General features: G+C 68.9%; 52 protein-coding genes, 2 tRNA genes and 1 riboswitch (2 of these 55 cut by a window edge). Of the genes, 29 read left to right on the top strand and 25 right to left on the bottom strand.

Annotated elements, in window-relative coordinates:
• The 3 genes from ACFPN9_RS19395 to ACFPN9_RS19385 all read left to right on the top strand — a co-directional run.
• Positions 1-1,007: the 3' portion of a bifunctional sugar phosphate isomerase/epimerase/4-hydroxyphenylpyruvate dioxygenase family protein gene (locus tag ACFPN9_RS19395; RefSeq protein ID WP_066720543.1), read on the top strand. Its footprint begins 889 nt before the window's first position; only the last 1,007 of its 1,896 coding nucleotides appear in the window; the start codon falls outside the window, past its left edge; its stop codon occupies positions 1,005-1,007.
• 68 nt (positions 1,008-1,075) lie between these two features.
• Entirely contained in the window at positions 1,076-1,363 is a 288-nt protein-coding gene (locus ACFPN9_RS19390; protein ID WP_066720558.1) for a type II toxin-antitoxin system RelE/ParE family toxin, read from the top strand.
• Position 1,364: 1 nt separating this feature from the next.
• Complete coding sequence (locus ACFPN9_RS19385) at positions 1,365-1,649, top strand: addiction module antidote protein (protein WP_066720540.1); 285 nt, start codon at positions 1,365-1,367, stop codon at positions 1,647-1,649.
• Positions 1,650-1,718: 69 nt separating this feature from the next.
• Here ACFPN9_RS19385 and ACFPN9_RS19380 read toward each other — a convergent pair whose 3' ends face one another.
• The 5 genes from ACFPN9_RS19380 to ccrA form a co-directional block, all read right to left on the bottom strand.
• Complete coding sequence (locus ACFPN9_RS19380) at positions 1,719-2,789, bottom strand: HD-GYP domain-containing protein (RefSeq protein WP_066720537.1); 1,071 nt, start codon at positions 2,787-2,789, stop codon at positions 1,719-1,721.
• Between the two features lie 82 nt (positions 2,790-2,871).
• Positions 2,872-4,587, bottom strand: a complete 1,716-nt coding sequence (locus tag ACFPN9_RS19375; protein ID WP_066720534.1) for an acyl-CoA dehydrogenase family protein — start codon at positions 4,585-4,587, stop codon at positions 2,872-2,874.
• 103 nt (positions 4,588-4,690) lie between these two features.
• Positions 4,691-5,575, bottom strand: coding sequence for a DMT family transporter (locus tag ACFPN9_RS19370; RefSeq protein ID WP_066720532.1), 885 nt, complete (start codon positions 5,573-5,575; stop codon positions 4,691-4,693).
• A 106-nt stretch (positions 5,576-5,681) separates the two neighbouring features.
• Positions 5,682-6,341 (bottom strand): glutathione S-transferase family protein, encoded by a 660-nt coding sequence (locus ACFPN9_RS19365; RefSeq protein ID WP_066720528.1) that lies wholly within the window; start codon positions 6,339-6,341, stop codon positions 5,682-5,684.
• Positions 6,342-6,416: 75 nt separating this feature from the next.
• On the bottom strand, positions 6,417-7,688 hold the full coding sequence (ccrA, locus tag ACFPN9_RS19360) for a crotonyl-CoA carboxylase/reductase (RefSeq protein WP_066720525.1): 1,272 nt from the start codon (positions 7,686-7,688) through the stop codon (positions 6,417-6,419).
• A 215-nt stretch (positions 7,689-7,903) separates the two neighbouring features.
• On the opposite strand from ccrA, the gene ACFPN9_RS19355 reads away from it, so the two are divergent.
• Positions 7,904-8,212, top strand: a complete 309-nt coding sequence (locus ACFPN9_RS19355; protein ID WP_066720522.1) for a hypothetical protein — start codon at positions 7,904-7,906, stop codon at positions 8,210-8,212.
• Positions 8,213-8,225: 13 nt separating this feature from the next.
• On the opposite strand, the gene ubiG is transcribed toward ACFPN9_RS19355, so the two are convergent.
• Positions 8,226-8,996 (bottom strand): bifunctional 2-polyprenyl-6-hydroxyphenol methylase/3-demethylubiquinol 3-O-methyltransferase UbiG, encoded by a 771-nt coding sequence (gene ubiG / locus ACFPN9_RS19350; protein ID WP_066720519.1) that lies wholly within the window; start codon positions 8,994-8,996, stop codon positions 8,226-8,228.
• A 148-nt stretch (positions 8,997-9,144) separates the two neighbouring features.
• Between ubiG and ACFPN9_RS19345 the strand changes: the two genes are divergently transcribed.
• The 7 genes from ACFPN9_RS19345 to ACFPN9_RS19315 all read left to right on the top strand — a co-directional run bounded on the left by ACFPN9_RS19345 (position 9,145) and on the right by ACFPN9_RS19315 (position 16,896).
• Positions 9,145-10,383: an aspartate kinase gene (locus ACFPN9_RS19345; RefSeq protein WP_066720516.1), complete on the top strand. Its 1,239-nt coding sequence runs from the start codon at positions 9,145-9,147 to the stop codon at positions 10,381-10,383.
• A gap of 170 nt (positions 10,384-10,553) precedes the next feature.
• A complete protein-coding gene (locus ACFPN9_RS19340; RefSeq protein ID WP_066720513.1) occupies positions 10,554-11,864 on the top strand; it encodes a methyl-accepting chemotaxis protein in 1,311 nt (436 codons plus the stop codon).
• A gap of 82 nt (positions 11,865-11,946) precedes the next feature.
• On the top strand, positions 11,947-12,687 hold the full coding sequence (locus tag ACFPN9_RS19335; protein WP_066720555.1) for a metallophosphoesterase family protein: 741 nt from the start codon (positions 11,947-11,949) through the stop codon (positions 12,685-12,687).
• A 16-nt stretch (positions 12,688-12,703) separates the two neighbouring features.
• Positions 12,704-14,104 carry a bifunctional serine/threonine-protein kinase/universal stress protein gene (locus ACFPN9_RS19330; RefSeq protein WP_066734017.1) on the top strand — a complete coding sequence of 467 codons (1,401 nt, stop codon included), beginning with the start codon at positions 12,704-12,706 and terminating at the stop codon, positions 14,102-14,104.
• A 49-nt stretch (positions 14,105-14,153) separates the two neighbouring features.
• Positions 14,154-15,194 carry a phosphotransferase family protein gene (locus ACFPN9_RS19325; protein ID WP_156450060.1) on the top strand — a complete coding sequence of 347 codons (1,041 nt, stop codon included), beginning with the start codon at positions 14,154-14,156 and terminating at the stop codon, positions 15,192-15,194.
• An 11-nt stretch (positions 15,195-15,205) separates the two neighbouring features.
• Complete coding sequence (locus ACFPN9_RS19320; RefSeq protein WP_066717405.1) at positions 15,206-16,477, top strand: acyl-CoA dehydrogenase family protein; 1,272 nt, start codon at positions 15,206-15,208, stop codon at positions 16,475-16,477.
• 2 nt (positions 16,478-16,479) lie between these two features.
• Positions 16,480-16,896 (top strand): thiol-disulfide oxidoreductase DCC family protein, encoded by a 417-nt coding sequence (locus tag ACFPN9_RS19315; protein WP_066717403.1) that lies wholly within the window; start codon positions 16,480-16,482, stop codon positions 16,894-16,896.
• A 13-nt stretch (positions 16,897-16,909) separates the two neighbouring features.
• Here the strand turns inward: ACFPN9_RS19315 and ACFPN9_RS19310 are convergent, their stop codons facing one another.
• The 5 genes from ACFPN9_RS19310 to ACFPN9_RS19290 are packed head-to-tail and all read right to left on the bottom strand — an operon-like array spanning position 16,910 to position 22,315.
• Positions 16,910-17,176, bottom strand: coding sequence for a BrnA antitoxin family protein (locus ACFPN9_RS19310; RefSeq protein WP_066717401.1), 267 nt, complete (start codon positions 17,174-17,176; stop codon positions 16,910-16,912).
• Positions 17,142-17,429, bottom strand: a complete 288-nt coding sequence (locus ACFPN9_RS19305; protein WP_066717399.1) for a BrnT family toxin — start codon at positions 17,427-17,429, stop codon at positions 17,142-17,144. The genes ACFPN9_RS19310 and ACFPN9_RS19305 overlap by 35 nt, the downstream gene beginning before the upstream one ends.
• Positions 17,430-17,476: 47 nt before the next feature.
• Entirely contained in the window at positions 17,477-20,602 is a 3,126-nt protein-coding gene (locus tag ACFPN9_RS19300) for an efflux RND transporter permease subunit (RefSeq protein WP_066717396.1), read from the bottom strand.
• Positions 20,599-21,810, bottom strand: coding sequence for an efflux RND transporter periplasmic adaptor subunit (locus ACFPN9_RS19295; RefSeq protein WP_066717394.1), 1,212 nt, complete (start codon positions 21,808-21,810; stop codon positions 20,599-20,601). Before ACFPN9_RS19295 ends, ACFPN9_RS19300 begins: the two co-directional genes overlap by 4 nt.
• A gap of 16 nt (positions 21,811-21,826) precedes the next feature.
• Positions 21,827-22,315 carry a MarR family winged helix-turn-helix transcriptional regulator gene (locus tag ACFPN9_RS19290; RefSeq protein WP_066717390.1) on the bottom strand — a complete coding sequence of 163 codons (489 nt, stop codon included), beginning with the start codon at positions 22,313-22,315 and terminating at the stop codon, positions 21,827-21,829.
• 157 nt (positions 22,316-22,472) lie between these two features.
• Between ACFPN9_RS19290 and ACFPN9_RS19285 the strand changes: the two genes are divergently transcribed.
• The 3 genes from ACFPN9_RS19285 to ACFPN9_RS19275 all read left to right on the top strand — a co-directional run bounded on the left by ACFPN9_RS19285 (position 22,473) and on the right by ACFPN9_RS19275 (position 25,655).
• The gene (locus ACFPN9_RS19285) at positions 22,473-23,564 is read left to right on the top strand and encodes an NADH:flavin oxidoreductase/NADH oxidase (protein ID WP_066717388.1); all 1,092 of its coding nucleotides are present in this window, start codon (positions 22,473-22,475) and stop codon (positions 23,562-23,564) included.
• A gap of 163 nt (positions 23,565-23,727) precedes the next feature.
• The gene (locus ACFPN9_RS19280) at positions 23,728-25,215 is read left to right on the top strand and encodes a carboxypeptidase M32 (RefSeq protein WP_066717386.1); all 1,488 of its coding nucleotides are present in this window, start codon (positions 23,728-23,730) and stop codon (positions 25,213-25,215) included.
• Positions 25,216-25,346: 131 nt separating this feature from the next.
• Complete coding sequence (locus ACFPN9_RS19275; RefSeq protein WP_066717382.1) at positions 25,347-25,655, top strand: Rdx family protein; 309 nt, start codon at positions 25,347-25,349, stop codon at positions 25,653-25,655.
• 105 nt (positions 25,656-25,760) lie between these two features.
• Here the strand turns inward: ACFPN9_RS19275 and ACFPN9_RS19270 are convergent, their stop codons facing one another.
• The 6 genes from ACFPN9_RS19270 to ACFPN9_RS19245 all read right to left on the bottom strand — a co-directional run bounded on the left by ACFPN9_RS19270 (position 25,761) and on the right by ACFPN9_RS19245 (position 30,034).
• Positions 25,761-26,369, bottom strand: coding sequence for a thiamine phosphate synthase (locus ACFPN9_RS19270; RefSeq protein WP_066717379.1), 609 nt, complete (start codon positions 26,367-26,369; stop codon positions 25,761-25,763).
• An 11-nt stretch (positions 26,370-26,380) separates the two neighbouring features.
• Positions 26,381-27,154 (bottom strand): thiazole synthase, encoded by a 774-nt coding sequence (locus ACFPN9_RS19265; protein ID WP_066717376.1) that lies wholly within the window; start codon positions 27,152-27,154, stop codon positions 26,381-26,383.
• A 13-nt stretch (positions 27,155-27,167) separates the two neighbouring features.
• Positions 27,168-27,365 carry a sulfur carrier protein ThiS gene (gene thiS / locus ACFPN9_RS19260; RefSeq protein WP_066717374.1) on the bottom strand — a complete coding sequence of 66 codons (198 nt, stop codon included), beginning with the start codon at positions 27,363-27,365 and terminating at the stop codon, positions 27,168-27,170.
• The gene (gene thiO, locus ACFPN9_RS19255; protein WP_082735238.1) at positions 27,349-28,344 is read right to left on the bottom strand and encodes a glycine oxidase ThiO; all 996 of its coding nucleotides are present in this window, start codon (positions 28,342-28,344) and stop codon (positions 27,349-27,351) included. The genes thiS and thiO overlap by 17 nt, the downstream gene beginning before the upstream one ends.
• Positions 28,345-28,434: 90 nt before the next feature.
• Positions 28,435-28,534: riboswitch (TPP riboswitch) on the bottom strand.
• A gap of 86 nt (positions 28,535-28,620) precedes the next feature.
• Positions 28,621-29,739, bottom strand: a complete 1,119-nt coding sequence (locus ACFPN9_RS19250; protein ID WP_066717369.1) for a mandelate racemase/muconate lactonizing enzyme family protein — start codon at positions 29,737-29,739, stop codon at positions 28,621-28,623.
• 219 nt (positions 29,740-29,958) lie between these two features.
• Positions 29,959-30,034 (bottom strand) — tRNA-Phe (locus ACFPN9_RS19245).
• Between the two features lie 211 nt (positions 30,035-30,245).
• Between ACFPN9_RS19245 and ACFPN9_RS19240 the strand changes: the two genes are divergently transcribed.
• Positions 30,246-30,336 (top strand) — tRNA-Ser (locus ACFPN9_RS19240).
• 171 nt (positions 30,337-30,507) lie between these two features.
• Here ACFPN9_RS19240 and ACFPN9_RS19235 read toward each other — a convergent pair.
• Positions 30,508-31,176: a GntR family transcriptional regulator gene (locus ACFPN9_RS19235; RefSeq protein ID WP_066717328.1), complete on the bottom strand. Its 669-nt coding sequence runs from the start codon at positions 31,174-31,176 to the stop codon at positions 30,508-30,510.
• Positions 31,177-31,354: 178 nt separating this feature from the next.
• Between ACFPN9_RS19235 and ACFPN9_RS19230 the strand changes: the two genes are divergently transcribed.
• The 5 genes from ACFPN9_RS19230 (at position 31,355) to ACFPN9_RS19210 (ending at position 36,903) form a co-directional block, all read left to right on the top strand.
• Positions 31,355-32,413 (top strand): amidohydrolase family protein, encoded by a 1,059-nt coding sequence (locus ACFPN9_RS19230; RefSeq protein ID WP_066717326.1) that lies wholly within the window; start codon positions 31,355-31,357, stop codon positions 32,411-32,413.
• Positions 32,410-33,315 carry a VOC family protein gene (locus ACFPN9_RS19225; protein ID WP_066717323.1) on the top strand — a complete coding sequence of 302 codons (906 nt, stop codon included), beginning with the start codon at positions 32,410-32,412 and terminating at the stop codon, positions 33,313-33,315. Before ACFPN9_RS19230 ends, ACFPN9_RS19225 begins: the two co-directional genes overlap by 4 nt.
• A 26-nt stretch (positions 33,316-33,341) precedes the next feature.
• A complete protein-coding gene (mhpA, locus tag ACFPN9_RS19220) occupies positions 33,342-34,973 on the top strand; it encodes a bifunctional 3-(3-hydroxy-phenyl)propionate/3-hydroxycinnamic acid hydroxylase MhpA (protein WP_245282333.1) in 1,632 nt (543 codons plus the stop codon).
• A gap of 15 nt (positions 34,974-34,988) precedes the next feature.
• Positions 34,989-35,837 carry a fumarylacetoacetate hydrolase family protein gene (locus ACFPN9_RS19215; protein WP_066717320.1) on the top strand — a complete coding sequence of 283 codons (849 nt, stop codon included), beginning with the start codon at positions 34,989-34,991 and terminating at the stop codon, positions 35,835-35,837.
• An 88-nt stretch (positions 35,838-35,925) separates the two neighbouring features.
• Complete coding sequence (locus ACFPN9_RS19210; protein ID WP_066717317.1) at positions 35,926-36,903, top strand: Bug family tripartite tricarboxylate transporter substrate binding protein; 978 nt, start codon at positions 35,926-35,928, stop codon at positions 36,901-36,903.
• A 278-nt stretch (positions 36,904-37,181) separates the two neighbouring features.
• On the opposite strand, the gene ACFPN9_RS19205 is transcribed toward ACFPN9_RS19210, so the two are convergent.
• From ACFPN9_RS19205 to ACFPN9_RS19185, 5 genes are all read right to left on the bottom strand, one after another.
• Positions 37,182-37,997 (bottom strand): ABC transporter permease, encoded by an 816-nt coding sequence (locus tag ACFPN9_RS19205; RefSeq protein ID WP_066717316.1) that lies wholly within the window; start codon positions 37,995-37,997, stop codon positions 37,182-37,184.
• The gene (locus ACFPN9_RS19200; protein ID WP_066717314.1) at positions 37,994-38,899 is read right to left on the bottom strand and encodes an ABC transporter permease; all 906 of its coding nucleotides are present in this window, start codon (positions 38,897-38,899) and stop codon (positions 37,994-37,996) included. The genes ACFPN9_RS19205 and ACFPN9_RS19200 overlap by 4 nt, the downstream gene beginning before the upstream one ends.
• Positions 38,896-39,987 carry an ABC transporter ATP-binding protein gene (locus ACFPN9_RS19195; RefSeq protein ID WP_377817452.1) on the bottom strand — a complete coding sequence of 364 codons (1,092 nt, stop codon included), beginning with the start codon at positions 39,985-39,987 and terminating at the stop codon, positions 38,896-38,898. The genes ACFPN9_RS19200 and ACFPN9_RS19195 overlap by 4 nt, the downstream gene beginning before the upstream one ends.
• The gene (locus tag ACFPN9_RS19190) at positions 39,984-41,027 is read right to left on the bottom strand and encodes an extracellular solute-binding protein (RefSeq protein ID WP_066717312.1); all 1,044 of its coding nucleotides are present in this window, start codon (positions 41,025-41,027) and stop codon (positions 39,984-39,986) included. Before ACFPN9_RS19190 ends, ACFPN9_RS19195 begins: the two co-directional genes overlap by 4 nt.
• A gap of 141 nt (positions 41,028-41,168) precedes the next feature.
• A complete protein-coding gene (locus tag ACFPN9_RS19185; protein WP_066717310.1) occupies positions 41,169-41,984 on the bottom strand; it encodes a DeoR/GlpR family DNA-binding transcription regulator in 816 nt (271 codons plus the stop codon).
• 110 nt (positions 41,985-42,094) lie between these two features.
• Here ACFPN9_RS19185 and ACFPN9_RS19180 point away from each other — a divergent pair, with 110 nt between their 5' ends.
• From ACFPN9_RS19180 to ACFPN9_RS19170, 3 genes are read left to right on the top strand one after another with little or no spacing between them, the layout of a single operon-like run.
• Positions 42,095-43,228 carry an SIS domain-containing protein gene (locus ACFPN9_RS19180; RefSeq protein ID WP_082735236.1) on the top strand — a complete coding sequence of 378 codons (1,134 nt, stop codon included), beginning with the start codon at positions 42,095-42,097 and terminating at the stop codon, positions 43,226-43,228.
• On the top strand, positions 43,225-44,265 hold the full coding sequence (locus ACFPN9_RS19175; protein ID WP_066717307.1) for a carbohydrate kinase family protein: 1,041 nt from the start codon (positions 43,225-43,227) through the stop codon (positions 44,263-44,265). Before ACFPN9_RS19180 ends, ACFPN9_RS19175 begins: the two co-directional genes overlap by 4 nt.
• Before the next feature lie 53 nt (positions 44,266-44,318).
• Positions 44,319-45,110 (top strand): BtpA/SgcQ family protein, encoded by a 792-nt coding sequence (locus tag ACFPN9_RS19170; protein ID WP_066717300.1) that lies wholly within the window; start codon positions 44,319-44,321, stop codon positions 45,108-45,110.
• A 113-nt stretch (positions 45,111-45,223) separates the two neighbouring features.
• On the opposite strand, the gene ACFPN9_RS19165 is transcribed toward ACFPN9_RS19170, so the two are convergent.
• Positions 45,224-47,560, bottom strand: a complete 2,337-nt coding sequence (locus ACFPN9_RS19165; protein WP_066717298.1) for a tetratricopeptide repeat protein — start codon at positions 47,558-47,560, stop codon at positions 45,224-45,226.
• Between the two features lie 146 nt (positions 47,561-47,706).
• On the opposite strand from ACFPN9_RS19165, the gene ACFPN9_RS19160 reads away from it, so the two are divergent.
• The 6 genes from ACFPN9_RS19160 (at position 47,707) to ACFPN9_RS19135 (ending at position 54,053) form a co-directional block, all read left to right on the top strand.
• Positions 47,707-48,093: a hypothetical protein gene (locus tag ACFPN9_RS19160; protein WP_066717295.1), complete on the top strand. Its 387-nt coding sequence runs from the start codon at positions 47,707-47,709 to the stop codon at positions 48,091-48,093.
• A complete protein-coding gene (locus ACFPN9_RS19155) occupies positions 48,090-48,890 on the top strand; it encodes a hypothetical protein (RefSeq protein WP_066717292.1) in 801 nt (266 codons plus the stop codon). The genes ACFPN9_RS19160 and ACFPN9_RS19155 overlap by 4 nt, the downstream gene beginning before the upstream one ends.
• Before the next feature lie 23 nt (positions 48,891-48,913).
• Positions 48,914-50,335, top strand: a complete 1,422-nt coding sequence (locus ACFPN9_RS19150) for an arylsulfatase B (protein WP_082735205.1) — start codon at positions 48,914-48,916, stop codon at positions 50,333-50,335.
• A 137-nt stretch (positions 50,336-50,472) separates the two neighbouring features.
• Positions 50,473-51,501 (top strand): AraC family transcriptional regulator, encoded by a 1,029-nt coding sequence (locus ACFPN9_RS19145; protein WP_066717289.1) that lies wholly within the window; start codon positions 50,473-50,475, stop codon positions 51,499-51,501.
• Positions 51,502-51,767: 266 nt separating this feature from the next.
• The gene (locus ACFPN9_RS19140; protein WP_066717273.1) at positions 51,768-52,475 is read left to right on the top strand and encodes a DUF1345 domain-containing protein; all 708 of its coding nucleotides are present in this window, start codon (positions 51,768-51,770) and stop codon (positions 52,473-52,475) included.
• A 75-nt stretch (positions 52,476-52,550) separates the two neighbouring features.
• Entirely contained in the window at positions 52,551-54,053 is a 1,503-nt protein-coding gene (locus ACFPN9_RS19135; RefSeq protein ID WP_066717270.1) for an FAD-binding oxidoreductase, read from the top strand.
• 21 nt (positions 54,054-54,074) lie between these two features.
• Here the strand turns inward: ACFPN9_RS19135 and ACFPN9_RS19130 are convergent, their stop codons facing one another.
• Positions 54,075-55,287 carry the 3' portion of a hypothetical protein gene (locus tag ACFPN9_RS19130; protein ID WP_377817451.1) on the bottom strand. 11 nt of this gene lie beyond the right edge of the window, so the window shows 1,213 of its 1,224 coding nt (coding positions 12-1,224); its start codon lies beyond the right edge, outside the window — the gene reads right to left on this strand; it ends in the stop codon at positions 54,075-54,077.

The raw sequence follows: 55,287 nt of genomic DNA, 5'->3' as shown, positions 1-55,287 counted from the left end.
ACACCGCTGCGGACCTCGCGCGTCTGCTGGCGGCGCTGGGCTTCCGCCACACCGGCCAGCATGTCAGCAAGGCCGTTGCGCGCTGGAGCCAGGGCGGCATCAACCTGCTGCTCAACACCGAAACGGACGGTTTCGCGCAGTCGCATGCGATCATGCACGGTCCGGGCGCCTGCGCCATCTGCCTTCGCGTCGACGATGTCGATCAGGCGATGACCCGCGCGCTGGGGCTGAAGATCCAGAGCTTCGAGCAGGCGGTCGGGCCGGGCGAGCTTCACATCCCCGCGATCCGCGGCGTCGGCGGTTCGCTGATCTATTTCACCCAGCCCAGCGGCGAGTTGGGCCAGATCTGGGAGCGGGATTTCGCGGCGGTTGCGCCCGCGGCCGGCGCGCCCTCCCCCGCCCGGCTGGCGCGGGTCGACCACATCTCGCAGTCGATGGACTATGAGGAGATGCTGTCCTGGCTCCTCTTCTACACCTCGCTCTTCGCGCTGGAGCGGATTCCGCAGCTCGCCATCGCCGACCCAGCCGGGCTCGTCGAGAGCCGGCCACTGGTCTCGCCCGAGGGCGGCGTGCGCTTCGTCCTCAACGGCTCGCAGGCGACGCGGACGCTGTCCTCGCGCTTCGTCTCGGAGCATTTCGGCTCGGGCGTGCAGCACATCGCCTTCAGCGCGCCCGACATCTTCGCGGCGGTCCAGGCGATGCGCGAGGCGGGGCTCTCCTTCCTCGCCATCCCCGAGAACTATTATGACGACCTCGAGGCGCGGCACGGGCTCGATCCCGCCTTCATCGACCGGCTGCGCGACCACCACATCCTCTATGACCGCGACGGCGAGGCCGAATTCCTGCAGGTCTACACCCATGTCTTCGCGCAGCGCTTCTTCTTCGAAATCGTCGAGCGCCGCGGCGGCTATGCCGGCTTCGGGGCGGTCAACGCGCCGGTGCGGCTGGCAGCGCAGGCGCGCGAGGCGCGACCCGTGACGATGCCCCGCTCGCTGCGGGAGCTATAGGGCTCGGCAACCCACAGGCGAGCCAACGCCGTTGACCGGCGGGTGTGCGCCTGTGTATTATGATCCACATGATCGAGGTCGTGGAGACGGCCGAATTCTCGCAGTGGCTGCGACATCTTCGCGATGTGTCGGCCCGTGCCCGCATCATCGTCAGGATCAGAAGGGCCCAGCTCGGCAATCTGGGGGACGTCAGGTTCTTCGACGGCATCGGCGAAATGAGGATCGATTTTGGGCCGGGCTATCGGCTGTACTTTGTTCAGCGCGGCGCCGAACTGGTGATCCTCCTGTGCGGGGGCGACAAGCGTCGGCAGGCAGCGGACATCGCCAGAGCGAAACAGATGGCGAAGGACCTTTAGGATGCCCATCGAAACCCGGGATTTCGACGTCCAGACGTACCTCGCGACCCCCGAGGAGCAGGCCGCCTATATCGAGGCCGCGCTCGAAGAGGGCGATCCGTCCTTGATCGCCGCAGCGCTCGGGGACATCGCCCGTGCGCGGGGGGTTACGGCTTTTGCAGCCGAGAGTGGACTTAGTCGCGAGGCGATCTACAAGGCGTTCCGACCAGGCGGAAACCCGACGCTCGAAACCCTCTCCAAAGCGACCAAGGCGCTCGGGCTCAGGCTGTCGGTGGTCGCAACGTAAGGCGGAAGCTCGCCGGCCCCCGCCCGGCCGCTCATCCCAGGCTCTCATCCTTAACGGCTGACCGCTGCGTCACGCCGCCTGCGCTGTCTTCAGCACGACGGATTCGAAGGCCCGCACCAGCGCCGCGTCGAGCTTTGTGCCCATCAGCACCAGCATGGCATAGGCGTGGTCCGGCGCCATCGGCGGCTTGTAGCTGCGCCGCTCGATCAGCGCCGCATAGATGTCGCAGATCGTGATCATCCGGACGATGTCACCGATCTCCGCGTCCTTCAGCCCGTCGGGATAGCCGGAGCCGTCGAGATATTCGTGGTGGGAGCGCACGGCCGCCAGCACCTCGGGGCGCAGGCCGCCCTGCCTGACCAGCATCTCGTAGCCGAGCATCGGATGCCCGCGCATCACTGCCTGCTCGGCGGCATCGAGCGCGCCGGGCTTGTGCAGGATGTCGAGCGGAATGCGCGCCTTGCCGATGTCGTGCAGAACGGCGGCGCGTGTCACCAGCTTGCGGTCCTCCGCCGAGAAGCCGAGCTGATGGGCGAAGCTCGCCGCCAGGCCGGCGACCAGCATGCAGTGCTGATAGGTGAGGTCGTCATAGCTCCAGACGACCTGGAGCAGGTCGCCGATGTCGCTGGCGCCCGCCGCCTGCTCGATCGCCTCGACCGACGCCTCGACGGCGCGTAGCGGGACAGCCCTGCCGCTGGCGACCGCCCCCAGCATGTCGGCGAGCGAGGCCGCCGCAGTGGCCAGCTGGGCGCGGGTGAAGGCGGCCGTCTCCTCTGCGGGGTCGCCGTTTCCGCCATCGCCGAGCAGCTGGTCGATGGTCTTGACCAGCAGCGCGGCCGGTGCGTCCGCCGCCAGCACCTCCGTCGCACCGATGGCGCGGGCCTGGATGGCGGTGCGGACCGTCATTTCGCGCAGCAGGCAGAGATAGGGCGTCGTCTTGCCGCGATGGCGCGCCAGGGCCTGGCGCATCGCCTCGACGCTCTCGCGCCGGCCGAGATCGACATCGCCGATGACGATGGCGGGCCGGGATTCGCGAGGCGAGGCTTCGGCTCCGAGGATCACGGTCTCGCAGGCCCGGATCAGTCCGAGCCGGCGCGCCAGATCCGGATGGCCGTCGACACGGTCGGTGATCAGAAGCATCCGGAAACAGTTCCGCTACGGCCCATCCGTTTCAATCAGACACGCCAAGCGTAAAAGAGCCGTTGTCGCGGCTGCCTAAAGATCAGGCAGCGCGCGAGGCATCGGCCTCTTCAACAAGCCGCCGCGCGATGACCTGCGCCTGGATTTCGGCGGCACCCTCGAAGATGTTGAGGATGCGGGCGTCGCAGAGCACGCGGCTGATGGCGTATTCGAGCGCGAAGCCGTTGCCGCCATGGATCTGCAGCGCATTGTCGGCCGCAGCCCAGGCGACGCGGGCGCCGAGCAGCTTGGCCATGCCGGCCTCGAGATCGCAGCGGCGCTCGGCGTCCTTCTCGCGGGCGGCGAAATAGGTGAGCTGGCGCGCGATCATGATCTCGGCGGCCATCATCGCGAGCTTGTCGGCGACGCGCGGGAAGGCGATCAGCTTCTTGCCGAACTGGATGCGCTCGCGGGCATAGCGCAAGCCGAGATCGAAGGCGGACTGGGCGACGCCGACGGCGCGAGCCGCGGTCTGGATGCGGGCGGCCTCGAAGGTCTGCATGAGCTGCTTGAAGCCCTGGCCCTCGACCCCGCCGAGAAGGTTCTCGCCCTTCACGGTGAAGCCGTCGAAGGCGAGTTCGTACTCCTTCATGCCGCGATAGCCGAGCACCTCGATCTCGCCGCCGGTCAGCCCTTCCACCGGGAACGGGTTCTCGTCCGTGCCGCGCGGCTTCTCGGCGATCAGCATGGAGAGGCCCTTGTAGCCGCTCTCGGACGGATCGGTCCGCACCAGCAGGGTCATGATGTCGGCGCGGACGGGATGGGTGATCCAGGTCTTGTTGCCGGAGACCTTCCAGACAGCCGCGTCCCCCTCGCCCTCCTTCACCGCCCGGGTGCGCAGGCTGGCGAGGTCGGAGCCGGTGTTGGGCTCGGTGAAGACGGCGGTGGGCAGGACCTCGCCCGAAGCCAGCTTCGGCAGCCATTTCTCCTTCTGCTCGGCGGTGCCGCCGCAGAGGATGAGTTCGGCCGCGATCTCGGAGCGGGTGCCGAGCGAGCCGACGCCGATATAGGCGCGCGACAGTTCCTCCGAGACGACGCACATCGAGACCTTGGTCAGGCCCATGCCGCCGAATTCCTCGGGGATGGTCAGGCCGAAGACGCCGAGTTCGGCCATCTTCTCGACGACCTCGATCGGGATGTAGTCGTTCTTCAGGTGCCACTCATGGGCGTGGGGCGTCACCTCCGCGGCGCAGAAGCGGCGCATCTCGGAGCGGATCGCTTCGAGTGTCTCGTCGAGGCCGGGATCGCCGACGCCGGCGGCGCCGTCATCCTGGCTGAACAGGTCGACGAGGCGGGCGCGGTTCTCAGGCGTGTTGCCCTGCGCGAGCAGGGCCCGGGCGGCCGGCGTATCGGCGGCGGCGATCGCCTTCTCGGAGAGGCCGAGCGCAGCCAGGCGCACGATCTCGCCCTGGCTCATCGGGATGCCGCCGAGGATCTGCGCGGCATATTCGCCGGCGCCAATGCGGATCGAGTAATCCTCGATCGCGCCATAGCGATTCTCGGATGCGAGGCGTTCGCCATAGGCCTTGAGCTCGCGCAGCGCCATCACATAGGTCGCAAGCCAGGCGAGGCCGTGAGCGGCGTGCTGCTGCGCCTCGAGCCGGGCGGAGGAGATCTTGCCCTCCACCGTCACAGCCGCGCGCACGGCCGCAACGGCATTCTGCAGCAGGGTCTCGAAGCCCGGCAGCGCGGCGGCGATCAGCGCCGTAGCGCTCGCGGGGGCCGGATCGGCGATCTGGACGGCGGCTTGTGCGCTCATGGTTTCTCTCCCTTGTGCGTCGCAGCATAGGGCGAGAATTTCGCAGGCGGAATGCCTCTTTCGGCGCAAGATCGCCGCATGGCCCGCGCGTGCGGCAGCGGCGCTATTTGCGGCTGGCGAGAGCCACGCCGACGATGGTGAGCGCCATGCCGGCGATCTGGATCGGCGTCAGCGTCTCGCCGAAGAGAATCCAGGCCTCGACCGCCACCAGGGCCGGCACGAGATAGAGGAAGGTCGCGATGCGCGAGACCTCGCCGCGACGCAGGAGCAGCAGATAGAGCCCTATCCCGCCGAGCGACAGCGCCAGCACCGACCAGGCCAGCACCAGCGCCATGGTCAGGTTCCACTCGATCCGCATCGGCTCCAGCGCAAAGGCGAGCGGCAGCGTGAAGGCGAAGGCGGCGGCGTATTGGATCGTCGTAACCGTGCGCAAATCGCCCGAGACGATGCGCGCTTTCTGGAAGAAGGAGCCGAAGGTGACCGCGACCATGCCGACGATGTTCACCACGACGGGGATGACGATGCCCCAGAGCGCGCTGGGATCGACGCCGACCAGCTTGGGCTCCAGCACCAGCGCGATGCCGACGAAACCAAAGGCGATGCCCGCCCAGCGGACGAGCGAGATGCGCTCGCCGACCAGCGCCGGAGCCAGCAGCGCGGTCAGGATCGGCTGCAGCCCCGCGATCAGGCCCGAGATGCCGGCCGGCAGACCATGGCGAACCGCCCACCAGACGCCGCAGAGATAGATCGCGTGCAGCAGGACGCCGGAGATCGCGCAGTCGACCCAGGCGCGTGGCGTCTGCGGCCAGGGTGCGCCGACGGCGAGCGACAGGGCCGCCAGCAAGACCCCCGCTGTCGCGAAACGCAGGGCGAGAAAGGTCAGCGCGTCGGCGTACTGCGCCGAGTAGCCCGCGACGATCCAGCCCGACGACCAGAGGAAGGTGAAGATGAGCGGGACAGCGCGCAGGAAGAGGGGCGATGACAGCATGGGACGCCTTTGCGAGGGCCATGCTCTACAGCCCTTCCCCGCACGGCGACAGCGCATCTGCGCCCGCCCGCCATGTTCCGGCCGCGCGCGGCTCGACCGCCGCGCTTCAATCCCGATCCGGTGCGCCGAGCGGGAAAAGGTGGCGATAGGGCCTCGCCGCCTCGACGGCGCGTGCGACGGAGGGGCGCGCCAGCAGCCGCGCCCGATAGGCACGCGTGTTCGCGAAGGCTGCATCGATCTCGTGGACCCAATCGGCGTAGAACAGCGATGGCGCAGCCGAACAGTCGGCCATGGAGAAGTCCCCCTCGCAGGCCCATTGGCGACTGCCAAGCTGGCCGTCGAGCCATTGATAGGCCGTGTCGAGCAGCGCGCGCGCCTCGGCGACGCCAACGGGGTCGCGGTCGGCCTCCGCCCGGATCCGGTCGAAGACGATCCGCATCATCGGCGTCATGACGTAGTTGTCGAAGAAGCGGTCCATCGCCCGGACGGGAAGCGCCTGCTTCGGATCGCGCGGCAGCAGCGGCCGGGCACCGGGATGATTCAGCTCGAGATGCTCGATGATGATGCTGGATTCGACGACCGTCTCGGCCCCGTCGACCAGCACCGGGAAGCGCTTCAGCGGCCAGAGTGCCGCAAATTCCTCCCCTGTCTTCGGGTCCTCGCTGCTGAGCAGGCGGAGCCGGTAGGGCGTCGCGTTCTCGTCGAGCGCGATCAGCACCTTCTGCGAGTAGGAGGAGAAGGGATGGGCATAGAGCTGGAGCGACATGATACCCTCGTTCGGCAGATCACTTTACCGAACGTTTAAGTTTTATCGCTCCAGCGCGCAAGCCTCCTGACCGCCCTACCCGGCCAGCGCCTCGACGACGTCCTCATAGGTCCGTAACCCGGTGCGCGGGGCGTAGACCAGCACGGACATGTTGCCGGGCGCGTGCTCGTTCTTCCACATCTTGTGATGGGCGAGCGGGATCTTGTCCCAAGGGAAGACCTCGGACATGCAGGGGTCGAGGCGCCGGTCGATGACGAACTGGTTGGCCGCGCTCGCCTGCTTGAGATGGGCGAAATGCGAGCCCTGGACGCGCTTCTGCCGCATCCAGACATAACGGGCATCGAAGGTGATGTTGAAGCCCGAGGTGCCGGCGCAGAACACCACCATGCCGCCGCGCTTGGCGACGAGGCAGGAGACCGGGAAGGTCGCCTCGCCGGGATGCTCGAAGACGATGTCGACGTCCTTCTTGCCGGTGATGTCCCAGATCGCCTTGCCGAACTTGCGGGCTTCCTTCACCCAGACATCGTATTCCGGGCTGTTGACGGTCGGCATCTGGCCCCAGCAGTTGAAATCCTTGCGGTTGATCACGCCCTTGGCGCCGAGCCCCAGCACGTAGTCGCGCTTGGTCTCGTCCGAGATCACGCCGATGGCGTTGGCGCCCGAGGCCGCGCAGAGCTGCACGCCGAAGACGCCGAGCCCGCCCGAAGCGCCCCAGACCAGCACGTTGTCGCCCGGCTTGATCGTGTGCGGAGCGTGGCCGAAGAGCATGCGGTAGGCGGTGGCGAGCGTCAGCGTGTAGCAGGCCGCCTCCTCCCAGGAGAGGTGCTTCGGCTTGACCATGAGTTGGCGCGACTGCACCCGGCAGAACTGCGCGAAGGAGCCGTCCGGCGTCTCGTAGCCCCAGATGCGCTGGGAGGAGGAGAACATCGGGTCGCCGCCATTGCACTCCTCGTCGTCGCCATCGTCCTGGTTGCAGTGGACGATGACCTCGTCGCCGACCTTCCAGCGCTTCACCTTGGAGCCGACCGCCCAGACGATGCCCGAGGCATCGGAACCGGCGATGTGGAGCGACTGCTTGTGGACGTCGAAGGGCGAGATCGGCTGGCCGAGGCCAGCCCAGATGCCGTTGTAGTTGACGCCGCCGGCCATCACGAGAAGGAGCACCTCCTCCTCGCCGATCGCCCAGGTCGGGACGACCTCGACCTGGAAGCTCTCCTGCGGCGGGCCGTGCCGCTCGCGGCGGATGGTCCAGGCGTACATGTTCGCCGGCACATGGCCGAGCGGGGGCAGTTCGCCCAGTTCGTAGAGATCTTTGAGCGGTTGCGCGGCGGCCTGCGTCTTCGACATGGTCGTCTCTCCCCTGCTGTCCGCCCGCCGACGGTCGGGCCGGGGGTGGTTGGAGCGATCATGCACCATATGCTGCGTCGCGCCATCAGCCGATCGAACTATATTGCGCCGCAAAATGCACGAACCGCAGATGATGGCGCGCAACGACGGCGGCAGGCGGCAGCTTCCCCTTAACCGCTTGCCGCTAAAGTCAAGGGCCCTCCGGAGACCCGACGATGCGCACGCTGATCCTGATGCTCGGCCTGCCCGACATGTCGACGCCGCAGCTCGTCGTCTTCCTGGCCATCGTCGGCGTCGGGCTGCTGCTGTTCGGATGGATTTCCGACATGCTGCTGCGGGACGGCGCCTTCGGCATCATCCTGAACGGCGTCATCATCACCGGCGGCGCGATCGGCGGGACGCTGCTCTGGCGCAAGCTGGGCTACACGATCGGCACCAACCCCGCGCTGACGACATCGCTGGTGGCGCTGGGGAGCGGGCTTGCCCTGCTGATCCTGCTGACGGTGATCCGGCGCTGGCTGTGAGCGCCCGCCGGCCTCAGGCCGGCCGGTAGGCCACCATCATATAGTTGACGTCGGTGTCGCGCGAGGCCGACCAGCGGTCCGTCAGCGGGTTGTAGGTCACGCCCGTGGTCTCACCGAGGTCGAGCCCGCAGCGGGCGATCGCGTCGCCGAGCTCGTCCGGCTTCACGAACTTCTCCCAGTCATGGGTGCCGCGCGGCAGCCAGCGCAGGACGTATTCGGCCCCGACGATGGCCAGCGCGTAGGATTTCAGCGTGCGGTTCAGCGTCGCCATCACCAGCATCCCGCCCGGCTTCACGGCCGCGCAGCAGGCGCCGACGAAAGCCTCGACATTGGCGACATGCTCGACGACCTCCATCGCCAGGACGATGTCGTAGCGCGCGCCCTCGGCGACGAGCGCCTCGATGGTCTCCTGGCGGTAATCCACCGAAAGACCCGCAGCCTCGGTATGGGAGCGGGCGACCGCGACATTGGTCGGCGCGGGATCGAGCCCCGTCACCTGCGCGCCCAGGCGCGCCAGCGGCTCGCTGAGGACGCCGCCGCCGCAGCCGATGTCGACGAGCGTCAGCCCCTCGAGCGAGCGGATCGTCTTCGGATCGCGGCCGAAACGGGCGCAGGCGAGATCACGGATGAAGGCGAGCCGGACAGGGTTGAACTTGTGCAGGACCGCCATGGGTCCCTTCGGGTCCCACCAGGTCTTCGCAATGCCCTCGAAGCGCGCCACCTCGGCGGGATCGATGGTGGAACCGTCCCGGGTTGCGCCCTCGGTCCGTGCGCTCGCCACCATGCTCGTGCTCCCTTCGCCACCGACGGGCCTTCGTCGCATTGACAGGCCCGCCGCTCCCCGTCATCTACACGCGCCCCGCGCCCGGCGCGAGGGTGACCTTTCGTCCCGCCCGTCGGGATATCCCGTCTTCGAGAGCCTCTGGACCGCCATGGCCCGTCTGGTGATGAAATTCGGCGGCACCTCAGTCGCCACGGTGGAGCGGATCAAGAACGCGGCCCGGCATGTCAAACGCGAGTTCGACGCCGGCCATGAGGTCGCGGTCGTCGTCTCCGCCATGTCCGGCAAGACCAACGAGCTGGTCGCCTGGTGCAAGGAGGCTGCGCCGCTCTACGACCGCGCCGAATACGACGTGGTCGTCGCCTCGGGCGAGCAGGTGACCTCCGGTCTGATGGCGATCGTGCTGCAGGAAATGGGGCTTCCGGCTCGCTCCTGGCAGGGCTGGCAGATCCCGATCTACGGGTCCGACGCGCATGGTTCCTCGCGGATCGAGAGCGTCGACGGCGCCGGGATCCTCGCCGGCTTCGACCGCAACCGCGAGATCGCGGTCTGCTCGGGATTCCAGGGCGTCCACGCACAGACCAACCGCGTCGTCACGCTCGGTCGCGGCGGCTCGGACACCTCCGCCGTCGCGATCGCGGCGGGGCTGAAGGCGGATCGCTGCGACATCTACACCGATGTCGACGGCGTCTACACCACCGACCCCCGCGTCGTGCCCAAGGCGCGGCGCATGGACAAGGTCTCCTTCGAGGAGATGCTGGAGATGGCCTCGCTCGGCTCGAAGGTGCTCCAGGTCCGCTCGGTCGAGATCGCGATGGTGCATCGCGTGCCGACCTATGTGCGCTCCTCCTTCGACGACCCCACCAATCCCAATCCAGGCACCCTCATCTGCGACGAGGACGACATCGTGGAACAGCAGATCGTCACCGGCATCGCCTTCTCGCGCGACGAAGCCCAGATCACGCTCCGGCGCGTGGCCGACAAGCCCGGCGTGGCGGCGGCCATCTTCGGTCCGCTGGCCGATGCCAACATCAATGTCGACATGATCATCCAGGTCGTGTCCGACGACCAGGCGACGACGGACATCACCTTCACCGTGCCCACCGCCGATTACGAGCGCGCCAAGACGCTGCTGGAGAGCCTGCACGGGCAGATCCATTATCAGGCGCTTCAGGGCGCGACCGACGTGGTCAAGGTGTCGGCGATCGGCGTCGGCATGCGCAGCCATGCCGGCGTGGCGGCCCGCGCCTTCCGCGCCCTGTCGGAAAAGGGCATCAACATCCGCGCCATCACCACCTCCGAGATCAAGTTCTCGGTGCTGATCGACGCCGCCTATACCGAGCTCGCGGTGCGCACCCTGCACTCGCTCTACGGGCTCGACGCGGCTTAAGAAGGCGCTGAAGACGGCGCGAAAATGCTTCCGAATTCGCGCCGCCTTTGTTTAGGGGGGCCGTGAGATCGTCAAAGCCGGCGAAACGTCGGCACAGGCGCATCTTGACCCAGGATACACCCTCTCCCGCAGAACCCGCCGCGATCACGCGCGCTGGCATCGAGAGACTGTTGACCGTCTCGGGTGTCGACGAGCGCTCGATCGCCGTGGCGCGGTCGCTGCTGCCGGTGGTGCGCGCGAGGGCGCGGGCGGCGACGAACGACTACTGCGACCATCTCGAACGCTCCGTCGCCGATATGAGGCCCCATGTCGAGCGACATCGCCAGCCGATCGTCGAGGCCGAAGAGCGCCACCTCGAGATGCTGTTCAGCGGAGGGTTCGGCGACGACTATGCCGCCGACCTCAACCGCGCCGCGACCAGCGACTACGGCGATGCGATGGGCATCCGCACGCGGCTGGGAACGGCGCTGCGGCTGATCGAGCCGCTCTTCGCGGAGATCGCGCGGCGGCGGCGCTTCAGCAGCCGCGCAGCCATCGCCGATGCGGCCGCGCTGACCCGACTCCTGCTGTGCGACGCGCTCGCCGCCACCTCCTGCCACCAGCGGGCGAGCCGGATCGGCCTGACGCGCCGCGAGAACGCGCTGCATCTGGCCGCATCCTCCTTCCAGGACCAGATCGGCCAGCTCTCGGAGAGCCTTCGGCTCGCCGCGAGCACGCTGCGCGACTATGCGGCGACGAGCCTCTACCGCAGCGGCCAGGCCGACCGCGAGGCTACGGTGGCGGAGGACGCCGCGCGCGCCTGCACCGACCGCATCGACCGCGCTGTCGCCGCCACCAACGGCCTCGTCCGCGCGCTCGACCATGTCAGCCAGGAGACGCAGCAGAGCTTCAGCATCGCCGCTGCCGCCGTCGCCGATACGCGCGAGGTCACCGATGCGATGGCGGTGCTGACGGAGGCGACGGGGCGGATCGGCTCGATCGTGACCCTGATCGAGCAGATCGCGACCAAGACCAACCTGCTCGCCCTCAACGCCACCATCGAGGCGGCCCGCGCCGGCGCCGCCGGGCGGGGCTTCGCCGTCGTGGCGGCGGAGGTGAAGTCGCTGGCGCATCAGACCGCCGGGGCGACAGGTGACATCGCCGGTCAGATCGCCCAGGTGCAGGCGGCGGCGCAGAGCTGCGTGTGGCATGTCGGCTCGATCAGCCAGACCATCGGGCGGATGGAAGAGACCGCCGCTTCGATTGCCCAGACCGTCCGCCAGCAATCGGCGGCGACGGGCGATATGGCTGCGGATGCGCAGGAGGCGGCGACCCGCACCCGGGAAGGTTTGACCTCCGCCCAAGCCGCGCGGCTCTCGATCGGCGACGTCGCCAAGATGTCGATCGAACTCGACAGCGCCGCCGTGCAGGTCGAGGCCTCGGCCGGGATGATCAGCGACCTCGTCGCGCATTTCCTCGCGAGTCTGAGGCCGGCCGCCTGAGCGTCTGCGCGCCGAAAGGCCAATGGCGCGCCGCGCCCGACGGTGGCACAGCAAGAGCCCCATCCCCGCGGTCCTGCCGCCCATGCGCCTCGCCGTCCTCACGGATCTGCACGCTAATCGCGAGGCGACCGAAGCCGTCCTCGCCACGGTCGCGAGGCTGGCGCCGGATCGCATCGTTCTGCTCGGCGACATCGTCGGCTATGGGCCGGACCCTGTCTTCGCGGTCGAGGCCGCGGCGCGGCTGGTCGAGGACGGGGCGCTGTGCGTTCTGGGCAATCATGACGAGGCCACGGTCCAGGGCCCGGGGGGGATGACGCCGCATGCCCATGACGCGATCGTCTGGACACGCGCGCAGCTCTCGCCCGCCCATCTCGCCTTTCTGTCCAGCCTGAAGCTGACAGCGGAGCTGCCGGGCCTGCTGCTGGTCCATGCCAGCGCTGCAGCGCCCGGCAAATGGCCCTATCTGCGGCATGGGAAGGCGGCCCGCGAGTGCCTCGCCGCCACCACGGCCCCGCTCGTGCTCTGCGGCCATACCCATGTGCCGGCGATCCATTACGCGCTGCCGGGCCGCGAGCCGGTGTGCTTCACGCCGCTGCCGCAGATCGCCGCGCCGCTGTCCGCGATCCGGCGCCATGTCGTGGTGGTGGGCGCCGTCGGGCAGCCGCGCGACGGCAATCCCGCCGCCTGCCTCGCGCTTCTCGATACCGACCGGCGCGAGGTGACGATGATCCGCGTGCCCTATGACACGCAGGAGACCGCCCGCAAGATCGCCGCTGCCGGCCTGCCGGACTGGCTCGGTCTGCGGCTGCAGATCGGCCGCTAGGACGGAGGGAAACGCCATGGAGACGCCCCGCATCGGCTCTGTCATCGACGGCTTCACCCTGACGGAGCGTCTGCCCTCGGGCGGCATGGCGACGCTCTGGCGGGCGATCCATCCCGACCATGCCGGCCCGCTGGTGATGAAGATCCCGATCCTCGACCCCGGCGCCGACGTCTCGACCATCGTCGGCTACGAGACCGAGGTGATGGTCCACAAGCGGCTCTCCGGGCCGCATGTGCCGACTTTCGCCGGCGCCGGCGACCTGGCCGCCATCCCCTACATCGCCATGGGATTCGTCGCGGGCGAGCGGCTGGCCGAGACCATGGGCAAGGCGCCGCTGCCGATCACGGAGGTGGTCCGCATCGGCGGCGCGATCGCGGTCGGCCTCGCGGATCTGCACCGGCAGAAGGTGGTGCATCTCGATCTCAAGCCCGAGAACGTGATGATCACGCCGAACGGCGCCGTTCTGCTCGATTTCGGCCTGTCGCGCCATGCCGAGCTGCCGGATCTGCTCGGCGAGGAGAGCTCCGCCCCGATGGGGACGGCAGCCTATATCGCCCCCGAACAGGTGCTGGGCGACCGCTCCGACCCGGCGAGCGACATCTTCGCGCTGGGCTGCCTGCTCTATCAGATGGCCACCGGCGAGGAGCCCTTCGGCCGGCCGGCGACGCTGCCCGGCATGAAGCGGCGGCTCTATCATGCGCCGCGCCCGCCGCGCGCGCTGCGGCCGGACATGCCGGCCTGGCTCGAGGAGATCGTGCTGCGCTGCCTCGAGGTCGACCGCAGCCGCCGCTATGCGGACGCCGCCAAGGTTGCCTTCGACCTGCGCCATCCCGACCAGGTCGTGGTCGCGCGCCATCGCAAGCCGTCAGCTCCGCCCAGCCTGGGGCAGCGCCTGCTGGCGCGCTTCCAGAAGCGCGAGGAGAGCGAGGTGCTGGGGCCGCCGACGCGCGCGCGGCGCGAGGCCGGCCCCTCGATCGTGCTGGCGGCGGTGGATCTCTCGGGCGCCCATGACGAGCTGGCGCAGGCGATCCTGGCCGAGACGCGCCGCCTGCTCGACGCGCGGGAGGATTCCTGGCTCGCCTGCCTGAGCATCCTGCGCACCGAGCTGTTGCGCGATAATCAGGGCCTCGATGCGCAGGGCCGCTCGGCCTATATCGGGCGGCTCGTGGCGCTGAAGGACTGGGCCCGGCCGCTGCATCTGCGCGAGGACCGGGTGAGCTACCATGTCATCGAGGCGGTCAGCGCCGCCGACGCGATCCTCGGCTATGCCGAGCACAACGACATCGACCATATCGTGCTCGGCGCCCGCAGCTCCTCGGCGGTGCGGCGCCATCTCGGCAGCGTCTCGACCAAGGTGGTGGCCGAGGCGCGCTGCTCGGTCTCGGTGGTCAGGATCAAGGGCGGCGCGACATCGTGACCGGCCCGTTGCGTTGACCCCGCCCCTGCCCCTGAAGATGATGCCGCCCATGCCTGCGCCCGCCCCCGCCCCGCTGGAATTCGACGCCGCCCGTCTCGATGCCTATCTGCGCGCGGCCCTGCCCGGCCGGGCTGCGGGGCCGATGACACTGGAGCGGATCAGCGGTGGCCAGTCCAACCCGACCTTCTTCCTGTCCTATCCCGATGCGGGCACGCGCCTCGTCCTGCGCAAGAAGCCACCGGGGCCGCTGCTGCCCTCGGCCCATGCGGTCGATCGCGAATACCGGATTCTCAAGACGCTGGCGGGCTCGGCCGTCCCGGTGCCGCCCGTATTGCTGTTCGAGGCGGATGAGGGCGTCGTCGGCACACCCTTCTACCTAATGGAGCGGCTGGAGGGCCGCGTCTTCCACGACACCGCCCTGCCGGGCGTGACGCCCGACGACCGCAAGGCGATGTATTTCGCCATGGCCGAGACGCTGGCCGCGCTGCACGGCTTCGACTGGCAGGCGGCGGGGCTGGCCGACTACGGCAAGCCCGGCAACTACTACGCCCGCCAGATCGCCCGCTGGAGCCGGCAGTGGCAGGAGACGAAGACGCGCGATATCCCCGCGGTCGACCGCGCCTTCGCCTGGCTGAGCGAGCATCTCGACGAGACGCCGGAGACGACCATCGTCCATGGCGATTTCCGGCTCGGGAACCTGATGTTCGCGCCCGATCGCCCCGAAGTGATCGCCGTGCTCGACTGGGAGCTCTCGACGCTAGGGCACCCGCTGTCGGACGTCGCCTTTTCCTGCCTGCCCTGGCATTCGACGCCCGCCATGTATGCCGGCATCGTCGGGCTCGACCGGCAGGCGCTGGGCATTCCGACGCAAGCCGCCTATCTCGACCGCTACTGCACCGCCGCCGGCCGCGCCGCGGGGCCGGGCCGCTTCCACCTCGCCTTCTCGCTGCTGCGCTTCGCGGTGATCCTAGACGGCATCGCGGCGCGGGCGAAAACCGGCAACGCCGCGGCGGAGAATGCGGTGGCGGTCGGCGAGATGGCGGAGAGTTTCGCGCTGCGGGCAGAGGCCGTGATCGACGGCCGCGACTGAGGGACGACACCATGGATTTCGCCTATTCCGCCAAGGTCGAGGAGCTGCGCAGGCGGCTGCAGGCGTTCATGGACGCCCATGTCCAGCCGGCCGATGCGCGCTATCGCGAGGAGGTCGAGGCCGGGCGCTATCCCATCGCGCTGATCGACGGGCTGAAGGCGCGGGCCAAGGCGGAAGGGCTGTGGAACCTGTTCCTGCCGGCGCTGAAGCCCGACGAGCCGGGCACGCGGCTCTCCAATCTCGAATATGCGCCGCTGGCCGAGATCATGGGCCGGATCTACTGGTCGTCGGAGGTGTTCAACTGCAACGCGCCCGACACCGGCAACATGGAGATCCTGCATCTCTTCGCGACGCCGGAGCAGCGGGCGCGCTGGCTGGTTCCCCTCATGAACGGCGAGATCCGCTCGTGCGTCGGCATCACCGAGCCCGGCGTCGCCTCCTCCGACCCGACCAATCTCCAGACCACGATCATCCGCGACGGCGACGACTACATCGTCACCGGCCGCAAATGGTGGACGACCGGGGCGCTGCATCCCAACGTCACATTCTGCATCGTGATGGGGCTCTCGGACCTCTCTCCCGATGCCGACCCGCACAAGCGCCACTCGATGATCATCGTGCCGATGGATGCGCCCGGCGTCAGCGTGATGCGCAACCTACCGCTGCTCAACCACCATTCGCCGGAGGGGCATACCGAGACCGATTTCGACGCCGTACGCGTGCCCGCCACCAACCTGCTCGGCGAGGAAGGCGCGGGCTTCGCGCTGGCGCAGGCGCGGCTGGGGCCCGGGCGCATCCACCATTGCATGCGCTCGATCGGCCAATGCGAGGTGGCGCTCGAGCTGATGGTGGAGCGGGCTCTGCAGCGCAAGGCCTTCGGCCGCACCCTCTCCGACTACGCCAATGTGCAGGACTGGATCGCCGAGGGGCGCATGGAGATCGACCAGGCGCGGCTGCTCTGCCTGCGCGCCGCCTGGATGATGGACACCCACGGCAACAAGGCCGCCCGCACCGAGGTCTCGGCGATCAAGGTCGTCGCGACGCGTCTGCAGACCAAGATTGCCGACCGGGCGATGCAGGTCTTCGGGGCGGCCGGGCTCTCCAACGACACGCCGCTGGCCTTCATCTACTCCTGGGGCCGGGCGCTGCGCTTCATCGACGGCCCCGACGAGGTCCATCTGCGCACCGTCGCCCGCGCCGAGGTCAAGAAGCACCAGCAGAGCAACCGCAGCACCTTCGCCGAGCAGGGCGTGCGGGTGCCTTACCGCAAGCCCAACGCCTAGCGATGGGTCCGTCTGGTCCGATCTGGCTCTATGACGGCGTCTGCGTGCTGTGCTCCGGCGCCGTGCAGTACACACTGCGCCATGAGCGTGCGCCTGCGATCCGCTTCGTCGCGATCCAGTCGCGCGAGGGCCGCGCGCTGGCGCAGGCCCATGGCATCGACCCCGACGATCCCGAGAGCTTCCTGTTCATCGAAGACGGCAAGGCGCTGGCGAAATCCGACGGCGTGCTGGCGCTGCTGCGGCATCTGCGCGGTCCGGCGCGGCTGCTGCGGATCGGCGCCGTGCTGCCACAGGCGATGCGCGACTGGCTCTACGACCGCGTCGCCCGCAACCGCTACCGCTGGTTCGGCCAGAAGACCGCCTGCGAGAGGCCCGATCCCGCCCAGCGCCACCGCTTCACTCTGCCGGAGGGGACATGACGCACGAAGCCTCTCACGATCCGGGTTTCAGCACCGCGCGCGCATAGGATTCCAGCACGGCGTTCATCCGCGTCTGGTAGCCCTTGCCCGTCGCCTTGTAGGCGTCGAGAACGGATTGCTTGACGCGCAGGGTCACGGGCCGCGTCAGGTCGGGCTCGACGACGCGGGCATTCTTCCAGAACGCGTCGCCGAGCTCGGGAATGTCGCTGTAGTCGATCTCGGACTCCGGCATCGCGGCCAGTTCCTCAATCGTCGGCTCCTGCTTGTATCGCGTCTTCATAACGTCTCCTTTCCGCCCGGTTGGCTCGCCGGGCGGAGATGATCCTGACCACGCCCTGTCGATCGGTGTGGACGACGGTGAGGAACAGGACGGACTCGACGATGCCGATCGAGATCTCGCGGACCTCGCCATATTCAGCCCGCCCGTCGACGACGGTCAGAACCCGGTTCTCGAAGATGCGCGACGCGCGCTGGAAGCTGACGCCGTGCTTGGCGATATTGGCCGCGTTCTTGTCCTCGTCCCATTCGAACATGGTCGCCGATTGTTAATACAAATTGTATTGCCAATCAACGGTGGCCGTCACTCAGCCGGAGCTGGCAGAGGTTTCCCCTCGTCCCGCGGGCGACTGAAAACCCGCCCCAGACCCTCCGACAGCCTGTCCATGTAGATGAACAGGACGGGCGTGATGAACAGCGTCAGCACCTGGCTGATCATCAGCCCGCCGACGACGGCGATGCCGAGCGGCTGGCGGAGTTCCGCGCTGGCGCCGGCGCCGAGCGCGATCGGCAGCGTGCCCATCAGCGCCGCGAGCGTCGTCATCAGGATCGGCCTAAAGCGCATGACGCAGGCCTGGTGGATCGCGTCCTGCGCGCTCTGGCCCTCGCGCTTCAGCACCAGCGCGACGTCGATCATCATGATCGCGTTCTTCTTGACGATGCCGATCAGCATCAGGAGGCCGATGATCGCGATGACCGAGAGGTCGAGGTCGAACAGGCGCAGCGCGCCGAGCGCCCCGATCGCGGCCGAGGGCAGCCCGGTCAGGATCGTCAGCGGGTGGATGAAGCTCTCATAGAGGATGCCGAGCACGATGTAGATCGTCAGGATCGCGCCGGCGATCAGCAGACCCTGATTGGCGAGCGAGTCCTGGAAGGTCTTGGCGGTGCCCGCCAGCGTGGTCGAGAGCGAGGCCGGCAGGCCGATCTGCGCCTTCAGCGCCTCGATGCGCTGGACGCTGTCGCCCAGCGCCACACCCGCCGGCAGGTTGTAGGCGATCGTCACCGCCGGGAGCTGCCCGAGCTGGTTGACGGTGAGCTGGCCGGCGCGGCGCTCGACATGCGCGAAGGCGCCTAGCGGCACCAGCGTGCCGTTGCCGGCGCGCACGCGGATCTGGTCGAGGCGGTCGGGCGTCCAGCCGCCCTTCGGGTCGAACTCGACCACGACCTGATAGCTGTCGCCGGCGGTGTAGATGGTCGAGACCTGGCGGACGCCGAAGCCGGAATACAGAGTCGAACGAAGGACATCGGCGCCGATCTTCAACTGGTTTGCCTTGTCGCGGTCGACCACCAGCGTCGCCTCCAGCGCGTTGTTCTGGAGGTCGGTGGTGACGTCGGCGAAGCTTCCGCGGTCGCGGCCCATCGCATCGGCGAGGCGCACCGCCCAGTCGTTCATCAGGCCCTGGTCGAGCCCCTGCACGACGAGCTGGTACTGGCTCTTGGCGGCGCGTGCGCCGATGTTGAGGTTCTGCACCGGCGTCATGAAGACGTTGATGCCGGCGACGCGCGACAGGTCGCGGCGCAGGTCGGCCAGCACTTTCTGTAGCGCCGGGCGCTCGCCCTGCGGCTTCAGCTCGACGAACAGGCGCCCAGCATTGAGCGCGCCGGCGCTGCCCGAGCTGCCGCCGACGGTGGAGGCGACATGGGCGACATGGGGCGAGGCTCGGAAGACACGGGCGACCTCGTCCTGCGCCTGCTTCATCGCGGTGAAGGAGATGTCCTGCCGGGCCTCGGTCGAGACTTGGAGCTGGCCGATATCCTCCTGCGGGAAGAAGCCCTTGGGCGTGGTCTGGAGCAGCCAGACCGTCGCTGCCAGCGTGGCGAAGAAGGTCAACAGGATCGCCGGCTTGATGCGCAGGCACAGCACGAGCGCGCGGTCATAGCCCGAAAGTAGCGCCGCGAAGGCGCGCTCCAGCGCGCGGCCGAAGGCGTTCTCCTCCTGCGCCGGCCCGTGATGCGACAGAAGCCGGGCGCAGAGCATCGGCGTCAGCGTCAGCGAGACGAAGGCCGAGGCGAGGATCGAGACCGTGACCACGACGGCGAACTCGTTGAAGATGCGGCCGATGACGCCGCCCATCAGCAGGACGGGGATGAAGACCGCGACCAGCGAAAGCGAGATCGAGACGATGGTGAAGCCGATCTCGGAGGAGCCCTTCAGCGCGGCGTCGAAGGCCGAAAGACCGTCCTCCTCCATGTGGCGGACGATGTTCTCGAGCATCACGATGGCGTCGTCGACGACGAGGCCGACCGAGAGCGTCAGCCCCAGAAGCGAGATGTTGTCGATCGAGAAACCGAAGGCATACATCGCCGCCAGCGTGCCGACGATCGAGATCGGCACGGCGACGGCGGGGATGAAGGTCGCCGCCAGCCGCCGCAGGAACAGGAAGATCACCATCACCACCAGCGCGATGGTCAAGAGCAGCGTGAACTGGACGTCCTCGACCGCCTGACGGATCGAGCGCGAGCGGTCGTTCAGCAGCGAGAGCGAGGCGGCGGCCGGCAACTGCTCCTCGAAGGCCGGCAGCATCGCCTTGACCTTGTCGACAACCGCGACGGTGTTGGCGTCGGGCTGGCGCTGGACGGCGAGGACGACGGCGGGAATGCCGTCATAGGTGCTGGCGGTCTGCAGGTTCTCGACGGAGTCGATGACCTTGGCGACATCGCCCAGCCGCACCGGGCGGCCATTGCGGTTGGCGACGATGACGTTGGCGAACTGGGCGGCATTGGCGAGCTGGGTGCGGGCCTGGATGGTGAGCTGCTGGTTCGTGCTCTGCAGCGTGCCGACCGGGGTGTTGGCGTTGGTGGCGGTGATCGCACTCTGCAATTCGTCGACGCCGATGCCGCGCGCGGCCAGCGCGACGGGGTCGACCTGGATGCGGACGGCGTATTTCTGGCTGCCGTAGATCTGCACCTGGGCGACGCCGTCCACGGTGGAGAGCGCCGGCGAGATGACCTGCTGGGCGAAGGCATCGAGCTGCGACAGCGGGATCAGGTCGCTCTTCAGCGCCAGCAGGATGATGGGCGCATCGGCCGGGTTCACCTTCCGGTAGCTCGGCGGCGTCGTCATCTCCAGCGGCAGCTGCTTCTGGGCGCGGGCGATGGCGGCCTGCACATCGGCGGCGGCCGCGTCGATGTTGCGGTTGAGCACGAACTGGATCGCAATCGAGGTCGAGCCCTGGGCGTTGGTGGTGGCGATCGAGTCGATGCCGGCGATGGTGGCGAACTGCTTGATCAGCGGCGTCGCGACCGAGGTCGCCATCGTATCGGGCGAGGCGCCCGGCAGCTGGGCCGAGACGTTGACGACCGGGAACTCGGCGCGCGGCAGCGCGGCCACCGGCAGGAAGCGCCAGGCGAAGAGGCCCGCCATGACGAGCGAGGCCGACATCAGGATGGTCGCGACCGGATGGCGGATGCAGAAGCCGGAGAGGTTCATGAGCGCTCTCCCTGGGCGACGGGGGCCGGCCTGGGCGCGGCCGGCGGGGACTGCGGCGGCTGCGGCTCACGGAAGCGGGCGCCCTCCTTCAGCCGCTGCTGGCCGTCGACGACGACACGCTCGCCGGGCTCGACGCCGGCGGTCAGGGCCGTGCGGTCGCCATCGGCGAGGGCGACGGTGACCGGCCGCAGCGACACGGTCTGGTCCGCCTTCGCGACGAAGACATAAGGCCCCTTCTGCCCGGCCTGGACGGCGACGGTCGGCACCACGACGACGTCCTTCAGCGTATCGGCGGCGATCTCGACATCGACGAACTGGCCGGGCCAGAGCGCGAGATCGTCATTGGCGAAGAGCGCCTTGGCGGTGATCGTGCCGGAGCTCATATCGACGGCGGAGTCGACGAAGTTGAGCGTGCCCGTCACGGCCGGGCGGCCGCTGTCGGGGATGCGCGCGCTGACGGCGACCGGCCGGCCCGAGGCGAGCGCGCCCTGCAGCACCGGGAGATCCCGCTCCGGCAGGGCGAAGCCGACGCGCAGCGGCTTCATCTGCGTGATCGTCACGAGGCTCGCGCCGGAGGTGCCGGCGGCGACGAGATTGCCCGGCGTCACCTGCACCGCGCCGGCCCGCCCGTCGATCGGCGCGGTGATGCGGGCATAGCTCAGCTTCAGCCGGTCGGCCTCCAGCGCCGCCTTGTCGGCGAGGATGGTGGCGGCGGAGGAGCGCTCGTCGGCGGTGGCCTGATCGACCGATTGCTGGGTGCCGGCATTGCGCGCCAGAAGCTGCTGGTAACGCGCAAGATCGCCCTCGGCGCGCCTGTGGGTCGCTTCGTCTCGGGCGATCGCGGCTTCGTCCTTGTCGATCTGGGCCCGGATGTCGCGGTCATCGAGGGTGAAGAGCAGGTCGCCCTTGCGGACAAACTGGCCGTCGACGACGTGCTGCTCGACGATCTGGCTGTCGATGCGCGACTTGAGCACAACGCTGGCCGGCGTCTCGACGAAGCCGATGGCACGCTTGCGGACCGGCATGTCGGCCCGCTCGGCCATGGCGGTCACCACCGCCGCGGGGGCGCCGTCGCTGCTCCGGCCGGCGCGGGCGCTGCGTGCGCCCTCCGTGGGATCGACCGCGCCGCGCGAGGTGGCGAGCCAGTGGCCGCCGGCGAGCCCGACGGCGGCGAGGCCGGCAATGGCGAGGATGGTCTTGCGCTTCATCGATCGGCTCCGGTGATCAGGCTGCGCCGGCGGTGGCGGCGGTGGGAACGGCGGGTCCGGCCTGGCGTTCACGCCGACCCTCGCGAATGCGGCTGCGGATGGTGGCCAGCGTGTCGAGCGTGGCGCGCAGGGCCTCGTCCTCGACCTCGCAGAGCAGTTCGGTGGCGATCTCGGTGCGCAGCGCGTCGAGCCCCTCGACCAGCGCCCGGCCCTGGGGCGTGAGGTAGAGCAGATGCGCGCGCCGGTCGGCCGGGTCGGCCCGACGCTCGACCATCCCCTGCCCCTCGAGCCGGTCGATCAGCCGCGCCACCGAGATCGGCTGCATGTCGAGTTGCTCGGCCATCGCGACCTGGTTCTGGCCCTCGCGGCGCCGCAGCCGCGAGAGGATGCCCCATTGGGCGCGGGTGGTGCCGTGCTCGCGGGCACGCTGGTCGACATAAGTGCGCATCAGCCGCGCCGTTTCGACCATCTGGAACATCAGCTCGCGCCGAAGGGGCCGCTCCATTGCAGTCTCCTTATGATAAGCAGGCTTATCAATTGCTGCGATTGCGGCCAAATGCGGGCGGATCTTCGCGCCCGCACAATCTCTTGATGCGCGCCGGCGGCAGTGGCCGCGGGCGCGGCGGGCGCCTATACCGACTGAGCCTTCCAGGAGACCCGTGATGAGCCAGCTCTTCAGCCCCTACCAGATCGGCGGATTGACCCTCGCCAACCGCATCGTGATCGCGCCGATGTGCCAGTATTCGGCCGAGAACGGCCAGACGACCGACTGGCATACGATCCATCTCGGCAATCTCTCGCATTCGGGCGCCGGCCTGCTGATCATCGAGGCGACGGCGGTCGAACCGGCCGGGCGCATCAGCCCGCAGGATGTCGGGCTGTGGGACGACGGGACGGAGGCCGCGCTGGCCAGGACGCTGAAGGCCGTGCGCAGCCATTCCGACATGCCGATCGCGATCCAGCTCGCCCATGCGGGCCGCAAGGCGTCCGTGGCGCAGCCCTGGCATGGCGGCGGTCAGCTCACGCTGGATACCGGCGGCTGGGAGACGGTCGCCCCCTCCCCGGTCGCCTTCGACGGCCATGCCCGCAATCCCCGCGCGCTGACGACCGACGACATCGCGCGGCTCTGCGAGCGCTTCGCGGAAGCGGCCCGGCGCTCGGTGCGGCTCGGCTTCGCCGCGATCGAGCTGCATGGCGCCCATGGCTATCTGATGCACCAGTTCCTCTCGCCGCTTTCGAACCGGCGCGAGGATGATTTCGGCGGCTCGCTGGAGAACCGGATGCGTTTCCCGCTCGCGGCCTTCGAGGCGGTGAAGGCCGTGGTGCCGGCGGGTTACCCCGTCGGGGTCCGGCTGTCGGCGACCGACTGGGTGCCGGGTGGCTGGGACCTCGAGCAGACGCTCGCCTTTTCGCAGGCGCTGAAGGCGCGCGGCGCCGATTTCATCCATGTCTCCAGCGGCGGCAATTCCGGCGCGCAGCAGATTCCGCTGGGGCCGAACTACCAGGTGCCCTTCGCGCGGGCGGTGAAGCAGGCGACCGGCCTGCCGACCATCGCGGTCGGGCTGATCACCGAGGCCGAGCAGGCGGAGGCGATCGTCGGCACTGGCGACGCCGATCTCGTCGGCATCGCGCGCGGCATCCTCTACGATCCGCGCTGGCCCTGGCACGCCGCCGCGCAGCTCGGCGCCACGGTCAAGGTGCCCAACCAGTATCTCCGCTCGCAGCCGCGGCAGTTCAAGACGCTGTTCGGCTGACGCGCGGGTTCAGTCTCCGCCGTCATCCCGGCCGGAGCGCAGCGGAGAGCCGGGATCCATTCCTGACCCTTTCCGCCATCGTTCCGGACTAGATCCCGGGTCTCCCTTCAGTCGCCCGGGATGACCCAGCGGGATTTGCCATAATCAATCGAGACGAACCGTCATGACCGCCTATGCGAACCTCTCCGCCCATTTCGGCCGGGCCGCCGCGCTCGGGAACGCCATCGGCATCCTGCAATGGGACAATGACGTGATGATGCCGAAGGGCGCGGCCGGCACGCGGGCCGAGAGCCTGGCGCTGCTGCGGGTGATGCATCACGGCCTGACCACCGATGAACGCATCGGCGACTGGCTGGCCGAGGCCGAGGTGCAGGACGGGCTCGGTCCCTGGGAGCGGGCCAATCTGCGCGAGATCCGGCGGCTCTGGACGGTCGAGACCGCCTTGCCGGCCGATCTCGTCGAAGCCTCCTCCAAGGCGATCTCGGCCTGCGAGATGCGCTGGCGGCAGGCCCGGGCCGAGAGCGATTTCGCCGGCCTGCTGCCCTTCCTCGCCGAGGTGCTCACGCTGCAGCGGGAAATCGGCCGGGCCAAGGGCGAGAAGCTCGGCCTCTCGCCTTACGATGCGCTGCTGAACGACTACGAGCCGGGCGGCCGCTCGGCCACCATCGACGCGCTGTTCGACGATCTCGCCGCCTTCCTGCCGGGCTTCACGCAAGAGGCGCTCGCGGTTCAGGCGCGGCGCCCGCAGACGCCCGATCCGGAAGGGCCCTTTGCGATCGAGGCGCAGCGGGCGCTCGGCCTCCGGATGATGGCGGCGCTGGGCTACGACTTCGAGCGCGGGCGGCTCGACGTCTCGACCCATCCCTTCTGCGGCGGCGCCGACAATGATGTCCGCATCACCACCCGCTATGACGAGGCGGATTTCGCCAAGGCGCTGATGGGCGTGCTGCACGAGACCGGGCATGCGCTCTACGAGCAGGGCCGGCCTCAGGCCTATCTCCACCAGCCGGTCGGCCAGGCGCGCGGCATGAGCCTGCATGAGAGCCAGTCGCTGCTGGTCGAGATGCAGGCCTGCCGCTCGGAAGAGTTCATCGCCTATGCCGCGCCGCTGATGCGCGAGGCCTTCGGAGGCTCCGGCCCGGCCTGGGAGACGGACGCGCTGTGGCGGCGCTACACCAGGGTCGAGCCGGGCTTCATCCGCGTCGATGCCGACGAGGTGACCTATCCGGCCCATGTCATCCTGCGCTACCGGCTGGAAAAGGCGCTGATCGCCGACGCGATGCCGCTTTCCGAACTGCCCGTCGCCTGGAGCGCCGGCATGAAGGAGCTGCTCGGCGTGACGGTCCCGAACGACCGCCTCGGCTGCCTGCAGGACGTGCATTGGCCGAGCGGCGGCTGGGGTTATTTCCCGACCTATACGCTGGGCGCCATGACCGCCGCCCAGATCTTCGACGCCGCCTGCCGGGCCCAGCCCGAGATCCTGCCCGGCATCGGGCGGGGCGATTTTGCGCCGCTGCTGGCCTGGCTGCGGACCAACATCCACAGCCAGGGCTGCCTGCTGGAGACCGACGATCTGCTGACGCAGGCGACGGGCCGGCCGCTCGATGCCTCGGTGTTCAAGGCGCATCTTCAGCGGCGCTATGGCGGCTGAGGCTCGATCGAATTAAACTCATTCCAAACAATGACTTAGGATACCACCGACGCTGGCCAGCCATGTTCTGAACAGGCTTGCCAGCGAAGCTCCGGCGGCCGATTCAGGCGCATCGCCCCCAAGGTGTCCCGATGACCGAAGCCAAGCCCCTGCCCCGCATCACCATCACCTATTGCTCGATGTGCCAGTGGATGCTGCGAGCCGCCTGGCTCGGCCAGGAGCTGCTCTCGACCTTCGGGCAGGATCTCGGCGAGGTCGCGCTGATCCCGCGCACCGGCGGAATCTTCCAGATCCATTACGAGGGCGAGCTGATCTGGGACCGCAAGAGCGAGGGCGGCTTCCCCGATTCCAAGGTGCTGAAGCAGCGCGTGCGCGACCGCCTCGATCCCGAGCGCAGCCTCGGCCATGTCGACGGGCATGCGGCGACGGAGAGCGTTTGAGCCCGCGCGTCATGGTCGGGCTTGACCCGACCATCTCGGAAACCAGAGCTCTCTTGTCCTGAGCTTCTCGGGTCTGCGCTTGGCTTCGCCCGAGAATGACGCGCACTAGACGGCGCGCTTCCGCGTCGCCTCAATCCAGGCCTTCAGCCGCGCTTCCGGATCGGCGTTCAGCGTGATGTCGGTGACCGCCGAGACGATGTCGGCGCCCGCTTCGAAGACGCCGGACGCGCGCTCCAGCGAGACGCCGCCGATGCCGACGAGCGGGATGGCGCCGAGGCGGCGCTTCCACTCGGTGACGCGTTCCAGCCCCTGCGGCGCCCATTTCATCGCCTTCAGGATGGTCGGGTAGACCGGGCCGAGCGCGACATAGTCCGGCTGCGTGGACAGCGCGCGCTCCAGCTCGGCCTCGTCATGGCTGCTGACGCCGAGCCGCATGCCGGCCTTGCGGATCGCCGCGAGATCGGCGCCGTCGAGATCCTCCTGGCCGAGATGGACGAAGTCGCAGCCCTCCTCGATGGCCAGCCGCCAGTAATCGTTCACGACCAGCACGCAGCCGGCATCAGCGCAGAGCGTCTTCGCGCGGGCGATCTCGCGGCCGGTCTCGGCTTCGCTGCGGTCCTTGACGCGCAGCTGCACCAGTTTCACGCCGAGCGGCAGCATGCGGGCGAGCCAGTCGGCGCTGTCGAAGATCGGATAGAACGGGTCGACCTTCATCGAGGCTGCTTTCACGAGAGGAAGGCCTTGCCCATGACCGGGGTCGAGGGCGCCGCCATGTCGCGCGCCTCGATCGGCTGCGCCTGGAAGGCCTGGTGGCCGGCCTCGATCGCCTTCGCGAAAGCCTGCGCCATCAGCACCGGATCGCCCGCCTTGGCCACCGCCGTGTTGAGCAGGATCGCGTCATAGCCCAGCTCCATCGCCTGGGCGGCGTGGGAGGGCAGGCCGATGCCGGCATCGACCACCAGCGGAACACCGGGGAAATGCGCCCGCATGCTGCGCAGGCCGTAGACATTGTTCAGGCCGCGGCCCGAGCCGATCGGCGCGCCCCAGGGCATCAGCACCTCGCAGCCGGCATCGAGCAGGCGGCCACCGACGACGAGATCCTCGGTGGTGTAGGGGAAGACCTCGAAGCCGTCCTTCGTGAGGATGCGCGCGGCCTCGATCAGCCCGACGACATCGGGCTGGAGCGTGTCGTCCTCGCCGATGACCTCGAGCTTGATCCAGTTCGTACCGAAAACCTCGCGCGCCATCTGGGCGGTGGTGACGGCCTCCTTGACGCCGTGGCAGCCGGCCGTGTTGGGCAGCACGCGCACGCCGAGATCGCGGATCAGCGACCAGAAGGCCTGCCCGGCCCCGCCCTCGCCGGCCTCGCGCCGCAGCGAGACGGTGACGATCTCGACGCCCGACGCCTTCACCGCATCCGCCAGGATGGCCGGAGACGGATATTGCGCCGTGCCGAGGAAGAGCCGGCTTTTCGGCTCGAAACCATAGAAGCTCGCCATCTCGGTGATCCTCTCAGCCGCCCTGCATCGGGGCGACGACCTCGATGCGGTCGCCCTCGTTGAGCGTGACGGTCTCGCGCTTGCGCGCCGGGACGAAATCGCCGTTCACAGCCGTGGCCACGACCTTGCCGGCATAGCCGAGCTCGGCCAGCGCCTGCTCGAGCGTGGTGGCCGTGACCTCGCGCGGCTCGCCGTTAAGCAGCAACGTCATGAAGCCTCTCCGGGATGCTGGCGGGATCGAGCAGGGCCTCCGCCGCCAGCCGCGCCATCGCGGGGCTCAGCAGAAAACCGTGCCGATAGAAGCCGTTGACATGGATGACCCGGCCACGACGCGTCAAGCGCGGCAGGTTGTCGGGAAAGGCCGGGCGCGCATCGACGCCGATCTCGACGATCTGCGCCTCGCCGAAGGCCGGATGCAGCGCATAGGCGCCGCCGAGCAGTTCCAGCATCGAACGCGCGGTGACGGCGCTGCGGTCGCCGCCCTCGATCATCGTCGCGCCGACCATGAAGATGCCGTCCGCCCGCGGCACGACATAGAGCGGGATGCGCGGATGCAGCAGCCGAACCGGGCGCGACAGGGTGACGTCTCGGGTGCGCAACAGCAGCATCTCGCCCTTGACGCCACGCAGATCCGGCAGCGCCCCGCGGGCGGCGAGACCCCGGCAGTCGAGCACGGCATCGGCAGCCACATCCTCGGGGGCGACCTCGCGGCCGTAATGGATGCGTCCGCCCAGAGCGATCACCTTCGCCGCCAGCCCTGCCAGCGCCAGGCGCGGATCGAGATGGCCCTCGCTCTCGAAGAAGAGCGCCTTGCCGAAGCGCCCGGCGAGATCGGGCTCCAGCGCGGCGATGGCCTCGGCCTCGATCTCGACCAGATGGGAGGTGCGACTGGCGAAGCGGCGCAGTTCGGCGCGATCACGGCTGGGAGCGACCACGAGCGTGCCCTTGCGGACGACGCCCTCGACATGGCGCTCCCACCAGCTCGCCGCCTCCTGGCCGAGCCTGACGACCGGCTCCTCGGCGCTCTCGCCCTCGCACCAGGGCGCCAGCATCCCGCCGGCCCACCAGGAGCAGGCTTTCGCCCCGGCCGTTTCGCCGCGCTCGAACAGCTCGACCTCGGCGCCGCGCCCGAGCAGCTCGACCGCGCAGGCGAGGCCGACGACGCCGGCGCCGACGATGCCGACGCGCAGCGGTGGGTTCGACCGGGACTGGATGGATGCGTGCGGCATGCCCTACCCTCGCGGCCGTGAAGGCTGCGGCCGTGGCAGGACGGGTGAAGCGACGCTGCGACGACCGTTCCCTTCGCCGGCATTATCCGGATCAGGTTCGATGGGTTGGCGACTTGCGCCTCTCAGCCTTGCGGCACCCCAACGGATCGACCTCAATCTAGGCCCGGCGGGCCGCCCGGGCAACCCTCCAAGCCATTCCGGGGCCGCCGCGCGGCCATGTCCCCCTCGTGAGGGAGGTCAGCCCAGCGGCTTGGCGAAGCGGGCGAAGGCGTCGATCGTGGGCGTCGTGCCGGCGCCGGGCCGCTGGGGTTTCAGGAAGCAGCCATCGACGACATTCGCCGGCTCCTCGAAGGCGTCCTTGATCCAGGGGATGTATTCGAGGACCGGCGTCGCCTGGTGCCAATAGGCGAGATGGACATGGACCTGGCTCATCTCGCCGGCATGGGGCGCGACCGGCAGGCGGCTGGCGAGGGCGAGATCGGCGACCTGGATGTATTCGGTGATGCCGCCGAGCCGCGTCACATCAGGCTGGACGTAGTGGATCGCGTCGGCTGCGATGAAGGCGCGGAAGGCGTCGAGCGAATAGAGCTGCTCGCCGAGCGCGACGGGAATGGAGGTGTCGCGGGCGAGCGCCGCATGCGAGCCGACATCGTCATACCAGAGCGGCTCCTCGAACCAGAAGATGTCGAGCGGCTCCGCCCGGGCGCAGAAGCGCTTGCAGGTCGGCAGATCCCATTTGCCGTTGCCGTCGATGGCGAGCGAAACATGGGGCCCGACGGCCCGGCGCACCGCCTCGAGCCGGCCGATGTCGATGCCGGGATCGGCATGGCCGACCTTGACCTTGATGCGGTGGAAACCGTCCTGCTCCACGGCCCTGCGGCAGCCCTCGACGAGCTGGTCCTTGGGGATCGAGAGCCAGCCGATATCGGTGTTGTAGGCCTCGAGCCGCGGCTTGCTGGCGCCGCCGAGGAGATGCCAGAGCGGCACGCCGGCCTTCTTCGCCTTGAGATCCCAGAGCGCGACATCCACCGCCGCCAGCGCGAGCTGGGTGATGCCGGCGCGGCCGACCCATTGCAGCGCCGGATGGCGCGCGAGCTTGAGCCAGAGCCGGCTCGTTTCCAACGCGTCTTCGCCGATCAGCAGCGGCGCATAGCAATCGCGGATGCAGGCGGTGATCAGCCGGTCGGAGGACAGATCGGCATGGGTGCCGGTGAAACCATAGCCCTCTAGCCCCTCCTCCGTGACGATCCTGGTGCCGACGACGCCCCAATGGCTGATGCGATGCGTCGAATCGGCGATCGACCCGCCGGTGACGGGGATATGCAGGATGAAGGGTTCGATTCTGGCGATGCGCATGATGGTCCTCCCGGGCCCTCCGCTCGCGACCGTTGGGGCCGCGGCGGCTTATCGGGCCCGAGACGACCACAGCCGCAGACGCGCTTCAACGCCGGAAGCGGCGCGCCCGACATGCAGGCGCAGAGGGGGCGGATCGCCGGGCGCCTGATCAGCGAGGCCAGACGCGGCGACGCAGATCCGCAACCGGTTTGCTGTGACCATCGATGATCGGGAAGAAAATGGTGCCCAGAGCTGGAATCGAACCAGCGACACTGCGATTTTCAGTCGCATGCTCTACCAACTGAGCTATCTGGGCGCCGGGGATGCGGAAGCCGCGTCCCTGTTGGTGGGCGCGGTATAGCCAGTGACGGCGGGGCTGTCCAGTCGCTTCGTCGGCTTTCCGGTCACGATCCCTCGGTCGCCCACAAGCGCCCGTTCCGCCGCCGCGAGCCCGAGAGAAAGCTTTCGCGAAACCGCGCCGCGACGGCTTGTCAAAGCGGCCGGCCATCGGGCATAGAGCATCCAACGGAGACGTGGCCGAGAGGCTGAAGGCACTCGTTTGCTAAATGAGCATACCCCACAAGGGTATCGAGGGTTCGAATCCCTCCGTCTCCGCCACTCCTAAGCCCTTGATATTGCGTACGCGGCCCGTCTCTCCGGAGGACGCTTCTGTCACAGCCGCCCGTCACAGCACGGGGGCGTTTCTCGTATGCATCGATTCGACCGAGCCTGTCTGTCGAGGGGGGCTTCCGATCCATCTGCGGCGCGAGGATGGGCAGGCGCGCTCCTTCAGAACGCGGGATCGTCGAGAAGCACGTCCGCGGTGTCCTGATAGTGCTTTTCCAGAAGCTGCACGGCCCGATCGGCCGCCCGATCCAGCACAGCCGTCAGAATAGCCTGGTGCTCGTCGCCGATCCTGCGCGTCGAGAAAACGCGCCGGATCGAGACGCGGCGATAACGGTAGAGCTGGTCGGCGAGATGGTCGCAGAAGCCGACCAGCGAGGCCGAGCCGCACTGGCTGATCAGGGTGCGGTGGAAGATCCGGTGCAGGCGCTCCCAGTCCGGATTGTCCTCGAACTGCTCCGGGTTGAGCGAGCGCGGCGTGCGGGCGAGGCGGTGATGCGCCACCACCAGCGCCTCCTCCCATTCGGGCGTCGCGGCCTCCATGGATTTGCCCAACGCCAGCCCCTCGAGCCAGCACCGCGTCATCGTGAGTTCCTGCAGCTCCGCCTTGCTCACCGGCGAGACGATGAAGCCGCGCTGCTCGCGCGACTGCACCAGCCCCTCGGAGGTGAGCCGGTTCAGCGCCTCGCGCAGCGGCGTCTGCCCGGCCTGGTAGGCCTCCATGAGGAAGCGCATCTGCAGTTTCTGGCCCGGCTTGAGCCGCCCGCAGAGAAGGTCCTCGCGCAGCTTGTCGTAGAGGTCGAGCGTTCGGGTCGAAGGGGTCGGCGCTGTCATGCGAAGGGGCTCGATCTCCTGCGAAGCCAGCGAGCGCGCGGGGCTCCCCGGCGGGCTCAAGACCTTCGATCTGTACACGTAGCCTCGCTCGTCAGAAATTTATAAATTCTGCTTTACGACGGCACATTATCGAATATGCTCGGCGCCAGCTACAAAAATCGAGTCCTTTGGAGGGATCGTGACGGGCCAGGCGGGATCGGAGCGGCGCTGGACACTCGGCGGCTGTCGCTGCGGCGTGGACATCCACGCCCATGTCGTGCCCGCGCGCTTTCCGGCCTATCTCAGGGGGGCGACGCCGAAGGGCTGGCCTGCCATGGCGGAAGCCCAGCCCTGTCACCGTCACGTCGTCATCGACGGGCGGACCTATCGCACCGTCTCCGACCGGTGCTGGGACGTGCCCAAGCGGCTCGCCGACCTGGACGGCATGAGCCTGTCGCTGCAGGCGATCTCGGCGATGCCGGAGCTGATGTCCTACTGGATGGACGCCGCCGATGCCGACGAGCTGCTGCGCTACATCAACGACCAGATCGCGGCGATGGTGGGCGAGTCCGGCGGGCGGCTGGTCGGACTGGGCGCCCTGCCCCTGCAGGACATGGACCGGGCCTTGGCCGAGCTGGAACGGCTGATGCGCGATCCCGGCTTCGCCGGGGTCCAGGTCGGCAGCAACGTCAATGGCCGGCCGATCGGGGCGCCCGATTTCGACCCATTCTTCGAGGCGGCCGAGGAGCTTGGCGCAGCCGTCTTCGTCCATGCGGTGCGCCCCTGCGGGCAGGAGCGGCTGGTCGGGCCGGGCCAGCTCCAGCAGGTGCTCGCCTATCCCGGCGATGTCGGGCTCGCCGCGGCCTCCGTGATCTGCTCCAACCTGATGCTGCGGCGTCCGCGCCTGCGGATCGCCTTCAGCCATGGCGGGGGAACGCTCGGACTGCTGCTGCCGCGGCTGGAGGAAGGCCGCCGCGTCTTCCCGGCCCTTCAGGAGAGCATCGAAGTCTCGCCGACCGAGCAGGCCCGCCGGCTGTTCTACGACGCACTCGTCTATGACGAGCCGACCCTGCAGCATCTGGTGCGCCTGTTCGGAGAGACGCAGGTGATGATCGGCACCGACTATCCCTTCAATTTCCACGAGCGCCGCCCGGTCGAGCGGATCGAAGCCGCCTTTGCGGACGAGGCGCTGCGGGCGCGGCTGCTGCGCGACAATGCGGCGGCCTTTCTCGGCCGGCCGAGCGAGGTCTCGCCATGAGCCGCTTTCCCGTCACCGCCCTGCGCTCCGTCGCGATCGGCACGCCGGACCTCGCCCTCTCCGAGCGCTTCTATACGCAGGTCTGGGGGTTGGAGGTCGCGGCGCGGCAGGGGGAAGCCGTCTATCTGCGGGCAACGGGCGCGGACCATCACGTCCTTGCGCTCCATCCTTGCGCCGCGGCGGAGATCCTGTCGGTCACGTTCCGGGTCGATGCGGCGACCGATCTCGAGCAGCTGGGCGAGCGAGCCGCGCGGCACGGCGCCCGGGTGCAGTCGGGCCCTGCCCCGACAGGCGAGCCCGGCGGCGGCGTGCTGCTCGAACTGGCCGAGCCGCAGGGCGGCGTCTACCGCTTCGTCCAGGGCGACGCGCTTCACGGCGATGCCGGCGAGAGGCCCGACCGGGCGTCGCGGCTCGCCCATGTCAACCTCAACAGCCACGATGTCGACGCCCAGACGCGCTTCTTCGAAGAGGGACTCAGCTTCGTCCTCACCGATCGCTCGAAGCTGATGGCCTTCCTGCGCTGCAACAGCGACCATCACGCCGTGGTGCTGGCGGAGGCCAAGGCCAGCGGACTCAACCACATCGCCTTCCTCGTGCCGGACTGGGAATCGGTGATGCGGGCCGCGGGCCGGCTCGTCGATGCCGGCTATCCGATCGGCTGGGGCGTCGGTCGTCACGGCCCGGGCGACAATGTCTTCGCCTATTTCGTCGATCCCGTCGGCTTCGTCGTCGAGTTTACGGCGGAGGTCCTGCAGGTCGACGACGGCTATCGCGTGCGCGGGCCCGAGGAGTGGGTCTGGCCGCCCGGCCGAACCGACCAGTGGGGCATCGCCCCGCCCAAGCCCGATCATGTGAAGGCCGCCCAGACGGCCATCGCCTATCGCCCGGGGGCCGCCCGATGAACGCCCAGCACAGGATTTCCGTTCAGGTGAGCGAGACGTCTCTTCCCGGTTCCGCGCATTATCCCGTCGTCGTGGTCGGCTTCGGGCCGAGCGGCGCCGTCGCCGCCAATCTGCTGGGCCAGCACGGCATTCGCAGCCTCGTCATCGACCGCCAGCGCGAGGTCTACGACAAGCCGCGTGCCATCGCGATCGACCACGAGATCCTGCGGCTTTTCGACAATCTGGGCCTGGCGGAGGCTGTTCTGCCCTATGTCGCGCCGTTCCACGCTTCGGAGCATTTCGGCGCCGACGGGCAGCTGATCCGCCGGATCGACACCGTGCCGGAACCCTACCCGCAGGGCTATGTGCCGACGATGGTGTTCACGCAGCCTCCCGTCGAGGCCGCTTTGCGGGCCCATGCGCAGGCGCGGCCCGGGGTCGATGTCCGCCTCGGGACGGAACTCGTCGATCTGACAGCGACACCCGATCGCGTGACGCTGGACCTGCGGCAGGACGACGGTATGCGTCGTACGATCACGGCTGACTACGTCATCGCCTGCGACGGCGCCTCGAGCGGCGTCCGGGAGCGGCTCGGCATCCGTCTCGCCGATCTGGTCTTCGACGAGCCCTGGCTGGTCGTCGACATGCAGGTGAACGAGTCGGCCCTGGCCAAGCTGCCCCCGAATTCGGCGCAGTTCTGCGATCCGCGGCGGCCGACCAGCTACATCATCGGACCGGGCACCCATCGCCGCTGGGAGATCATGCTGCTGCCGGGCGAGGATCCGCGCCTGGCGCAGACGCGGGAGCGCGTCTGGGAGCTGCTGGCGCGATGGCTGACGCCGGCGGACGCGACGCTCTGGCGGGCCGCGAGCTATCGCTTCCACGCCCTGGTCGCCGAGCGCTGGCGGCAGGGTCGCGTCTTCATCGCCGGCGACGCCGCGCATCAGCAGCCGCCCTTCATCGGCCAGGGCATGTGCCAGGGGGTGCGCGACGTCGCCAACCTGATCTGGAAGCTCGCGCGCGTGCTGGACGGACGCTCGGGCGAGGCGCTGCTCGACAGCTACGAGGCGGAGCGCAGCGCGCATGTCCGCGAGCTGACGACGCGGATCAAGGCGATCGGCCAGGTGATCTGCGAGCGCGATCCGGTGGCGGCGCGCGCCCGTGACGCCCGCATCCTCGCCGAGGGCGGCGGCCAGCCGCGCATCATCACCCGCCAGGAGATCGTGCCGCCGCTGGCGACCGGCCTGCTCGCAGACGAAACCGATCCGGCCCGCGGCCGGCTCTTCCCGCAGCCCTGGGTCGAGACGGCCAAGGGGCGTGCGCGGCTCGACGCCGTCGCGGGGGCGGGCTGCCGCGTCGTGATCGAGGACGCGCTCGCCCGCACCCTGCCCGCCGGCATCCTCGCAACGGCGCGCGCCAAAGGCCTCACCGTCATCGCCTTCGGCCCGTCCGGAGCCGGCCCCGTCGCCGAGGCCGACATCACGGTCGCCGAATGCGACGGCGTCCTGCGCGACTGGTTTGCGGGATGCGGTCGCGCCGCCGCGATCGTGCGGCCGGACCACTACGTCTTCGGCACGGCCGCCGACGGCCCGGCGCTGGCCGCGCTGATCGACGCCTTCACCCTCGGCCTCACCGCGCCCGCGCTGCCGGCGGCCTCCCTCGCCCATGCCCTGTCCTGAGAGGAAAACCTCCCGATGCGTTTTGCCACCTTCCGCCTCAACGGTGCCCCGACATGGGGCCTGATCGACGGCGAGCAGGCCGTCGATCTCGGCGCCGTGCTGTCGGGGCGCTATCCCGACCTCAAGAGCGTCATCGCCGCTTCCGCGCTGGCGGAAGTCGCCGCGGCGGCCGCCGGTGCACCGCGCCATCCGCTCTCGGCCGTGACCTGGCTCCCGGTCGTGCCGAACCCCGACAAGATCCTCTGCGTCGGGCTGAACTACGAGATGCACCGCAAGGAGACCGGCCGGGCCGAGGTCGAGAACCCCACGATCTTCGCGCGTTTCGCCAATTCGCAGACCGGCCATGGCGCCGACATCGTGCGGCCGCGCGTCTCACACGAGCTCGATTTCGAGGGCGAGCTCGCCATCGTCATCGGCAAGCCGGGCCGCTATATCGCCCGCGAGGACGCCTTCGCCCATGTCGCCGGCTATGCCTGCTACAATGACGGCAGCGTCCGCGACTTCCAGCGCCACACCCACCAGTTCACGCCGGGCAAGAACTTCCCCGACACCGGCGCCTTCGGGCCGTGGATGATGACGCCCGACGAACTCGGCCCCCTCCCCGATCTGCGCCTCCAGACCCGCGTCAACGGCCAGGTCGTGCAGGACGCGACCTTCGACCAGATGATCTTCGATATCCCGAAGATCATCGAATACTGCTCGTCCTTCACGCGGCTGGAGCCCGGCGACGTCATCGCGACGGGTACGCCCGGCGGCGTCGGCGCCAAGCGCAATCCCCCGCTCTGGCTGAAGCCCGGCGACCTCGTCGAGGTCGAGATCGACCGCCTCGGCATCCTGCGCAACGGCATCGCCGACGAGGCCTGAACCACGACGCCGCCGGAAGCGCGCCTTCGAGGCTCGCGGAGCACGCCCGGCGGCGCTCCCCCCATCCCAGAAGAGCCCGGAGGACACGATGTCCAAGTTCAGATCACTGGCGCTCGGCGCCACCCTCGCGCTCGCCGCGATCGCAAGTGCCCAGGCGCAGGCCTGGCCGCAGCGCCCGATCGCGCTCGTCGTGCCGCAGGCGGCCGGCAACAGCCCCGACATCCTCGCACGCGTGCTGGCCGACAAGCTGTCGCGCAGCCTCGGCCAGCAGGTCTATGTCGAGAACCGCACCGGCGCGGCCAACATCGTCGGGACGCAGGCGGTCGCCCGCGCCACGCCGGACGGCTACACCTTCCTCTTCGCCACCTCGGCCTCGCTCTCGACCAACCCCCACACCTTCCGCAAGCTGCCCTACGATCCCCAGAAGGATCTCATGCCGGTGGCGATGGTGGCGCGCAGCCATCACGTGCTGCTCGTGAACCCCTCGCTGCCCTTCAAGTCGCTGGAGGACCTGATCGCGCAGGAAAAGGCCAAGCCCGGCGAGATCACCCTGGCCGTCGACAGCGAGCGCAACATCTCCGGCCTGATCGGACAGACCATCAACCGCCGCGCCGGGATCAAGATGGTGTTGGTGCCCTATGCCGCGGCGGCCAACTCGATCCAGGACACGATCGCGGGCCGCGTCCAGGCGACGATCCAGTCGGCCTCCGTGGCGGAGCCCTTCATCAAGGAAGCGACGCTGCGGCCTCTCGCCGTTGCCGGCACCAAGCGGCTGGCCTCGCTGCCCGGCATTCCCGCCATCGCCGAGACCCTCGCCAGCGCCGATATCGGCGGCTGGTTCATGGTCATGGCGCCGGCCGGGACGCCTCCAGACATCGTCCAGTCGATGAGCCAGAAGATCGCCGAGGCGCTGCAGCAGCCGGATGTGCGCGAGCGCGCGCCGACCCTGGGCTTCGACGTCGATGTCGGCCCGCTCGCGACGCCCGCCGGCGCTGGCGCCTTCCTGACCAAGGAGATCGCGACCATGGGCGCGCTCATCAAGGAGTTCGGTATCGAGCCGCAATGAGCGCTGGTCTGGCTCCGGCTGCAGGGTGCCTGACCTCCGCCGGTCGACCCTGGCGACCGTCCGCACGGCTGAAGCATCACCCGCGTCGGCGCGGGTGATCAGACGGATTGGTGACGGGGCCGCTAAGGTCGAGATTGCCGACAATGGTCCGTCGCCTGCAACGCAGATCCGTTTTCGGGCGCGAACCCAGGTCGCCCATTGGCACCATCGGCCGCATTCGCGTCCATGGAACCGGATCGGACCTGTCGAGACTGCAATGTCGCGCGCAGCCAGCCTCCTCAATCGTTGACGCGCTCGAGTCCGATCGTCAGCGAGATCGCCAGAAGAGCGAGCATCGCGAGCAGGATCTGGATGCTCGAGACGGCGGCGACCAGCGGCGAGCTGCTGTTCTGGACGATGGCGAGCAGTTCGATCGGCAGTGGCCGGTCGCGATAACCATGGGTGAAGATCGTCACCGAAAGATTGTCGACACCCTCGATGAAGGTGAAGACGGCGCCGGCCAAGATCGCGGGCAGCAGCAGTGGCAGGGTGATGGTGCGGAAGGTCTGCCAGCGGCTCGCGCCGAGATTGGAAGAGGCCTGCTCCAGCAGCGGATCGAGCCGCTGGAGGCGCGCCATCACGGTGCGGACCATCACAGCCATGACATAGACGGAAAGCGAGACGGACTGCAGCCAGATCGAGGGGCCGATGCCGAGCAGCGCGCCCGAAAACAGCACGGCGACGCCGAGCACGATGCCCGGCACCATATGCGGCACCAGCACGAAGACCGACAGCGCGGTGGCGCCCCGGAAATCGCCGCGCGCGCAGGCCAGGGCGGTCGGGACACCGAGCGCGATGCACAGCGCGGTCACATAGAGCCCGACCTTGATGCTGGTCCACATCGCGTTCACGAGCACGGGCTGGTTGAAGACCTTGACGTACCAGTCGAGCGTGAAGCCCGCGGGCGGGAAGCTGATATAGCCGCGCGTGTCGAAGGACATCATTACGACGATGACCGCCGGCAGCAGGAGCAATGCGAGCGCGAGCACCGCGAGCGCGATGATGAAGCCGATGCCCAGCCGGTCGAGGATTTCGGCGCCGTCGATCCGCTTCATCGCTGTGCCACCCGTGTCCAGCGCGTCGCGATATGCGTCAGCCAGGCGAAGACCAGCAGCACGGCGAGACAGGTCGCCATCAAGATCATGGCCGTCACCGCGCCCTTGCTCCATTGCAGGGAGTAGACCACCTGCTCGTAGACCATCGTCGCGGCGTTGAGGTAATTGCCGCCGCCCAGGAGCTGCGGCACCACGAAGGTGGTGTAGCTCAGCGTGAAGACGAGCGCGGCTCCGGTGCCGAGCCCGGGCACGCTCAGCGGCATGATGATGGTTCGCAGCGTCGCCAGCCGACTGGCGCCGAGATTGGCGGAAGCCTCTTCCAGCCGGGAGTCGTGGCGGCTCATCACCGCGATCAGTGGCAGGATCATGATCGGCAGATGGATCTGGACCATGCCGATCAGCACGGCCCAATGCGTGTTGATGATGCGCAGGGGCTGCGAGATCAGCCCGAATTCCATCAGCGTCGCATTGACCACGCCGCGGCCACCGAGAATGACGATCCAGGCATAGGTCCGGACGATGCCGCTGGTCAGGATCGGCGCGATCGTCAGCACGAGGATGATGCGGCGGGTCCAGGGGCCGCCGATCAGGAAGAGATAGGCGACGGGGAAGCCGAGCAGCGCGCAGACCAGCGTCGTCGTCAGCGCCAGCGTCAACGAACGCTGGAAGGTGATGTGATAGAGCGGGTCGGCCAGAGCGGTCGCGAGATGGCCGAGCGAGAATTCCTGCGAGACGATGACCCCGCGCGACACCGTGATGTCGGAAAAGCCCAGCGACAGCAGCACGCCGAAGGGGATGACCGCGACGACGACGAGCACGACGATGGCAGGCACGGCCGGCCAGATCCCGCGCCCCGAGAGCAGCTCATCGACCAGCCGCAGTAGGAGAGGCCGGCGGGTCATGCGCGCGGGAAGGCGATGCAGGCGGCGGGATCGCGCAGGCGCAGCGCCACGCGGTCGCCGACATCGATGCGGGCAACCGTCTCGTCGCGCAGCGCCACGACGCGCAGCGAAATTCCGTCCGCGAGTTCGACCTCGTATTCCATCAGCGCCCCGACATGGCGGCGGAAGCGAACGCTGCCGCGCCATCCCGTTTCAGCCTCAACAGCCGGCTCGATCAGGATGTTGTGCGGGCGCAGCATGACGCGGACCTCGCCGTCGAGCGCCGTCGCAACACTCTGGCCATCGGGCAGGGTCACCTGACCCTGGCTCGCAATGCCGTCCCAGAAATTCGAGGCGCCGACGAAATCGGCGACATAGGCGCTGGCCGGCCGATCGAAGATTTGCTCCGGCGTCCCCAGCTGCTCGATCCGGCCGGCGCGCATCACGGCGATGCGATCCGACATGGTCAGCGCCTCTTCCTGGTCGTGCGTGACGAAGATCGCGGTGATGCCGAGCCGCTTGATCAGCTGGCGCATCTCCATCTGCATGGTGCCGCGCAGCTTGGCATCGAGGGCATTGAAGGGCTCGTCGAGCAGGAGGACGCGCGGCTCCAGAACCAGCACGCGGGCGATCGCGACGCGCTGCTGCTGCCCGCCGGAGAGCTGGGCCGGGTAGCGCTCCTCGAAGCCGGTCAGCGAGACGGTCTGGAGCGCCTGGGCGACACGGCGGCCGTTCTCGGCCGCGGGGACGCCGCGCATGCGCAGGCCATAGCCGACATTCTTCGCTACGGTCAGATGGGGAAAGAGCGCATAGCTTTGGAAGACAACGCCGACGGAGCGGCGATTAACCGGGACGGGGATCGTGTCCCGGCCGTCGATGAGGATCTCGCCCTCGTCCGGCGTCAGGAATCCGGCAATGCAGCGCAGCAGCGTGGTCTTGCCGCAGCCGGACGAGCCCAGCAACGTCAGGATCTCCCCTTCCTGCGCGACGAGCGAGCAGCGGTCGAGCACGGTGAGGCCCGCGAAGCGCTTGACCGCATCGCGGATCGCCACGACCGGGGCGGCTTCCGCCGTCCCGGTGGCCGGGATGGGCGCAGCCGCGGTGATCACCCGGCGAACATCCGGTCGAAGGCCTCGACGATCTTGCCGCGGTTGGGCGCCACCTTCGGCCAGTCGACCGAGACCATCGAGGCGATCTCCTCCGGCGTCGAAGGCAGGAAGGCGGCGGCCCCCGCCGGGGCGACGATGCCCTTGACCGTGGTGCCGAAGTAGTAGGGCGGCTGGGCGGCGAAGGTCTGGCTCTCGCTGGTGAGCAGGATGTCGGCGAATTCGTGGATCAGCTCGCTATGGGCTGTGCGGGTGAACTTGACGATCATGGTCGGCAGGATCAGCGGGCCCGGGCCGGTGACCTTGGCGTAGCCGAGCGGCAGGCCGCTGGCGATGGCGATGCCAGTGTTGTCGTGCCAGAGCGGGCAGAGCCCGATCTCGCCGCGCTCCAGCATCTGTTGCAGCAGGTTTGGATTGCGCCCGACCAGCGGCTTCAGCTCCTTCCATTTGGCGAGGCCGAAATCGGTGTCGGCATCGGTCTTGCCGAAGGCCGAGGCCGCGATCGAGACGCAGGCGAGGCCGAGATTGGACTGCGGCCGCGAGACGCCGATCTTGCCGGCATATTCCGGCTTCCAGAGATCGGCCCAGGTCCTGGGCGGGTTCGGCACCATCTGCTTGTTGTAGGCGATGCCGATGCCGGCATAGCTGATCGGCACGCCCATGCCATAGGCGTAGGGCATGAAGCGCGGGTCGATGTTCTTGGCGTTGGGGACCTTGGCGATGTCGAGCGGCTCCAGCACACCCTCATCGACGGCGTTGATGATCGCGGGCGAGCCCATCACCGCGAAGTCATAGGGCGAGGCGCCGCGCGAGGCCTTGATCTGGGCAATCGCCTCGGCCGAAAGGCCGCCGATGATGCGCAGCGAGACGCCGGGATGCTTCTTGGCGAGGATCTCGCCGGCGCGCTTCAGCGGATCGTCCTGGGCGCTGCCATAGCCGATCATGACCAGTTCGCGGGCCTGGGCTCGCAGGACCGTCGGCGCGGCGAGCGCGACGCTGCCCGCTGCGGCCCCGAGGAAACGGCGTCGAGACAAAGTCGTCATGGAGGATCTCCCGGCCTGGCTGCATCGGATCGGTGCCCGCGCGAAAGGCGCAGGCGGCGCTGGTATCTCTTTCAATTTGCGGACAAACGAAAACAATCGCAAGCATAAAACTTAGCCAGGTCGCGCCGATTTTTCGAGCGCTCACGCGATGGTGACCTGAACCCCCGCCGCTTCGAGCGCCTGAATGTCGGCCGCCGCCGCGCCCTGGTCGGTGATCAGCAGATCCGCCTGGTCGAGCGGCGCGATACGGGCGCTTCCGACATGGCCGATCTTGCCGTGGTCGGCGACGAAAACGACGCGCCTGGCCGAGGCCATCATCGCCTTCTTCACCTCGGCCTCTTCCCAATTGCCATTGGTGAAGCCGCGGACAACGTCGACGCCGGCACAGCAGAGGAAGGCGAGATCGGCGTTGATCTCGCGCAGCAGCGTCGTGCCGAAGGGCGAGATCAGGCTGCTGGAGCGGGCATTGCGACCGCCGCGCTTGAGGCGCCCGCCGGTGACGATGACGGTGACGCCCTCATGCGCCTGCAGCGCCAGCGCAATGTCGAGGCCGTTGGTGACGACGACGACATCGGTCAGCGCCGCCGGCAGGGCATGGGCGATGGCGAGCGTCGTCGTTCCGGCATCGAGGATGACGGTTTCGCCGTCGCGGACGAGGGCGGCCGCCTGCTCGGCAATGCGCTCCTTCTCGTCCGAAAAGGACTGGCTCGGCAGATCGACGGGGCGCTCGAAACGGGCCGGGCGGAGCGCCATCGCTCCGCCGCGAATGCGGCGGATGAGCTGGCGCTTCTCCAGCGCGTCGAGATCGGCGCGGATCGTCACCGCGGAGACACCGAGCTCCTCGGCCAGTGCAGCGACCTCGACCACACCCTTGGCCGAGAGCCTTTCGATGATGCGCTCATGGCGCGGCAGGGTGCGGCCGCGGGCGAGCTCGGGCAGGACTTGCGTCGGGGGCATGGCAGGCTTCGTTGTCACTTGCGTTACCAGATAAAATGAAGGATATCGAAAGTCGAGCCCAGATCCGGCGAGCGGATCCGGCACGAGACCTTCGACAGGACGGGACCAGCATGGCCGACCACATGCAGCAGTTCAAAGCCCTCAAGCGCGAATCCTCATCGGATGCGCCTGGCGATCCTGAGCGCTTCCGGCGCGTGGAGCTGACGCATACGGAAATGATGGCGCAGGGCGACGCCATGACCCGCACGCTCGCGACCACGGCGGAGGCGGTGAAGCGCATTGCCGGCGAGATCGCCGCGCGGCCGCTGCGGCGCGTCGTCATCACCGGCTGCGGCGATTCCTGGATCGCCGGCATCGGCGTCCGGCTGGCCTATGAGCGTCTGCTCGGCGTTCCCTGCGAGCCCTATGAGGCCTTCGATCTCGAGCAATACGGGCTCGACCTCGTCGACGACGGCACGCTGATGATCGGGCTGAGCTCGAGCGGCAACACGGCGCCGGTGAGCGCGAGCCTGAAGGCCACGATCGCGCAGGGCGGCTATGCCGTCGCGCTGACCAACACCGCGACCTCGGCGATGATGCGGGAGTTTCCGTCCGCCTTGCTGATCCAGGCCACGCGCGGCGGCTGGCCGACGCAATCCAGCACGGCCGCCATGGCGCTGCTGATCGCTCTGGCGCTGGCGATCGCCGACGCGAAGGGCCTCGGCGAAGGCAAGGCGCCGGGGCTCGCGGGCGACCTCGCCGCGCTCCCCGCGGTGATGGATACCGTCGCAACGGGCTTCTACGACAAGGCGAAAGCGCTGGGCGCGGAGCTGGCGCGCAGCGACATGATGCTGCTGGCCGGAGCCGGCCCGCATCTGGCACCCGCCGCCTTCGGCGCGGCCAAGCTGAAGGAGCTGGCGCCGATCCACGCCATCGCCTTCCCGCTGGAGGAATACCACCATTACCGTACGCAGAAGGCCGGCGACCCGCTCTTCCTGATCGCGCCCGACCAGGCGAGCCGGCAGCGCGCGTTGGAGACCGCCATCGTCGGCAAAGGCGTCGAAGGGCACACCATTGCGCTGGTGCCGGAGGGCGAGACCGGTTTTGGCGCCTATTGCGCCCATGTCTGGCATCTGCCGCCCGTGCGGATCGAATTGGCGCCGCTGGTCTACAGCGTGCCGCTGCATCTCTTCGGCTACCACGTGACCAAGGCGCGCGACGCGCTCGGCCTCGGCGCCCCGCGGCTCGGCGGCCTCGCTGCGTGACGCCGGAGCTCGTCACCGCGGGCGGGCTGACGGTCGATCACGTGATCTCGGCCGACGGGACGGTCGCGCTGGCGCGGGTGGGTGGCAATGGCGCCTATTCCAGCGTCGGCGCCCTGTGCTGGCGCGAGCGCGTCGGCCTCGTCAGCGTCGCCGTGGCGAGCTACCCGCGCGAGACGCTGGCGCGGCTGCGCGACAACGGTGTCGCGCTCGACGGTGTCGTCATGGTCGATGTCGCGCTCGAGAGCGGCAATTGGTTCATCTACGACCATGAAGGCCATCGCAGCGAGCGGCTGACCAGCCGCCCGGAGGAGCTGGCACAGGCCGGCTTCCCGACCGACCGGCTGACGCCCCAGCAGGTCGATGACTGGCAGACGCATCTGCGCCGGCGCGGCGACGGCGGCGAGCTGTCCTATTCGCAGTTCCGCGACACGCATCCGATGGTCGCCGCGCAGGTGCCGGAGCACTATCTGCGCGCCCGGGGGGCCCATTGCGCGCCGAGCCGCCCGGTCGTGCTGGCCGATCTGCTGCCGCTGTTCAACGGCCGCGGCATGGTGGTGACGCTCGATGCCGGCTGGCAGCTGGCGGAACTCTCCCTCGACGATCTCTCGCCCTTCCTCGCGCAGGTCGATGCCTTCCTGCCGAGCGAGATCGAGCTCGCCGCGCTCGTCCCCGGCGTGCCGATCGAGCAGGCGCTGGCGCTCGCCGCAGCGCGCTGCCGCGGCACGGCGGCGGTGAAGCTCGGGCCGCGCGGCTGCCTGGTCTGGGACAAGGAGGCCGGCGCGCCGGTCGCCGTGCCGGTGATCCCGACCCATGCCATCGACCCGACCGGCGCAGGCGATTCCTTCTGCGGCGGCTTCCTCGCCGGGCTCGTCGAGACGGGCGACGCCGTTCTCGCGGCCGCCTATGGCGCTGTCTCGGCCTCGCTGATCGTCAGCCGCCATGGCGCCGACGGGGCGCTGCCGATCGACCGCGCCGCCTGCCGCGAAATGTTGGCACGCCTGACATCCTCCCTCGCCCGCGCGCCCATGCCTGCCTGACCCTTGTCCGCCTGATCCTTGCCCCCTGCCCCCACCCGCCCAGGAAGCCCGCCTTGACCACGCTCCGCGTTTTCGCCGCCCGCCCCCTCGTCATCGCCGCGCTGCACCTGCCGGATTTCGGCCGGATGCGCGACAAAAGCATGGCCTGGCTGGAGGATTACGTAGCGACCAACGCGCAGGTCTTCGCGCAGGCCGGCGTGCCCTACATCAAGCTGCAGGACCAGACCCGCGAGGCCGGGCCGATGGCGGCGAGTTCGCTCGCCATCACCGCCGCGCTCGCCCGCTTCCTGCGGGCCGAGGTGCCCGGTATCGGGCTCGGTATCATCGTCGAGGCGCATGATCCGGTCGCCTCGCTCTCGATCGCCCATGCGGCGGGGGCCGATTTCGTGCGGCTCAAGGTCTTCGTTGGGGCCGCGATGACGGCGCAGGGGCCGCGCACCGGCATGGGCGCGCAGGCGCTCGCCTTCCGCAATGCGCTCGGCCGCGACGACATCGCGATCCTCGCCGACGTGCATGATCGCACCGCCGTGCCGATGTCGTCCGAGACGCCGGAATTCGCCGCCGAATGGGCGCAGAAGACGGGGGCCGACGGGCTGATCCTGACCGGAGCGGACTGGGCGGATTCGCTGGCCCGGATCCGTCGGGCCCGCGAGACGGGAATCAAGCGGCCGATCCTGCTCGGCGGCAGCGTGACGACCGGCAATGTCGGCGAGGCGCTCAGCGCCGCCGACGGCGTGATCGTCTCCACGGCCCTGATGCGCAAGGACGCGGCGGCTTCCGACGTGCTGCGCTGGGATCTCGATCTCTGCCGTCGCTTCATGGATGCTGCGCGCGTCACGGCCTAGGACGCCGGTCAGGACGCAGATCGTCGCTTTCCCTTGCCTGATTCCGGCAGGGCCCGACTTCAGGCCCACCGCAGAGCGCCGCTTTCAGAGCAAAGATCGGCGAAACAGCGCCTTCAGCGGTTGAGGTCCCGGCTAATGCCCTCGAAGCGTCGGTCGTCAGGCCGCAGGGCCGTCAGCCGTTTCGCCAGTTGGGCGGCGCGGCCGTGGTCGCGGTTCTGGAGGGCCTCATGGAGCAGCGCGACCGCCGTGTCGACATGGCCGGGATGACGCGCGAGGTTTTCTTCAAGGACGGACCGCGCCTGCTGCGCCCGGCCTGCAGAGCGCAGCGCTACCGCATGGACGAAGGCATAGCGGGGATTGCCCGGTTCCGCTTCGCTGGCCTGGGCGAGGCTGCCGAGGGCTTCGGGAAGGCGTTTCTGGCGAACAAGCGAGAGCCCCAGCGCATGCAGAGCCGCACCGGAGCGGGGATCGACCGCGAGGACGCTGCGCAACATGGCCTCCGCCTGATCCTCCCGGCCCGTGCGTCGCAGCAGTTCGGCGAATTGCGCCGCGATCAGCCCGGCGGTCGGATCGAGCCGCAGCGCGGCGCGATAGTCGCGCTCCGCCTCTTCGGCCCGCCCCTGCTTCAGATGCAGCTGGGCGCGATTGGCGCGGGCCTCCGGCCTGTCGAGATCCAGCTCCTGCGCCGCGACATAGGCCGCCACCGCCTCGGCCAGCGCCGGCTGGAGTTTCGGCGGGAGGAGTTCCACCGGCAGGTCCGCGAGGAGAAAGCCTGCCGCGATCCTGACGAGCCGGCTCGGATCGTCCAGGAGCGGCGCTGCGACGAGCCGCCTCTCGCGCGGCAGCCCTTCCAGCTGGCGGATGGCGGCGGCCCGCACCTGCGGATCGGGGTCGTCGAGAGCGCGCAGCCCGACGGCATCGGTCTGAGCGCCGGGCCAGGCCGCGAGTTCGCCGATGGCCGTGGCGCGGGCGAGAGCCGGAGCCGCCGGGTCGACCGCGAGACGCAGCAGCGCGTCACGGCCGGACGGCTCGCCTGCGCGCGCCTCGTGGAAGGCCGTGGCGTAGGTCTGGAACCCCTTGCGGACCGGTCCGTGCCAGCGCTCGACCGCCTCGGCGGCCCAGAGCGCCGTCCGGTCGCCATGGCAGGCCTGGCAGGTGTTGGGGATGCCGGTCGAGATCGTCAGGTCCGGCCTGGGGATCCGGAAGGAATGGTCGTGACGGCGATCGACCTGCATATAGGTCCGTGCCGGCATGTGGCAGCTGATGCAGTCGGGCGCCCCGGCCCGGTCCGCATGTCCGCTGTGGGCGGCTGTCTGGAAGCGCGCCGGCGCATGGCATTGTGAACAGACCGCAGCGCCCGCGGCCTTGAGCCTGCCGCTGTGAGGATCATGGCAGTCCGTGCAGCTGACGCCGCGATGATACATCAGGCTCTGTTTGAAGCTGTGATCGTTGAAGACCTCGTCCTTCATCTGCCCGTCATGCTCGAACAGCCCCGCCGCTAGAGGTACAGGGCTGTGGGTTTCCGTCAGCGGGCGCCCCGGCCTCCAGTCCGCAGCGATCTGCCCCCGGCGCGAATGACAGCGGGCGCAGGTTTCGACGGAATCCCCTGCGGGCCGACCGGTCGTGACGGCCGGGCGTGTCTCGGCTGTTGCCGGTGTCCAGTGGCGCGCCGGACCGGCTGGCGCGACCGCGGCGAAGCCCTTGAGCGGATCGGCCGCGCTGGCGCCACTGCGCGCCCATGAAACATGAAGACCGGCGGGGCCGTGACAGGCCTCGCAGCCAACGGCGAGCTCGGACCAGCGCGTCTCGAACCGATCCGCCCGCGCATCGTAGCCCTTGCGCAGATCGGTCGTGTGGCATTCGGCGCACATATGGTTCCAGTTCTGCTGCAGCCGGGTCCAGTGGCGGCTGTCCGAGGGTGCGATCGCCTCGGCACCGGAGACCAGGAACCAGCGCTGGCCGCCGTCGGCCGCACTGCGCGTATCCCAGGCCCAGGGCAGCACCTGGAGGCGTCCATCCGGGAAGGTGACGAGATACTGCTGCAGCGGCTCCCAACCGAGGCTGTGAGAGATCGTGAAGTCGGCCGGGCGGCCATCCGCCCCCTCGATGTTGACGCGATAGACCTCGCCATCGCGGAAGAAGCGCGCCCTGCGGCCCGCCTCCTCGACGGTGCGGTCGGCGAAATCGCCCCGCATCGAGGAAGGGCGGGCGTGGTCCATGGCATGGGCGTGATGCGAGCCCGCCCAGGCGGCGCTCTGGCTGGCGTGACAGGTTGTACAGGCTTGCGAGCCGACATGGCGGGCCGGCCCGGCGTCGCGGACATCGCGCTGTGCGGGGGCGATCTGCGCCTGCGTGCGGATCGCGGTCAGGATGAAGGCCGACAGGACAAGCGCGAGCCAGGGGGTGAGAAAGCGCCACTGGCGCCAGGCGCGCGACAGATCCCTCAACATGGCGGCCACTCTATCATCGTGCCCAGGGATGAGCCGCGACGGGCGAGCCGCTGCCTCTGCGTCAGACTGGCGCGAAATGGCAATCGCGCGAGGAAGCAGACGGGTAAGCGTCGACACCCCTGCGCCATCTGGATTCACGCCTGCCGATGCCCCCCGACCGCTTCTTTCGCCGCGCCGCCGTCGCCACCCTCGCAGCCCTGACGGTCTGCGGGCCGCTCGAGCCGTTCGCCCCGCTGTTCGAGGCCCAGGCCGCGACAGCGGTGGTCCGCACGGCGCCCCGCACCGTCGTCCGGCGGCCGCCGGTGCGCACCGTCCGGCGAACGGTCGTCGTCGCTCCGGTCAGGCCGGTTCCCGCGGTGCGGCCCTGGTACTGGGGCAGCGTCGTCGCCGGGGTGACCATCGGCGCGATCGTGACCGTCGCGGCCGTGAATGCGGTGCCCAAGGCGCCGTCACCCGAACTCTGCTGGTTCTGGAGCGATTCCAGCAAGACCCGCGGCTACTGGAACTATTGCGTCGCGCCGAGGCAGCCATGACAAGCTTCAACACCCTCCTGCGCGGCGCATTCGCCGCCACCGTTCTGACCGGCACCGCCCTCGCGGCCCGCGCCGCCGATATCCCCTCGCCCCGTCAGGAGCCGGCGGCCCCCTTGCCGCTGGCGCCGGCGCTGACCTTCAAGGGCGCAGCCTATCTCTGGGCCACCGGCCTCGAGGGCCGGATGCGGACCCTGCCACCGTTGCCGACGGTCAAGGTTGATATCGGCTTCGACCAGGTCATGAAGAATTTCGACGGCGGCATCATGGGCGCTGGCGAAATCGGCTACGGGCGCTATCTGCTGTTCTTCGACGTCATCGCCTCGAAGATCTCGCCCAACAAGACCGTGTTTCCGGCCGGCGTCCCGGCCGGCGTCAAGGTCGACAGCGCGTCGTTCATCGGTCTCGCCGCCGCCGGCTACCGCTTCGTGGATACCGAGAGCTACAGTCTCGACGGCTTTGCGGGCGTGCGCGGCTTCTCCACCAAGAACACGCTGCGCGTCCAGCTGCTGCCAGGCACCCTCAAGCTAAGCGAGAGCGAGCAATGGGCGGACGCCGTGGTCGGCGCCCGGTTCCGGCTCAATCTGACGCCCTCCTGGTATCTGACGACCATCGGCTTCGTCGGAAAGGGCGCCTCCCGCTACGAATGGGACGTGTTCGGCGGCGTCGGATACGCCATCGACCAGCGCTGGTCCGCCTTCGCCGGCTATCGCGCGATGAAGGTCGATCACCGCAACGGCAGTTTCATCTTCGATGCGCTCCAGCAGGGCCCGGTCCTCGGGCTGACCTCGCGCTTCTGACGCCGACCGCCAGGGATAGGACCATGATCCGTTCGCCGCTTCGCCTCGCCTGTCTGGCGCTCGCCCTGCTCGCGCCCGTCGCCGCACAGGCGCAGGCCGCCCGCAAGCCCCACATCCTCTACATCGTCGCCGACGATCTCGGTTTTGCCGATGTCGGCTTCCGCAGCCCGGAGATCGCGACGCCGACGATCGACCAGTTGGCCCGCGAGGGCGCCGAGCTGGAGCAGTTCTACGTCCAGCCGATGTGCACGCCGACGCGGGCGGCTCTGATGACCGGACGCTACCCGATGCGCTACGGGCTGCAGAGCTTCGTCATCCTGCCCGAGCAGAACTACGGGATTCCGCTCGACGAGAAGCTGCTGCCGCAGATCCTGAAGGAAGCCGGCTACAGCACAGCGATCATCGGCAAATGGCATCTCGGCCATGCCGACCGCAAGCTCTGGCCGAAGCAGCGCGGGTTCGACTACCAGTACGGCGCGCTGATCGGCGAGATCGACTACAACACACACAAGGTGCACGGCGTCACCGATTGGTATCGCAACAACCGCAAGCTCGACGAGCCCGGCTATGTGACCACCCTGCTCGGGAAGGACGCGGTCCGCCATATCCGGCAGCATGATCCGGCCAAGCCGCTGTTCATGTATCTCGCCTTCACGGCGCCCCACACGCCCTTCCAGGCGCCGAAGGAGTATGTCGATCGTTTCAATTCGATCGCCGATCCCAACCGCCGGACCTATGCGGCGATGATCAATGCCATGGACGAGCAGATCGGCGCCGTGCTGGCCGAACTCTCGCGCAAGGGCATGCGGGAGGACACGCTGGTGATCTTCCACAGCGACAATGGCGGCGTCACCTCGGCCGCCTTCGCAGGTCAGATCGAGACCAAGGGCCAGCTGCCGGCGCGCAACACGCCGCTTCGCAACGGCAAGGGCTCGCTCGACGAGGGCGGCACGCGCGCTGTCGCGCTGGCGAACTGGCCCGGGCGGATCAAGCCCGGCAAGGTCGACCAGCCGATGCATGTCGTCGACATGCTGCCCACTTTGGCGGCGCGTGCGGGCGCATCGCTTGCGGGCACCAAGCCGCTCGACGGTGTCGATGTCTGGCAGACGCTCAGCCGGGGCGCGCCCTCGCCGCGCACGGAGATCGTCTACAATGTCGAGATGTTCAGGGCCGCCCTGCGTCAGGGCGACTGGAAGCTGAACCTGCGCGCGACCCTGCCGGCGAAGGTCGAGCTCTACAACATCGCGAAAGACCCCGGCGAGACGACCAATCTCGCCGCGGAGAACGCCCCGCTGGTTGCGGCGCTGCAGAAGCGGATCGACGATCTCTCCAGGGAGATGAAGCCTTCCCTGTTCTTCCAGGAAACCTTCAAATCCTATCTCGGACGGCATGCGCCCGCCCCCGTCTTTCCCAACGACGACGCCTTCTTCATCCAGGGCGACTGACGCTGCTGCGCCAGACAGGGGTGAAAGCTTCGCCAATTTCGAATTGCGGCGCCACGCAGTATCGGCATGATGTTGACCCGCTGCTTCCCTACGGAAGCAGCGGGTTTTCTGTTCGTCGACCGTCGTCGGAGAGCACCATGTCACGCGCGGCCGCCCGGGCGATCCTCCTGCATATGCTCCCTGGGCATCTCGCGGCTGTGGGGGAGAACCCGGAACGGGTCCTGAACCGGGCCGGGCTCAGCGTCGAGGATGTCCAGACCGGGCGGATCGTGCCGCGCGCCCAGATCCATCATGCTCTCGAAGTGGCCGCACGGCATCTGGGAGTCGCCGAAATCGGACTATCGCTCGGGGGCAGCGCGGATGCGGCGAAGCTCGGCCCGATCGGGCATGCTCTGGCGGCCGGCCGTTCAGCCGAGGCCTGCCTGCAGGCCCACATCGCCGCGATGCCGACCTTGCAATCGCATGTCACGCTCCAGCTTCTCAAGCAGGGACCGGACGCCGTCATGGTCCACGGGCTGATCGGCGACGACGAGACGGCCTGGCTGCTCTACGAGGGAGCGGCCGCGTTCCATGTCTTCATGCTGCGTCAGCTCCTCGGCGCCGACTGGACCCCCGACAAGGTCGTCTTTCCCCATGCCTGCAAGGGCCGTCGTACAGTCTATGAGGACTGGTTCCAGGCGCCCGTCACGTTCGGCAGCGGTTCTCGGGTCAGGATCCATATGCAGCGCGCGTCGCTGGCCGGCGCGCTGCGCGCGGGCGCATTCGCCGGTGGAAGCCCGGGTGGACGGGAGGACACGTCCAATGTCGGGACCATCCGGCTCGGCGCGAGCGACACGCGCAGGGCCGTCGAGCGCATCATCCGATCCAGCCTGCCGGAAGGGCCGGTGACACTCCCGCAGGCGGCCGGAATCCTCGGCCAGTCCGCGCGCACGATCCAACGGCGCCTGGCCGACGACGGCACCGATTATGAAACCCTTGTCGACGACTGCCGGAAGGTAACGGCGCGGGAGCTTCTCGCCCGCCCCGGCGCCAGCGTCACGGCAGTCGCGATGGAACTGGGCTATTCCGATGCTGCCCATTTCAACCGGGCGTTCCGGCGCTGGGAGGGCGGATCCCCTCAGGATTTTCGCCGGACTGTGAGCGGGAAATCGGACGCGAGAGAGTGACGCTTAGCGCTAGCCGCTTATTCGCATGGCGATCTGCGCTCAGCATCCCACGGGCGAGCGGCCTGCCTTTGCGGGGCGACACCATGCGACGTGACAGCCAGCACAGCATCGCTCGGTTCCCCGAGGGATGCGATCGTCCCTTCGGTTAAGGAACCGGAAACCCTGTCCGCACATCACTGCCGCAACGGCAAGACGTTGGACACGAGGCGCGCGCAAGATCGGTCCCACGGTCGCAGACAGTCCCTGCGCCGAAGGGACGAAGCCAGATGACGTCGCTCGACTCGCAGTTGCCGCGCAGCGCCCCCGTCTTAGGACGGCGGCACACCGGGCCGCATGTCCGCATCCTGCTGTGCCTGCTCGCAGGCCTGCTCGTCGCGCTTGCGCTGCCCGACAGTTTCCGCGCCACCACGCGGGCCCTGCTGGGCTGGAACGCGTCGGCCTTGCTCTTCATGGCCTTTACCCTCGGCCTGTCGCGCAGCGCCCGCTATCCACTGCGCGATCTCGTTTCGGTCAGCGACCAAGGCCGCCTGTTCACGCTGGCGGCCTCCGTGATCGCGGCGGCGATCAGCCTCGCTGCGGTGCTGATCGAGCTGATGCTGGTCAAGAAGGACAGCGGCATGCTGCTGCCGGAGCACATCGCGTTGACGGTCGCGACCGTGCTGACGACCTGGGCTTTCGTCCATTTCAAATTCGCGATCCACTACGCCAACCAGTATTTCAACGGCAGCGCCCGCGAGACCGGCGATCTGCTCAATGCCGAGCGCGGGCTCGATTTTCCGGGCGATCCGCAGAAGCTCACCCTGTCGGACTTCCTGTACTTCTCCTTCGTCATCGGTCTGGCCAATTCCACGGCGGACATCAGCATCCACTCCCGGTCGATCCGCATCACCGCGCTCTGCCACGGCATCTACGCCTTCTTCTTCAACATGACGGTGCTGGGGCTGACGGTCAGCCTCGTTTCCGGGCTGTTCTGAGCCACCTTTCCCGCAGGCGGGAATCGCGTCACCTTCCCTTGCGTCCCGGTAGGGTGACGGGACTGCGAGGCGAGAATGTCTGATCCCGTCGCCAGGCTCGACGCGTTCCTGGCTGCGCTGGCCGCGGCCGGCATCTCGGCGTCGCGGCCGGCCCGGGACGAATGTCAGGCAGCCACCTTTCCCTGGCCGGCGCGCACGCTCGCCATCGTCCGCCCCGCCACGAGCGCCGAGGCCGCCCATGTCGTCACCATCGCCGGCCAGACAGGCCAGCCCCTCCACCCGCTGTCGCGCGGGCGCAACTGGGGGCTGGGCTCGCGGCTGCCCGTTGTCGATGCCGCGATCCTCGATCTGTCGCGTCTCGACGCCATTCTCGACATCGACATGGCGAACGGGACGGCGTGGATCGAGCCCGGCGTCACCTTCGCGCAGCTCCAGGCGCGGCTGAAGGCGGAGGGCCTGCGCTATCACCTGCCCAGCTTCGGCGGGCCGATCGACGCCAGTGTCCTTGCCAACGCCCTCGAGCGCGGCGACGGCGCCGGGCCGATGGGCGACCGCCATGCCGGCCTGTTCGATCTCGACATCGCGCTATCGACGGGCGAGCGCATCCGCACCGGCCATCGCCGTCTCGGCCCGGGAATCGCGGCCGAACTTCACGGGCGCCCGGCGGGCCCGCTGATCGAGGGGCTGTTCAGCCAATCGAGTCTGGGCGTCGTGCTGTCGGGGCGGGTCGCGCTCAACCCGACGCTCGACCATGCGGGGGCGCTGCTCGTCGAGATCGAGACGGAAGCGGCCTTCGACCTCGCGCTCGCCGTCCTGCGGCGGCTCGTAGAGAGCGGGGTCCTGAACGCCTATGACGTCGCGATCTGGAACCGGGCGAAGCGGCTCTCGTCCCTCCTTCGCGGCCGGGACGCGCTGGCGCCGGCGCTGCAAGGGGCTGCCGGCTGGGGGCTGTCGCTGATCGTCGCGGGCGATCACCGCGAGTTGTTCGATGCCAGGGTCGCCGTGATCCGCCGCAGCTTCGCAGGGCTCGCCAGCAGCATCGACACGATGGAGGACCGAACGGATTCCGGAGAACGGCTCGAGACCTTCCTGACCGGATTCAGCCATGGCGGGAATCTCGCCAGCCTCTATGCGGCCAAGCCCGGCCCGATTGAAGAGCCCCTCGACCCCGACCGGGACGGTTGCGGCTTCCTGTGGCTGTGCCCCGTCCTGCCCTTTTCCGGCGCGGCACTGCGGGAGGTCGAGGCGCTGCTGGCGGAGGCGGTGGGGGAGCGGCCCTTCTTCGCCGCGCTCGGCGCGCAGGCGGTCTCGGGCCGCGCGCTTCACGGCTACGTCTCGCTGGCCTGGGACCGCGCCGACAGCATGGCCGACGACGCGGCGCTCGCCCTGTATCGGCAAGTTGCCGCAGCGCTGGCCGCACGCGGCTATCGTGCGTTCCGGCTCGGTCATCCGGGCCTGCGAGAGGCGCAGGCCGAAGCGAGCTACGACGCCGTCCTGCGGCGCCTCGCTCGGGCGCTCGACCCGGCCGGTGTCATGGCTCCGGGGAGGAGCGTCCCGGCAGAGCGGGACGACGCCTGAGCGGCGCCTCGCCCGGCCGCCTCACCAGTGGTGGAAGAAGTGCTTCACCGCGTGGGCGGCGTGATGCACGGCACTGCTGGCGGCGTGGCCGACCTCGTGGGCGGCATGGCTCGCCGCGTGGCCGACCTCATGAGCCGCATGGCTGGCGGCATGCCCGACCTCATGGGCGGCATGCCCGGCTTCATGCCCCACCGCAGCGGCGGCGTGTTCGGCATCGCGTCCGGCGGCCTCGGCCGTGTGCGCAACGGCATGGCCGGCCTCGGTCGCCGCGTGGTCGACGGCATGGGCTGCGACGACCGTGCCCTCGCCCACAGCCTTGCCAGCATCCTCGATGCCTTTGGTGTTGATGCTGACGTTCAGATCGACATTGAGGCCGAGCCCGGCCGCGACAGCCCCGCTGACACCGATGTTGAGATGATGATCCGAGTAGCCGGCATGGGCTCCGCCGCTGATGCCGACCTCCGCGCCCGCCGTGACGCCGCCCTTGTCGGTCACGGTGACGCCCTTGACGTCGAGCGAGGCGCTTTCGCTGCCCTGGGCCCCGACACCGGCGAAGGCGCCGCCGCTGGACGAGGCGCCGTAGCTGCCATGCCCGAACTGGGCGCTCTCCGAGTCATCGGCGCCGGCCTTTGCGTAGACCGTGCCCGAGGCCTTGTCTGTCTCGGTGATCCCGTGTCCCGCATCGACGGTGCGGGTGACGTCGCCGCTGGCCGAGGCGCCGGCATGAACCGAACCCTGCATGTCCGCGGAGCTGCCGGAAATGCCGGCATGGCCGTCGGCGGAAGCGGACGCCTCGGCGCTGGCGTGGCCATCGATCGAGACAGGCCCGCTGCCGACATGACCGCTGGCGGAGGCGCTCGCTTCGGCCCGCGCGGAGGCGCTGGCGCTGTTGCCGTCGTGATGCGTGCTCGCCGAGGCGCCGGCGCCGGCCTGGGCCGAGACATGAGCATCATGGCCGCCCGCCGAGGCGTGTGTGTCGACCGAGGTGTGAACCTCGCCCTGCGGGACGGCCGTGGCATTGAGGGTGTGTGCGAGATGGGCCTGCGCGCTGTGCACCGGGTTCTCGACCACAGGACCATGGCCCATCTCAAGCGGATGGGACCCGTCCGATGCATGCACCGCGTCGAGCATGGCGCTTGAATCCGGACCGGAGGGCTGGCTGCGGGTGCCACCGGCCACCTTGCTCAATGCGTCGAGATCCAGCTCCTCGGCCAGGATCGGGGCGGCGGCTTTG

The sequence above is a fragment of the Allobosea massiliensis genome, assembly GCF_042655245.1.
GTDB lineage: Bacteria > Pseudomonadota > Alphaproteobacteria > Rhizobiales > Beijerinckiaceae > Allobosea > Allobosea massiliensis.
The sequence above is the reverse complement of the archived record's forward strand: the minus strand, read 5'-3'. Positions and strand labels throughout refer to the sequence as shown.

Coding starts and splice junctions, on each gene's coding strand:
- ACFPN9_RS19390 (WP_066720558.1), top strand. CDS start 1,076: ATGATCGAGGTCGTGGAGACGGCCGAATTCTCGCAGTGGCTGCGACAT.
- ACFPN9_RS19225 (WP_066717323.1), top strand. CDS start 32,410: ATGAGCCGCTTTCCCGTCACCGCCCTGCGCTCCGTCGCGATCGGCACG.
- ACFPN9_RS19280 (WP_066717386.1), top strand. CDS start 23,728: ATGACCGCCTATGCGAACCTCTCCGCCCATTTCGGCCGGGCCGCCGCG.
- ACFPN9_RS19365 (WP_066720528.1), bottom strand. CDS start 6,341: ATGTCGCTCCAGCTCTATGCCCATCCCTTCTCCTCCTACTCGCAGAAG.
- ACFPN9_RS19345 (WP_066720516.1), top strand. CDS start 9,145: ATGGCCCGTCTGGTGATGAAATTCGGCGGCACCTCAGTCGCCACGGTG.
- ACFPN9_RS19185 (WP_066717310.1), bottom strand. CDS start 41,984: ATGCCCCCGACGCAAGTCCTGCCCGAGCTCGCCCGCGGCCGCACCCTG.
- ACFPN9_RS19315 (WP_066717403.1), top strand. CDS start 16,480: ATGGGTCCGTCTGGTCCGATCTGGCTCTATGACGGCGTCTGCGTGCTG.
- ACFPN9_RS19275 (WP_066717382.1), top strand. CDS start 25,347: ATGACCGAAGCCAAGCCCCTGCCCCGCATCACCATCACCTATTGCTCG.
- ACFPN9_RS19250 (WP_066717369.1), bottom strand. CDS start 29,739: ATGCGCATCGCCAGAATCGAACCCTTCATCCTGCATATCCCCGTCACC.
- ACFPN9_RS19385 (WP_066720540.1), top strand. CDS start 1,365: ATGCCCATCGAAACCCGGGATTTCGACGTCCAGACGTACCTCGCGACC.
- ACFPN9_RS19155 (WP_066717292.1), top strand. CDS start 48,090: ATGACAAGCTTCAACACCCTCCTGCGCGGCGCATTCGCCGCCACCGTT.
- ACFPN9_RS19145 (WP_066717289.1), top strand. CDS start 50,473: ATGTCACGCGCGGCCGCCCGGGCGATCCTCCTGCATATGCTCCCTGGG.
- ccrA (WP_066720525.1), bottom strand. CDS start 7,688: ATGTCGAAGACGCAGGCCGCCGCGCAACCGCTCAAAGATCTCTACGAA.
- ACFPN9_RS19205 (WP_066717316.1), bottom strand. CDS start 37,997: ATGAAGCGGATCGACGGCGCCGAAATCCTCGACCGGCTGGGCATCGGC.
- ACFPN9_RS19295 (WP_066717394.1), bottom strand. CDS start 21,810: ATGAAGCGCAAGACCATCCTCGCCATTGCCGGCCTCGCCGCCGTCGGG.
- ACFPN9_RS19300 (WP_066717396.1), bottom strand. CDS start 20,602: ATGAACCTCTCCGGCTTCTGCATCCGCCATCCGGTCGCGACCATCCTG.
- ACFPN9_RS19310 (WP_066717401.1), bottom strand. CDS start 17,176: ATGAAGACGCGATACAAGCAGGAGCCGACGATTGAGGAACTGGCCGCG.
- ACFPN9_RS19355 (WP_066720522.1), top strand. CDS start 7,904: ATGCGCACGCTGATCCTGATGCTCGGCCTGCCCGACATGTCGACGCCG.
- ACFPN9_RS19210 (WP_066717317.1), top strand. CDS start 35,926: ATGTCCAAGTTCAGATCACTGGCGCTCGGCGCCACCCTCGCGCTCGCC.
- ACFPN9_RS19320 (WP_066717405.1), top strand. CDS start 15,206: ATGGATTTCGCCTATTCCGCCAAGGTCGAGGAGCTGCGCAGGCGGCTG.
- ACFPN9_RS19190 (WP_066717312.1), bottom strand. CDS start 41,027: ATGACGACTTTGTCTCGACGCCGTTTCCTCGGGGCCGCAGCGGGCAGC.
- ACFPN9_RS19380 (WP_066720537.1), bottom strand. CDS start 2,789: ATGCTTCTGATCACCGACCGTGTCGACGGCCATCCGGATCTGGCGCGC.
- ACFPN9_RS19215 (WP_066717320.1), top strand. CDS start 34,989: ATGCGTTTTGCCACCTTCCGCCTCAACGGTGCCCCGACATGGGGCCTG.
- ACFPN9_RS19290 (WP_066717390.1), bottom strand. CDS start 22,315: ATGGAGCGGCCCCTTCGGCGCGAGCTGATGTTCCAGATGGTCGAAACG.
- ACFPN9_RS19375 (WP_066720534.1), bottom strand. CDS start 4,587: ATGAGCGCACAAGCCGCCGTCCAGATCGCCGATCCGGCCCCCGCGAGC.
- ACFPN9_RS19140 (WP_066717273.1), top strand. CDS start 51,768: ATGACGTCGCTCGACTCGCAGTTGCCGCGCAGCGCCCCCGTCTTAGGA.
- ACFPN9_RS19150 (WP_082735205.1), top strand. CDS start 48,914: ATGATCCGTTCGCCGCTTCGCCTCGCCTGTCTGGCGCTCGCCCTGCTC.
- ACFPN9_RS19305 (WP_066717399.1), bottom strand. CDS start 17,429: ATGTTCGAATGGGACGAGGACAAGAACGCGGCCAATATCGCCAAGCAC.
- ACFPN9_RS19165 (WP_066717298.1), bottom strand. CDS start 47,560: ATGTTGAGGGATCTGTCGCGCGCCTGGCGCCAGTGGCGCTTTCTCACC.
- ACFPN9_RS19270 (WP_066717379.1), bottom strand. CDS start 26,369: ATGAAGGTCGACCCGTTCTATCCGATCTTCGACAGCGCCGACTGGCTC.
- ACFPN9_RS19235 (WP_066717328.1), bottom strand. CDS start 31,176: ATGACAGCGCCGACCCCTTCGACCCGAACGCTCGACCTCTACGACAAG.
- ACFPN9_RS19325 (WP_156450060.1), top strand. CDS start 14,154: ATGCCTGCGCCCGCCCCCGCCCCGCTGGAATTCGACGCCGCCCGTCTC.
- ACFPN9_RS19335 (WP_066720555.1), top strand. CDS start 11,947: ATGCGCCTCGCCGTCCTCACGGATCTGCACGCTAATCGCGAGGCGACC.
- ACFPN9_RS19285 (WP_066717388.1), top strand. CDS start 22,473: ATGAGCCAGCTCTTCAGCCCCTACCAGATCGGCGGATTGACCCTCGCC.
- ubiG (WP_066720519.1), bottom strand. CDS start 8,996: ATGGTGGCGAGCGCACGGACCGAGGGCGCAACCCGGGACGGTTCCACC.
- ACFPN9_RS19180 (WP_082735236.1), top strand. CDS start 42,095: ATGGCCGACCACATGCAGCAGTTCAAAGCCCTCAAGCGCGAATCCTCA.
- thiS (WP_066717374.1), bottom strand. CDS start 27,365: ATGACGTTGCTGCTTAACGGCGAGCCGCGCGAGGTCACGGCCACCACG.
- ACFPN9_RS19370 (WP_066720532.1), bottom strand. CDS start 5,575: ATGCTGTCATCGCCCCTCTTCCTGCGCGCTGTCCCGCTCATCTTCACC.
- ACFPN9_RS19135 (WP_066717270.1), top strand. CDS start 52,551: ATGTCTGATCCCGTCGCCAGGCTCGACGCGTTCCTGGCTGCGCTGGCC.
- ACFPN9_RS19330 (WP_066734017.1), top strand. CDS start 12,704: ATGGAGACGCCCCGCATCGGCTCTGTCATCGACGGCTTCACCCTGACG.
- ACFPN9_RS19160 (WP_066717295.1), top strand. CDS start 47,707: ATGCCCCCCGACCGCTTCTTTCGCCGCGCCGCCGTCGCCACCCTCGCA.
- ACFPN9_RS19265 (WP_066717376.1), bottom strand. CDS start 27,154: ATGGCGAGCTTCTATGGTTTCGAGCCGAAAAGCCGGCTCTTCCTCGGC.
- ACFPN9_RS19200 (WP_066717314.1), bottom strand. CDS start 38,899: ATGACCCGCCGGCCTCTCCTACTGCGGCTGGTCGATGAGCTGCTCTCG.